At 60.8% G+C, this 56,109-nt stretch carries 56 protein-coding genes (2 of these 56 only partly in view); 38 read left to right on the forward strand and 18 right to left on the reverse strand.

The genetic code is table 11. The features are described 5' to 3' along the window. Nucleotides 1-586, reverse strand: the 5' portion of a protein-coding gene (locus C4Q27_RS15175) for a histidine phosphatase family protein (RefSeq protein ID WP_104887016.1). 101 nt of this gene lie to the left of the window's left edge; only the first 586 of its 687 coding nucleotides appear in the window; the start codon lies at nt 584-586; its stop codon lies off the left edge, out of view. Between the two features lie 179 nt (nt 587-765). Between C4Q27_RS15175 and C4Q27_RS15180 the strand changes: the two genes are divergently transcribed. From C4Q27_RS15180 to C4Q27_RS15200, 4 genes are all read left to right on the forward strand, one after another. After that, nucleotides 766-1,335 (forward strand): GNAT family N-acetyltransferase, encoded by a 570-nt coding sequence (locus C4Q27_RS15180; protein WP_019438917.1) that lies wholly within the window; start codon nt 766-768, stop codon nt 1,333-1,335. Between the two features lie 149 nt (nt 1,336-1,484). After that, complete coding sequence (tesB, locus tag C4Q27_RS15185; protein ID WP_104887017.1) at nt 1,485-2,354, forward strand: acyl-CoA thioesterase II; 870 nt, start codon at nt 1,485-1,487, stop codon at nt 2,352-2,354. Then, nucleotides 2,351-2,941: an HAD family hydrolase gene (locus C4Q27_RS15190; protein WP_003249853.1), complete on the forward strand. Its 591-nt coding sequence runs from the start codon at nt 2,351-2,353 to the stop codon at nt 2,939-2,941. The genes tesB and C4Q27_RS15190 overlap by 4 nt, the downstream gene beginning before the upstream one ends. A gap of 311 nt (nt 2,942-3,252) precedes the next feature. Beyond that, a complete protein-coding gene (locus C4Q27_RS15200) occupies nt 3,253-4,263 on the forward strand; it encodes an NAD(P)-dependent alcohol dehydrogenase (protein ID WP_064491234.1) in 1,011 nt (336 codons plus the stop codon). 71 nt (nt 4,264-4,334) lie between these two features. Here C4Q27_RS15200 and C4Q27_RS15205 read toward each other — a convergent pair whose 3' ends face one another. Continuing rightward, nucleotides 4,335-5,036, reverse strand: a complete 702-nt coding sequence (locus C4Q27_RS15205; RefSeq protein ID WP_003249857.1) for a FadR/GntR family transcriptional regulator — start codon at nt 5,034-5,036, stop codon at nt 4,335-4,337. Between the two features lie 259 nt (nt 5,037-5,295). Between C4Q27_RS15205 and C4Q27_RS15210 the strand changes: the two genes are divergently transcribed. The 8 genes from C4Q27_RS15210 (at nt 5,296) to C4Q27_RS15245 (ending at nt 15,044) form a co-directional block, all read left to right on the forward strand. Then, complete coding sequence (locus C4Q27_RS15210; protein ID WP_104887018.1) at nt 5,296-6,648, forward strand: MFS transporter; 1,353 nt, start codon at nt 5,296-5,298, stop codon at nt 6,646-6,648. A gap of 19 nt (nt 6,649-6,667) precedes the next feature. Beyond that, a complete protein-coding gene (gudD, locus tag C4Q27_RS15215) occupies nt 6,668-8,014 on the forward strand; it encodes a glucarate dehydratase (protein WP_104887019.1) in 1,347 nt (448 codons plus the stop codon). Between the two features lie 626 nt (nt 8,015-8,640). Then, nucleotides 8,641-10,032, forward strand: a complete 1,392-nt coding sequence (locus tag C4Q27_RS15220) for an amino acid permease (protein ID WP_003249863.1) — start codon at nt 8,641-8,643, stop codon at nt 10,030-10,032. A 917-nt stretch (nt 10,033-10,949) separates the two neighbouring features. Next, complete coding sequence (locus C4Q27_RS15225; RefSeq protein WP_019438921.1) at nt 10,950-11,216, forward strand: hypothetical protein; 267 nt, start codon at nt 10,950-10,952, stop codon at nt 11,214-11,216. Beyond that, a complete protein-coding gene (locus tag C4Q27_RS15230; protein ID WP_014592476.1) occupies nt 11,206-11,970 on the forward strand; it encodes a DotI/IcmL family type IV secretion protein in 765 nt (254 codons plus the stop codon). The genes C4Q27_RS15225 and C4Q27_RS15230 overlap by 11 nt, the downstream gene beginning before the upstream one ends. A 2-nt stretch (nt 11,971-11,972) precedes the next feature. After that, on the forward strand, nt 11,973-12,986 hold the full coding sequence (locus C4Q27_RS15235) for a DotH/IcmK family type IV secretion protein (protein ID WP_014592475.1): 1,014 nt from the start codon (nt 11,973-11,975) through the stop codon (nt 12,984-12,986). Beyond that, nucleotides 12,983-14,410: a DotG/IcmE/VirB10 family protein gene (locus C4Q27_RS15240; RefSeq protein WP_019438923.1), complete on the forward strand. Its 1,428-nt coding sequence runs from the start codon at nt 12,983-12,985 to the stop codon at nt 14,408-14,410. Before C4Q27_RS15235 ends, C4Q27_RS15240 begins: the two co-directional genes overlap by 4 nt. Before the next feature lie 10 nt (nt 14,411-14,420). Next, nucleotides 14,421-15,044 carry a hypothetical protein gene (locus tag C4Q27_RS15245; RefSeq protein WP_064491231.1) on the forward strand — a complete coding sequence of 208 codons (624 nt, stop codon included), beginning with the start codon at nt 14,421-14,423 and terminating at the stop codon, nt 15,042-15,044. A 34-nt stretch (nt 15,045-15,078) separates the two neighbouring features. Here the strand turns inward: C4Q27_RS15245 and C4Q27_RS15250 are convergent, their stop codons facing one another. Then, nucleotides 15,079-16,095, reverse strand: a complete 1,017-nt coding sequence (locus C4Q27_RS15250; RefSeq protein ID WP_008435491.1) for an IS30 family transposase — start codon at nt 16,093-16,095, stop codon at nt 15,079-15,081. A gap of 65 nt (nt 16,096-16,160) precedes the next feature. On the opposite strand from C4Q27_RS15250, the gene C4Q27_RS15255 reads away from it, so the two are divergent. The 17 genes from C4Q27_RS15255 to C4Q27_RS15335 all read left to right on the forward strand — a co-directional run bounded on the left by C4Q27_RS15255 (nt 16,161) and on the right by C4Q27_RS15335 (nt 34,171). Further along, nucleotides 16,161-16,745, forward strand: coding sequence for a hypothetical protein (locus C4Q27_RS15255; RefSeq protein WP_014592472.1), 585 nt, complete (start codon nt 16,161-16,163; stop codon nt 16,743-16,745). Nucleotides 16,746-16,782: 37 nt separating this feature from the next. Further along, the gene (locus C4Q27_RS15260; protein WP_014592471.1) at nt 16,783-17,163 is read left to right on the forward strand and encodes a hypothetical protein; all 381 of its coding nucleotides are present in this window, start codon (nt 16,783-16,785) and stop codon (nt 17,161-17,163) included. 73 nt (nt 17,164-17,236) lie between these two features. Then, the gene (locus C4Q27_RS15265; RefSeq protein ID WP_014592470.1) at nt 17,237-17,983 is read left to right on the forward strand and encodes an HNH endonuclease; all 747 of its coding nucleotides are present in this window, start codon (nt 17,237-17,239) and stop codon (nt 17,981-17,983) included. A gap of 63 nt (nt 17,984-18,046) precedes the next feature. Continuing rightward, nucleotides 18,047-21,109, forward strand: coding sequence for a type IV secretion system protein IcmB/DotO (locus C4Q27_RS15270; RefSeq protein ID WP_019438927.1), 3,063 nt, complete (start codon nt 18,047-18,049; stop codon nt 21,107-21,109). Nucleotides 21,110-21,120: 11 nt separating this feature from the next. Next, complete coding sequence (locus C4Q27_RS15275) at nt 21,121-24,072, forward strand: type IV secretion protein DotL (protein ID WP_104887020.1); 2,952 nt, start codon at nt 21,121-21,123, stop codon at nt 24,070-24,072. A gap of 116 nt (nt 24,073-24,188) precedes the next feature. Further along, complete coding sequence (locus C4Q27_RS15280) at nt 24,189-24,806, forward strand: hypothetical protein (protein WP_014592467.1); 618 nt, start codon at nt 24,189-24,191, stop codon at nt 24,804-24,806. Nucleotides 24,807-24,808: 2 nt separating this feature from the next. Then, the gene (locus tag C4Q27_RS15285; RefSeq protein ID WP_064491229.1) at nt 24,809-25,333 is read left to right on the forward strand and encodes a transglycosylase SLT domain-containing protein; all 525 of its coding nucleotides are present in this window, start codon (nt 24,809-24,811) and stop codon (nt 25,331-25,333) included. Between the two features lie 81 nt (nt 25,334-25,414). Continuing rightward, nucleotides 25,415-25,915, forward strand: coding sequence for a DotD/TraH family lipoprotein (locus C4Q27_RS15290; protein WP_223279199.1), 501 nt, complete (start codon nt 25,415-25,417; stop codon nt 25,913-25,915). A gap of 14 nt (nt 25,916-25,929) precedes the next feature. Continuing rightward, complete coding sequence (locus C4Q27_RS15295; protein ID WP_230855413.1) at nt 25,930-26,823, forward strand: type IV secretory system conjugative DNA transfer family protein; 894 nt, start codon at nt 25,930-25,932, stop codon at nt 26,821-26,823. Further along, nucleotides 26,820-28,019, forward strand: a complete 1,200-nt coding sequence (locus C4Q27_RS15300; protein ID WP_014592463.1) for an ATPase, T2SS/T4P/T4SS family — start codon at nt 26,820-26,822, stop codon at nt 28,017-28,019. The genes C4Q27_RS15295 and C4Q27_RS15300 overlap by 4 nt, the downstream gene beginning before the upstream one ends. 103 nt (nt 28,020-28,122) lie before the next feature. Continuing rightward, on the forward strand, nt 28,123-28,341 hold the full coding sequence (locus C4Q27_RS15305; RefSeq protein ID WP_019438931.1) for a hypothetical protein: 219 nt from the start codon (nt 28,123-28,125) through the stop codon (nt 28,339-28,341). Nucleotides 28,342-28,396: 55 nt separating this feature from the next. Next, nucleotides 28,397-29,707, forward strand: a complete 1,311-nt coding sequence (locus C4Q27_RS15310; RefSeq protein WP_064491228.1) for a hypothetical protein — start codon at nt 28,397-28,399, stop codon at nt 29,705-29,707. Nucleotides 29,708-29,840: 133 nt separating this feature from the next. Next, nucleotides 29,841-30,809, forward strand: coding sequence for a hypothetical protein (locus C4Q27_RS15315; protein ID WP_104887021.1), 969 nt, complete (start codon nt 29,841-29,843; stop codon nt 30,807-30,809). 12 nt (nt 30,810-30,821) lie between these two features. After that, on the forward strand, nt 30,822-31,616 hold the full coding sequence (locus C4Q27_RS15320) for a hypothetical protein (protein WP_064491226.1): 795 nt from the start codon (nt 30,822-30,824) through the stop codon (nt 31,614-31,616). 288 nt (nt 31,617-31,904) lie between these two features. After that, nucleotides 31,905-32,708: a hypothetical protein gene (locus C4Q27_RS15325; protein ID WP_231114230.1), complete on the forward strand. Its 804-nt coding sequence runs from the start codon at nt 31,905-31,907 to the stop codon at nt 32,706-32,708. Between the two features lie 5 nt (nt 32,709-32,713). Continuing rightward, nucleotides 32,714-33,286, forward strand: coding sequence for a hypothetical protein (locus tag C4Q27_RS15330; RefSeq protein ID WP_256599591.1), 573 nt, complete (start codon nt 32,714-32,716; stop codon nt 33,284-33,286). Nucleotides 33,287-33,322: 36 nt separating this feature from the next. Then, nucleotides 33,323-34,171 (forward strand): hypothetical protein, encoded by an 849-nt coding sequence (locus tag C4Q27_RS15335; RefSeq protein WP_064491224.1) that lies wholly within the window; start codon nt 33,323-33,325, stop codon nt 34,169-34,171. 97 nt (nt 34,172-34,268) lie between these two features. On the opposite strand, the gene C4Q27_RS15340 is transcribed toward C4Q27_RS15335, so the two are convergent. Beyond that, nucleotides 34,269-34,622, reverse strand: coding sequence for a hypothetical protein (locus tag C4Q27_RS15340; protein ID WP_014592456.1), 354 nt, complete (start codon nt 34,620-34,622; stop codon nt 34,269-34,271). Between the two features lie 10 nt (nt 34,623-34,632). Next, complete coding sequence (locus C4Q27_RS15345) at nt 34,633-35,178, reverse strand: hypothetical protein (RefSeq protein WP_256599592.1); 546 nt, start codon at nt 35,176-35,178, stop codon at nt 34,633-34,635. Between the two features lie 962 nt (nt 35,179-36,140). Between C4Q27_RS15345 and C4Q27_RS15350 the strand changes: the two genes are divergently transcribed. The 5 genes from C4Q27_RS15350 to C4Q27_RS15370 all read left to right on the forward strand — a co-directional run bounded on the left by C4Q27_RS15350 (nt 36,141) and on the right by C4Q27_RS15370 (nt 42,619). Further along, on the forward strand, nt 36,141-39,125 hold the full coding sequence (locus tag C4Q27_RS15350; protein ID WP_104887023.1) for a DotA/TraY family protein: 2,985 nt from the start codon (nt 36,141-36,143) through the stop codon (nt 39,123-39,125). Nucleotides 39,126-39,294: 169 nt separating this feature from the next. After that, nucleotides 39,295-39,681 carry a hypothetical protein gene (locus tag C4Q27_RS15355; protein ID WP_014592453.1) on the forward strand — a complete coding sequence of 129 codons (387 nt, stop codon included), beginning with the start codon at nt 39,295-39,297 and terminating at the stop codon, nt 39,679-39,681. 90 nt (nt 39,682-39,771) lie between these two features. Beyond that, a complete protein-coding gene (locus C4Q27_RS15360) occupies nt 39,772-40,224 on the forward strand; it encodes a hypothetical protein (RefSeq protein WP_104887863.1) in 453 nt (150 codons plus the stop codon). Between the two features lie 28 nt (nt 40,225-40,252). Next, nucleotides 40,253-42,076: a phospholipase effector Tle1 domain-containing protein gene (locus C4Q27_RS15365; RefSeq protein ID WP_104887024.1), complete on the forward strand. Its 1,824-nt coding sequence runs from the start codon at nt 40,253-40,255 to the stop codon at nt 42,074-42,076. 111 nt (nt 42,077-42,187) lie between these two features. Continuing rightward, a complete protein-coding gene (locus tag C4Q27_RS15370) occupies nt 42,188-42,619 on the forward strand; it encodes a hypothetical protein (protein ID WP_232968713.1) in 432 nt (143 codons plus the stop codon). A gap of 150 nt (nt 42,620-42,769) precedes the next feature. Here the strand turns inward: C4Q27_RS15370 and C4Q27_RS15375 are convergent, their stop codons facing one another. Beyond that, complete coding sequence (locus tag C4Q27_RS15375; protein WP_104887026.1) at nt 42,770-44,023, reverse strand: DUF6685 family protein; 1,254 nt, start codon at nt 44,021-44,023, stop codon at nt 42,770-42,772. A gap of 38 nt (nt 44,024-44,061) precedes the next feature. After that, on the reverse strand, nt 44,062-44,595 hold the full coding sequence (locus C4Q27_RS15380; RefSeq protein WP_064490860.1) for a hypothetical protein: 534 nt from the start codon (nt 44,593-44,595) through the stop codon (nt 44,062-44,064). A gap of 291 nt (nt 44,596-44,886) precedes the next feature. Between C4Q27_RS15380 and C4Q27_RS15385 the strand changes: the two genes are divergently transcribed. Then, entirely contained in the window at nt 44,887-45,378 is a 492-nt protein-coding gene (locus C4Q27_RS15385) for a hypothetical protein (RefSeq protein ID WP_014592447.1), read from the forward strand. Continuing rightward, nucleotides 45,375-46,028, forward strand: coding sequence for an OmpA family protein (locus tag C4Q27_RS15390; protein ID WP_014592446.1), 654 nt, complete (start codon nt 45,375-45,377; stop codon nt 46,026-46,028). The genes C4Q27_RS15385 and C4Q27_RS15390 overlap by 4 nt, the downstream gene beginning before the upstream one ends. 23 nt (nt 46,029-46,051) lie before the next feature. Here the strand turns inward: C4Q27_RS15390 and C4Q27_RS15395 are convergent, their stop codons facing one another. Then, nucleotides 46,052-46,399 (reverse strand): hypothetical protein, encoded by a 348-nt coding sequence (locus C4Q27_RS15395; RefSeq protein WP_014592445.1) that lies wholly within the window; start codon nt 46,397-46,399, stop codon nt 46,052-46,054. Between the two features lie 115 nt (nt 46,400-46,514). On the opposite strand from C4Q27_RS15395, the gene C4Q27_RS15400 reads away from it, so the two are divergent. Beyond that, nucleotides 46,515-47,126, forward strand: coding sequence for a hypothetical protein (locus C4Q27_RS15400; protein WP_104887027.1), 612 nt, complete (start codon nt 46,515-46,517; stop codon nt 47,124-47,126). An 85-nt stretch (nt 47,127-47,211) separates the two neighbouring features. Further along, nucleotides 47,212-47,628 (forward strand): hypothetical protein, encoded by a 417-nt coding sequence (locus tag C4Q27_RS15405; protein ID WP_064490862.1) that lies wholly within the window; start codon nt 47,212-47,214, stop codon nt 47,626-47,628. A 151-nt stretch (nt 47,629-47,779) separates the two neighbouring features. On the opposite strand, the gene C4Q27_RS15410 is transcribed toward C4Q27_RS15405, so the two are convergent. From C4Q27_RS15410 to C4Q27_RS15455, 10 genes are all read right to left on the reverse strand, one after another. Then, nucleotides 47,780-48,208 carry a hypothetical protein gene (locus C4Q27_RS15410; RefSeq protein WP_064490863.1) on the reverse strand — a complete coding sequence of 143 codons (429 nt, stop codon included), beginning with the start codon at nt 48,206-48,208 and terminating at the stop codon, nt 47,780-47,782. Between the two features lie 15 nt (nt 48,209-48,223). Next, the gene (locus C4Q27_RS15415; protein WP_014592441.1) at nt 48,224-48,649 is read right to left on the reverse strand and encodes a hypothetical protein; all 426 of its coding nucleotides are present in this window, start codon (nt 48,647-48,649) and stop codon (nt 48,224-48,226) included. Nucleotides 48,650-48,723: 74 nt separating this feature from the next. Next, nucleotides 48,724-50,112 carry a hypothetical protein gene (locus tag C4Q27_RS15420; RefSeq protein WP_104887028.1) on the reverse strand — a complete coding sequence of 463 codons (1,389 nt, stop codon included), beginning with the start codon at nt 50,110-50,112 and terminating at the stop codon, nt 48,724-48,726. 27 nt (nt 50,113-50,139) lie between these two features. Then, complete coding sequence (locus tag C4Q27_RS15425) at nt 50,140-51,276, reverse strand: M23 family metallopeptidase (protein WP_104887029.1); 1,137 nt, start codon at nt 51,274-51,276, stop codon at nt 50,140-50,142. Between the two features lie 13 nt (nt 51,277-51,289). Beyond that, nucleotides 51,290-52,465, reverse strand: coding sequence for a hypothetical protein (locus C4Q27_RS15430; RefSeq protein ID WP_104887030.1), 1,176 nt, complete (start codon nt 52,463-52,465; stop codon nt 51,290-51,292). Nucleotides 52,466-52,472: 7 nt separating this feature from the next. Next, nucleotides 52,473-53,609, reverse strand: coding sequence for a hypothetical protein (locus C4Q27_RS15435; protein WP_104887031.1), 1,137 nt, complete (start codon nt 53,607-53,609; stop codon nt 52,473-52,475). A 1-nt stretch (nt 53,610) separates the two neighbouring features. Further along, complete coding sequence (locus tag C4Q27_RS15440; protein WP_014592436.1) at nt 53,611-54,366, reverse strand: hypothetical protein; 756 nt, start codon at nt 54,364-54,366, stop codon at nt 53,611-53,613. An 11-nt stretch (nt 54,367-54,377) separates the two neighbouring features. Next, nucleotides 54,378-55,229, reverse strand: a complete 852-nt coding sequence (locus C4Q27_RS15445) for a hypothetical protein (protein WP_064490865.1) — start codon at nt 55,227-55,229, stop codon at nt 54,378-54,380. Beyond that, on the reverse strand, nt 55,222-55,740 hold the full coding sequence (locus tag C4Q27_RS15450) for a hypothetical protein (protein WP_064490866.1): 519 nt from the start codon (nt 55,738-55,740) through the stop codon (nt 55,222-55,224). Before C4Q27_RS15450 ends, C4Q27_RS15445 begins: the two co-directional genes overlap by 8 nt. A 352-nt stretch (nt 55,741-56,092) precedes the next feature. Next, a protein-coding gene (locus C4Q27_RS15455; RefSeq protein ID WP_104887032.1) for a nuclease-related domain-containing protein crosses the window boundary here: on the reverse strand, nt 56,093-56,109 show its 3' portion. 754 nt of this gene lie beyond the right edge of the window; the window shows 17 of its 771 coding nt (coding positions 755-771); its start codon lies off the right edge, out of view; it ends in the stop codon at nt 56,093-56,095.

A 56,109-nucleotide genomic window follows, 5' to 3' on the forward strand; every position in this document is an offset into this window, starting at 1 on the left:
TGGCATAGTTGCTTTGACGTTCGCCGCCAGCAACGTGCTGCTGGCGGGCAAAGTGGTCGATGCAGCCGTTGTGAGTCACCAGCACCAGGTTGTGGCCCGCGCGTTTGTGTGCAAGCGCTTCGTTGGCGAACTGGCTGTCGCAGCTTTCGAGCCAGTCCTCGCTGGCCACCGCCTGACCCAGTATGAAGTGCGCGGTTTGCCGGGTGCGCAGTTTAGGGCTGGTGAGCAAGTCGGCGCTGTTCAGGCCCAGCCGTTGCAGCCCTTGGCCAACGCGGGCAGCGGCCTGGCTACCGCTCAGGGTGATCCCCGTGGGGTCTTCCAGGCAGGGGCCGGGGGCGCTGTCGCAGCGTTCGGCGTGGCGGATCATCACCATCACCGCACCGTCGGCCCAGTCCTGCAGCAGGCCGCTGTCACTCAGTTGTTGCTCGTTGCCAAGGTCCACGATGTGCGTCCTCGTCGCCAGCCAGGTGGTCAACGCCGCCACGACCATGCACAGGCCCAGGGCGGCTCCGACGGCTTTGCGAGTCAGGCGTCGCTTGCGCCGGGCATGAATGGCGGGGTGCCCCAGGGTGTTGCTCGATAGCATGCGTTGCTCCGTTGGCAGTACCGCGGCTGGCGCGGTGGTGGATGGCGGCATCCTGCCAAGCGGCCTGTTGGGGGCCAGTGAAGGGCGTGTGAAAATTGCATTTGGCGGCTGCCGGCTGGGTGAAACCCGCGCCCGCGCCTACGCTGTAAACTGCAAGGCGGTAAACCGGAGCAGGCCCGATGACCCCCATCCTCGAACTGGAAAGCGCACGGCTGGTGCTGCGCCAATGGCATGACGATGACTTGCGCGAGTTCGCCGCGCTGTGCGCCGACCCACAGGTAATGCGCTACTTTCCGGCGCCGCTGACGCGCGTTGAGGCGGCTGCGTTGATCGGCCGCGTGCGTGGGCATTTCAATGAGTACGGTTTTGGTTTGTGGGCCCTGGAGCGCAAGGACAGTGGCGCGTTCATCGGCATGACCGGGTTGCTCAATGTCAACTTCGACGCGCCTTTTGCCCCGGCGGTGGAGATCGGCTGGCGTCTGGCACGCCGTCACTGGGGCCTGGGCTTTGCCAGCGAAGCGGCGTGGACCTGCCTGCGTTGTGCCTTTGCCCAGTTGCGCCTGGAAGAGGTCGTGTCGTTCACCAGCGAATGCAACCTGCCGTCGCAGAAGGTGATGCAAGCCATCGGCATGCAGCAGGACCTGCAAGGCAGCTTCGAGCACCCCCGCCTGCCCATCGGCCACCCGCTGCGCCCGCATGTGCTGTACCGGATCGATCGCGCGCACTGGGAGCGCACCCTGCGCGCCTGAATGCACAGCCATGCCCGGTGCGAATGACAAACGCTGTATCATTTGCCTACTTGGAAGGCGCTTGCCCGTAACACGTTCAGCGCCTGTGAAATCGAGCGCCGCTCGGGCGGCGCATCGCGAGCTAGGCTCGCTCCTACGGAGAACCGCCGATGAGTCATGTGTTGGACGACCTGGTCGACCTGTTGAGCCTCGAATCCATCGAGGAGAACCTGTTCCGTGGACGTAGCCAGGACCTTGGCTTCCGCCAGCTTTACGGTGGCCAAGTGCTGGGCCAGTCGTTGTCGGCTGCCAGTCAGACGGTCGAGGACGCGCGCCATGTGCATTCGTTGCACGGCTACTTCCTGCGCCCGGGCGATGCCAGCCTTCCAGTGGTGTACTCGGTAGACCGCGTGCGCGATGGCGGCAGCTTCAGTACACGGCGGGTGACGGCGATCCAGAAGGGCAAGACCATCTTCACCTGCAGCGCGTCTTTCCAGTACGACGAGGAAGGCTTCGAGCACCAGGCGCAGATGCCTGACGTGGTCGGCCCGGAAAACCTGCCTACCGAGGTCGAACTGGCCCGTGCCATGGCCGACCAGTTGCCCGAGCGCATCCGCGACAAGGTGCTGTGCGCCAAGCCGATCGAGATCCGCCCGGTCACCGAGCGCGACCCGTTCAACCCCAAGCCGGGCGACCCGGTGAAGTACGCCTGGTTCCGCGCCGACGGCAACCTGCCTGACGTGCCTGCCCTGCACAAGTACATGCTGGCCTACGCCTCGGACTTCGGCCTGCTGACCACGGCGTTGCTGCCCCATGGCAAATCGGTGTGGCAGCGCGACATGCAGATCGCCAGCCTCGACCATTCGCTGTGGTTTCACGGCAACCTGCGCGCCGACCAGTGGCTCCTGTACGCCACCGATAGCCCCTGGGCCGGCAATTCCCGTGGTTTCTGCCGCGGCAGCATTTTCAACCAGGCCGGGCAACTGGTGGCATCGTCGAGCCAGGAAGGCCTGATTCGCCATCGCAAGGACTGGGCATGAGCCTGGGCGAGGTGCGCAACTGGGTGTTCGACATGGACGGCACCCTGACCGTGGCCGTGCACGACTTCGCCGCCATTCGGGTGGCGCTGGACATCCCGGCCGAACACGACATCCTCACCCACCTGGCGGCCTTGCCGGCAGAGGAAGCGGCGGCCAAGCATGCCTGGTTGCTGGAGCACGAAAGGGACCTGGCAACGGCCTCCACGGCGGCCACCGGGGCGGTGGAACTGGTGCGCGAGTTGGCCGGGCGCGGGTGCCGGCTGGGTATTCTGACCCGCAATGCGCGTGAGCTGGCGCATGTAACGCTGGAGGCCATCGGCCTGGCGGACTGCTTCCCGGTGGAACACATTCTCGGGCGTGACGAGGCTGCGCCCAAGCCGAGCCCGGATGGGCTGCTGAAGATTGCCAGCGCCTGGGGCGTGACGCCGAGCGAACTGGTGATGGTGGGGGATTACCGCTTTGACCTGGACTGCGGGCGGGCGGCGGGGGCGCGCACGGTGCTGGTGAACCTGCCGGACAACCCCTGGCCAGAGCTGGTGGATTGGCATGCAGCGGATTGCCGGGCGCTGAAGGTGATGCTGGGCTGACGCTTGTGTTGGCAATGCGGGCCTCTTCGCGGGCATGCCCGCTCCCACAGGTATTGCGCAAGTCTCGGGTCATTTGGTGCCCCTGTGGGAGAGCTGGTGGATTGGCATGCGGCGGATTGCCGAGCGTTGAAGGTGATGCTGGGCTGACGCTTGTGTTGGCAATGCGGGCCTCTTCGCGGGCATGCCCGCTCCCACAGGTATTTGCGCAAGTCTCGGGTCCTGTAGTGCCCTGTGGGAGCGGGCGTGCCCGCGAAAGGGCCGGATCTGTCTATGCTGAACCCCATTCTTTGCTCTGATACGGAGACCCACCCATGAGCAGCAAAGCCATCTACGTACAACCCGGCGGCGGCTACGACAAGGTCGAGGTCGGCACCTGCGAGGCCCAGGCCCCCCAGGCCGGCGAGATTACCGTGCGCCTGCACGCCAGTTCCCTCAACTACCACGATTTTGCCGTGGTCAGCGGCATGTGGGGCCCAAGCGAGCGACGCATCCCCATGGCCGATGGCGCCGGCGAGGTGGTTGCGGTGGGGCCTGGCGTCACTGAGTTCCAGGTCGGCGACAATGTGGTCAGCACCTTCTTCCCCGACTGGCTCGATGGCCAGGCCAATGTCGAGGGCTTTGCCCGGGTGCCCGGCGACGGCATCGATGGCTACGCCCGTGAACAGGTGACTGCTCGCGCCACCGCCTTCACCCTGGCCCCCCAGGGTTTCAGCCATGCCGAGGCTGCCACCCTGACCACCGCCGGCCTTACCGCCTGGCGCGCGCTGATGAGCGATGATCACCTCAAGCCCGGCGACACGGTGCTGGTGCAGGGTACTGGCGGTGTTTCGATTTTCGCCCTGCAGTTCGCCAAGCTGGCGGGTGCGACCGTGATCGCCACCTCGTCCAGCGATGCCAAGCTGGAGCGCCTGAAGGCCCTGGGTGCCGACCACCTGATCAACTACAAGAGCACCCCGGCCTGGGGTGAGAAGGTGCGCGAGCTGACTGGCAACCGCGGTGTCGATCATGTGATTGAAGTGGGCGGCCCGGCCACGCTGGAGCAGTCGATGATTGCCGCGCGCATTGGCGGGCATGTTTCACTGATCGGCATCCTTACCGGGGTGGCCGGGCAGTTGCCGCTGGTGCAGGCGCTGGTGCGGCAGATTCGGCTGCAAGGGGTGCTGGTTGGCAGCCGAGCGCAGCAGCAGGCGATGGTGCGAGCGATCGATGCCAACGGCCTGCGGCCGGTGGTGGACAAGCATTTCGAACTGGAGCAGATCGTTGAGGCGTTCCGTTACCAGGAGAGCAACCGGCATTTCGGCAAGATCTGCCTGACCTGGTGAAGTGAGGGCAGGGTAGCTGGATGTAACGGCCACCCTGCACGCCAATATACTCGTCTTGCACTGCCTGACAGTCAGTCCGGCAGTAGCCGGTCGCGGCTGTTGGACAGGTGCAGGCATACCGCCGCCCGTGCCGCATCCGGGTCTTGTCGGCGGATGGCATTGAGGATTGCCTCATGCTCCAGGTTGGCCAGGTACGCTTGCCGCGCCAGCTTGGCCCCCGCGCGCTCGGCCAGGGCCATGCGGTTGCGCGGTATCAGGCCGTTACCCAGTTGCAGCAGCATCTCGGTGAAATACAGATTGCCGGTGGCCTCGGCAATCAGCAGGTGAAAGCGCCGGTCGGCTTCGATACAGCTGTCGCCGGCAGCGGCCAGGTCCTGATAGTCATCCAGCGCCTGGCGCATGCGCGCCAGTTGCCCCTCGTCACGACGCAGTGCGGCCAGCGCGGCAGCCTGGCCCTCAAGGCCAATACGCAGTTCCAGCAGATCGCGCACATTCGCCGCGCTCTCCGCCGCAACGCGCAGGCCGGCCTGGGCCTGGCGCTCCATCACGAACGTACCGATCCCGTGGCGCGGCTCCACCAGCCCAGAGGCCTGCAGCTTCGACAAGGCTTCGCGAACCACCGTGCGGCTGACCCCGTGCTCGCGCACCAAGGTGTTTTCCGAAGGCAGTTTGTCGCCTGGTTTGAAGGTGCCCAGCAGAATCTGCTGGGTCAGGCTGGAAACCAGGTCATGGGCACGGCTATGGCCGCGTTTGCGCGCGTGTTCGGGTTCCATGTGTGATCCGCTTCTTGATTTGCTTGTACGACAAGTTAATCGATAGAAAAATTTTTTGCCGATTTTTCGCGCATCCAATTCAGCATGTAATTGATCTGTTTTTGCACGTTCGTATCAAATTAGCATTGTGACAGCTTGTATTTTGCTATTTTGCCGACGTTAATGATCTTGTCGTACAACCTCGCTGCGAATAAGCTCCTCCCCACTGCCATGTCAGACAACCCGACCCGCACAAAAACAATTAGTGGGAGATCCGCAAGTGAACGACACCCTCGCTCCGTCTGCCCGGCATGAAGGCGACGCGTTGGCCAGTGCCGTGGCCAAGGTCAAGCGCCACGTCCTGCCGCTGTTCGTCATCATGTTCATCGTCAACTACCTCGACCGCGTCAACATTGGCTTCGTCCGCCCGCACCTGGAAAGCGACCTGGGCATCAGCGCTGCGGCCTTTGGCTTTGGTGCCGGGCTGTTCTTCATCGGTTACGCGCTGTTCGAAGTCCCTTCGAACATGCTGCTGCAAAAGGTAGGTGCCCGGCTGTGGCTGACCCGTATCATGTTCACCTGGGGGCTGGTGGCCACGGCCATGGCCTTCGTGCAGAACGAAACCCAGTTCTACGTGTTGCGTTTTCTGCTCGGGGTGGCCGAAGCAGGCTTCTTTCCTGGCGTGATCTACTACTTCACCCGCTGGCTGCCGGCGGCAGAGCGCGGCAAGGCGATTGCCATCTTCCTCAGTGGCTCGGCGCTGGCTTCGTTGATTTCCGGGCCGCTGGCCGGGGCGTTGATGCAGATCCAGGGCCTGGGCCTGCATGGTTGGCAGTGGATGCTGTTCATTGAAGGCATGGCCTCGGTGGTGCTGTGCTTCTTTGTGTTCTTCTGGCTCGACTCCAAGCCGCAGGACGCCAAGTGGCTGAGCAAGGCCGAGCAGGACGCGCTGGTCGCCACCATCGACCGCGAGCAGCAAGCGCGTGAGGCCATCGGTGCGGTCAGGCCGTCGGCCTGGAGCCTGCTCAAGGACCGCCAGATCGTGCTGTTCTGCCTGATCTACTTCTGTATCCAGCTGACCATCTACGCTGCGACCTTCTGGCTGCCTAGCATCATCAAGCGTATGGGCGACCTCAGTGACATGCAGGTCGGCTTCTTCAACTCGATCCCTTGGTTGATCTCGATCCTGGCCATGTACGCCTTCGCCGCCGGTTCCGCTCGCTGGAAGTTCCAGCAGGCCTGGGTGGCGGGCGCCCTGCTGGTCGCTGCCACGGGCATGTTCATGTCCACCACGGGTGGGCCGGTGTTCGCCTTCGTCGCCGTGTGCTTCGCCGCGATCGGCTTCAAGTCAGCGTCTTCACTGTTCTGGCCAATCCCCCAGGGCTACCTGGACGCCCGCATCGCTGCGGCGGTGATTGCCCTGATCAACTCGGTCGGCAACCTCGGCGGTTTCGTTGCCCCCACCACCTTCGGCTTGCTGGAGCAGCAGACTGGCTCGATCCAGGGCGGGCTGTACGGCCTGGCGGTGACCTCGGTGCTGGCGGCGATTGCCATCTTCTTCGTACGCATTCGCCCCAAGGGCGTCTCTTCCGATGACCTCAAGGCCCCTTCGGCCCTGGGCCAGACCCACTGATGACTGCGAGACAACCCTCATGAATATGCAGACCCTTCACACCAGTACCCCGGTGGTCACCGACCTGCGCGTGGTCCCCGTGGCCGGCCATGACAGCATGCTGCTCAACCTCAGTGGCGCCCATGGCCCGTACTTCACCCGCAACGTGGTGGTGCTGCGCGACAGCGCCGGCAACACCGGCCTGGGCGAAGTGCCCGGCGGCGAGAAGATTCGCCAGACCCTGCAGGACGCCCGCAGCCTGGTGGTCGGCCAGCCGATCGGCCATTACCAGCGTGTGCTCAATGCCATGCGCCAGACCTTCGCCAACCGCGACTCGGCGGGCCGCGGCCTGCAGACCTTCGACCTGCGCATTACCGTACATGCGGTAACGGCCATCGAGTCGGCGTTGCTCGACCTGCTCGGCCAGCACCTGAACGTGCCGATGGCGGCGCTGCTGGGCGAGGGCCAGCAACGCGATGCGGTGAAGATGCTCGGCTATCTGTTCTACATCGGCGACCGTCAGCAGACCGACCTGGCCTACCGCAACGAAGCCGACAGCGATGATGACTGGTTCCGCCTGCGCCATGAAAAGGCCCTGACCCCGGAAGTAGTGGTGCGGCTGGCCGAGGCCGCCAAGGCGCGCTATGGCTTCAGCGACTTCAAGCTCAAGGGCGGCGTGCTGCGCGGTGAAGAAGAGATGGAGGCTGTGACAGCACTGGCCGAACGCTTCCCCGAAGCGCGCATTACGCTCGACCCCAATGGCGCGTGGTCGCTGAAGGAGGCCATCGCCCTGTGCCGTGACAAGCACGATGTGCTGGCCTACGCCGAAGACCCGTGCGGCGCCGAAAACGGTTACTCGGGCCGCGAGGTGATGGCCGAGTTCCGCCGCGCCACCGGCCTGCCCACCGCGACCAACATGATTGCCACCGACTGGCGGCAGATGGGCCATGCCATTCAGTTGCAGTCGGTGGACATTCCGCTGGCCGACCCGCACTTCTGGACCTTGCAGGGTTCGGTACGGGTGGCGCAGATGTGCAACGACTGGGGGCTGACCTGGGGTTCTCATTCCAATAACCACTTCGACATTTCGCTGGCGATGTTCACCCAGGTGGCGGCTGCGGCGCCGGGTGAAATCACGGCGATCGACACCCACTGGATCTGGCAGGATGGCCAGCGCCTGACCCGTGAGCCGCTGCGCATTGTCGACGGGCATGTGCGAGTGCCGGCACGGCCGGGTTTGGGCGTGGAACTGGATGAAGACCAGCTGGCCAAGGCCCATGAGTGCTACCGCAACATGGGGCTGGGTGCGCGCGATGACAGCGTGGCGATGCAGTTCCTGATTCCGGGTTGGAGCTTCGATAACAAACGGCCCTGCCTGGTGCGTTGAGGCTGCTGGCCTCTTCGCGGGCAAGCCTGCTCCTACATCAACCGGTGGTGTCGCTACGCACCCTTGTAGGAGCGGGTTCACCCGCGAATAGGCCAGACCTGCCGGCCAATCCCCCCAGTCATTCACCGCTGCCACCGCATCCACCAATCGGTACCGTCGCCACCTACCCTTGTAGGAGCGGGTTCACCCGCGAATAGGCCGGACCTGCCGGCCAATCCCCCCAGTCATTCACCACCGCCACCGCATCCACCAATCGGTACCGTCGCCACGCACCATCGTAGGAGCGGGTTCACCCGCGAAAGGGCTGGCACAGGCAACACACATTCAAATGAAAAACAAAAGCTCCATTTGGGCCTGTGGCGCGATCGGATATGCCATTCGCGACATCTGGCGTTGATGGAAATGCCCTGTCGTGATCGAACAGTTCCGTGGCGTTCTCGTGTAATTCCCCACAGCCATGCGGGGATTAAATGAACCCCGAACCGCACTGACACCTTGCTCTGTGACGCGTGCCAAATATCAACAACAGCGCGCGAACAACGTGTCGACTTATTGATTTCAAAGGAGATATTTTTCGCCTACGCCTGCCCGTCCTTCCTTGTGTCAGCAAAAAGAGAACAACATCAATGAACACCGTGGGATCTGATGGCAACCTTGCACAAGGTTTCAAGCCACGTCACGTAACGATGCTGTCCATCGCCGGCATCATCGGCGCCGGACTTTTCGTAGGCTCTGGCCACGCCATCGCGGCAGCCGGGCCAGCAACCATAATTTCCTATTTCGTGGCCGGGACCTTGGTGGTACTGGTCATGCGCATGCTCGGCGAAATGGCCGTGGCACACCCCGACACCGGATCGTTTTCCACCTATGCCGACCAGGCCATTGGCCGCTGGGCCGGCTATACCATCGGCTGGTTGTACTGGTGGTTCTGGGTACTGGTCATTCCTATCGAAGCATTGGCCGCCGGGCATGTGCTGAACGCCTGGTTCCCGCAGGTGGACAGCTGGATCTTCGCCCTGGCTTCGGTGTTGCTGCTGGCCGGTACCAACCTGTTCAGCGTGGCCAAGTACGGCGAGTTCGAGTTCTGGTTCGCCATCCTCAAGGTCACCGCCATCCTGGGCTTCATCGGCCTGGGCTTCGCCGCGCTGATGGGCTGGCTACCCAACCGCGAGGTCAGTGGGCTGAGCGGGCTGATGGCCGAGTACGGCGGCTTTGCACCGAAAGGCTGGTCGGCAGTGGTGGGTGCGTTCATCACCGTGATGTTCAGCTTCATCGGTACCGAGGCAGTGACCATTGCCGCATCCGAGTCCAGCGACCCGTCGCGCAACATCGCCAAGGCCACCCGCTCGGTGATCTGGCGTATCAGCACCTTCTACATCCTGTCGATCTTCGTGATCATTTCGGTGGTGCCGTGGAACGACCCGCAACTGGCAGTGGTGGGTTCGTACCAGCGTGCGCTGGAAATCATGAACATCCCCAACGCGGCATTCATGGTCGACCTGGTGGTTCTGGTAGCCGTTACCAGCTGCATGAACTCGTCGATCTACATCGCTTCGCGGATGATGTTTTCGCTGGCCAAGCGCGGTGACGCCCCGGCCTTCCTCAACAAGACCTCCAAGGTCGGTGTACCGCGTGCTGCAGTATTCGGCAGCACCCTGATCGGTGCGGCCATCGCGGTCCTCAACTACTTCGCACCGAAGGGTGTGTTCGAGTTCCTGCTGGCCAGCTCCGGCGCCATCGCCCTGTTGGTGTACATGGTTATCGCCATCTCGCAGCTGCGCATGCGCCGCCGACTGGAGCGCGAGAACACCGAACTGAAGTTCCGCATGTGGCTGTTCCCGTACCTGACCTGGGCGGTGATCATCTTCATTGCCGGGGCGCTGGCGGTGATGATGTACACGCCTGAGCATCGGGCGGAAGTGAGCTCGACATTGGGCCTGGCGATCGTGATTTCCTTCCTGGGGATCGTGACGTCGAGGGGCCATGCGCAACCGGTGGCAGCGCGATCGATGGGGTAATTCAGTTCACCTGGCTGTAAGGCAAAGGGCACCCGAGGATGGGTGCCCTTTTTTTTGGGCGTGAAATAGCAGCGGCGCTGAAGGGTGTTTGTCGCAAGTTTTTTATCGTCCATGAGATCGAGCGCCGCCCCGGCGGCGTTCGATTTGCAGGGCACCCAAACATATGAAGAATGCTGGCAGTTTGATATCAAAAAGCCGTTATCGCGGAATATTGTGTATTTGTTGGAAAATCACGTTTTAGCCATGCTGGGTCGTTACCCTGGCGTTGGGCTTATGCGCCTCGGTCGGATTTTATCCGCCGGTTCTGCGGTTGCGCTGCGCAACATGCCAAGCGGCAGAACGCGCTTCTGATGTGCCGCTTCCCTTGATTTAAAAGGGTTTTTAATCCGAGGTGTGTGGGTGTAGGCCCTCGGTGAAGGTCAGGGAGGAAGGCTAGAGCAAGTTCTAGGAGCGTTATGGCGGAAGTGTTGCAACTCCCCGCCACCAACCTGGAAGTATGGCCCTCTAAAGCCCCTGTAAGCCACGAAATTCGTGGGTTATACAGTTTCTCAAAGGCTTTTCAAAGCAGGCTGGTTTGGCCTCTGCTCATGACTGAATGGTCAGGTTTATAGCATCATAATAATCTGAAGGCATTCATTTTTTAAAACCTGCAGTACTCATGTGCTCAGTCGAATCTGGTGGCTGGGCGCTCAATCTCAACATTCTGATTTTATTAGCATTTATTGGATAAAAGCCCTGTTTCCGGCAGGGTTTTGTTTGGCTGCGCGCTCGCGTGATATGGCCCATTTAGCGTCAAAGGCTCGGGTGCTGGCGTGTCAAAATGCGTCGCGGATTGCAGGTATTATCTCAATCTGTCAAAATTTCGCTGTTGCAGCTTTCTAAGTTTTGGATGAAAATGCCGCCGCATGGAGCGAGATATGGATGAGCTGGGGTCTATCACTACGTCATGGGGCAGCGGTGCAGGGCAGGACGTGGATGTTCGCGCGCTGCGGCGCTACAACCGCTTGCTTGGCGTGTTGCTGAATGTTGGCGAGTGGGCGTGCATAGGCCTGCTGCCGTTTGTTGCGGTTGCTGCCATCTGGCTGGTGACTCAAACCAACTTTGAAAATGTCGTGTTCTATGACGGAACCGACTCGATTTGCATCTACGACGGAACGACAGGGGAAATCCGCAATGTCGAGTAAGGAAACCCAACACGGAACCCCTGGTGGCGAAGCGCAGGAGACTCGGCGGGGCACGGACGAAGAGAAGCTGCTGGAGCTGGCGCTGGATGAAACGCCGGGTGAAGCAGCGGCCACCGTGCGTGAAGTCAAGCGCCTGCAGCTGGAATGCCTCGATCTCAAGCGCCGCAACAAGCGCGTATGGGGCCAACTGTTGGCGCTGACTTGCGTATTTGGCGTCACCATCGCTGCGGTGGTGTTCTGGTACCCGAAGTACCGCTGGATCCCGACCACTGACAATCACGCGATCTGTGAAGTCTCGACCGAGAGCAATCCGCGCGTAACCCCGGCCACCCTTGCCGAGTATGCCAAGGATGCCGTGGTCAATTCGTACTCCTACGACTATGTGAACTACCGCTCCAACCTCAATTCTGCGGGCGCCCGCTGGTACACCGACGAGGGGCGCAAGGCTTTCCTGAAGACCCTGGACGATTCCGGCAACCTGGAGCGCGTGCTCAAGGGGCGGATGATCCTGCGCGCCATGGCCACCCAGGTTGCCCAGGTCGAAGAGGCTGGTGTGCTGGCCAGCGGGCAGAACTACTGGCTGGTGCAGGTACCGATTGCCATCGAATTCTATGTCGGCGGTGACCAGCAGGCGCGCTCGCGCCAGGACTTCCTCGCCGCCGTGACCATCGTCCAGATCCCCGCCTCGGCCACCAACATCAAAGGCATTGCCGTCGATTCTGTTCAGCTGTCGCCGTACACCTCAAGGAAGTGACCATGAAGAAGCATCTGATCGCATCGTTGCTTGCGAGCGCTATCGCTTTGCCTGCATTTGCCAACGAGGCGCCAACTGCGCCCGCTGCCGAGGGTGGCGCAGGGCAGGTTGACGCGGCGCAAGGAAGCGAGGCTCCGCCCCAGCCGCCGATGAATGGCCTGGGCCGGCAGGTATCCAGCGCTGCTCAAGTGGTCTATCCGCGCCCGGAGGATGTCATCAGTGACACGGTCAACGACGTGCAGGACTCGCAGCTGACATCGTCGCAAGTCGAGTTGATCAAGCAGCTGTGGCTGGAGCGGGAAAAGCAGAAGGCCACCGCCTATGTCAGCCCGGCCAAGCCGGTGACCCGCACGTTGGCACTCAACCTCGACCCGGGGGTATCGCCCCCCATCGTTCGCCTGAGCAAGGGCCAGCAGTCATCGATCGTGTTCTCCGACTATGCCGGGCAGCCGTGGATGATCCAGAACGTGTCGATCAACCGCGAGCTGTTCAGCGACGGTCGCGAGCGAGGTGGGCAGAACGGTCAGAACGGTACTGCCGCACCGACCAACATCCTCACCCTGGACCCCGCCACAGCGGCGGCCTACGGCAACGTCACCGTCACCCTGCGCGGCCTGGCCACGCCGATCATCCTGATCCTGGCCGCCGGCCAGGAAGAAGTGGACATGCGTGTTGATGCCAAGGTGCCGGGGCGCAACCCGGATGCGACAGCGAGTGTGGCGATGTTGCGGATGCCGTCGATCGACGATGCGCTGACCTACTTCCTGGATGGTGTGCCGCCGAAAGATGCCAACCGCCTGAAGGTGACCGGGCTGGAGGGCGTCGAGGCCTGGAGCTATGGCCCGAACATGTACGTGAAAGCCAAGGCTGATGCGCAATATCCGGCCTACACCAACGCAGCGCGAAGCACCACCGGTGTGGCGGTGTATCGCTATGCGGGCCTGCAGAACAGCGTCACGTTCACGACTGGCGGGCAAGCCGTAACCGTCTTCATCGAGCAAGGGAATCTGCAATGAGTGATAACAACATGCCGCCGAACGACTCGGGCTTCGATGAAGAGGACGAGCACCTGGTAGCCGACCGCGACGGGCCGGCTGGCCCGCAGGTGAAGAAGGCGCGCAAGTCCGATGAGATGCAGCGCAACTTGCAGGCGGTGTTCGGTTCCGGTGTCGGCAAGGTCTCGCTGATTGCTGCCGGGTTGGTCGTGCTGGCGCTGGGCGCCCTGGCCTACAACGGCATGTCTTCGAAGGATGCGCCTGCGGGCAAGGCGTCCACGGTGGACGTGCCGAATGCGCCGCAACCTGAAGTGTCGATCGACCCTATTACCAAGGCCGAAGCAGAGCGCCGTGCGCAGCGCAGCATGTTGGAGGCCGAACAGGCTGCCGAGCGTGGGATGTCCTATCAGCCTGGCTTCGATCCGAACATCGTGCAGTCCACCGGGCGGGATCTGGCTCGTGGCCAGGGCGCGCAGTTCAACGTGCCTGGGCAGCCTTACAATGACGGCAATCAGCGTTCGCCCGAGATTTACATCGGGGCGGGTATGCCGCCTCGTGACTCAGCCCAGGTTTCACAGCGGCCTGGTGTGGCCAGCGCCCAGTCCCAGGAGCAGGAGCGCCGGCGTCTGGAGGAGGAGCTGAAAAAGGCCGAGGAGCAGCGCGACCAGTACGTCAGCGAGCTGAAAAGCGAAACGCTGAAGTCGATCAAGCAACTGATGGGCGAGTCTGAAAGTGCCAAGGGCTTCGCTGAGAGAAGCAGCTTCAGCACCGTCAGCTACTACCCGACCGAGCGCGCTGGCGGCAGTGTCACAGGCCCCGCAGTACGGGCTGCCAAGGACAAGGACCCCAATGCCATCGAGGCCGTGGGTGACACCGACCGGGCGATGCTGATCAAGACCGGTACCATCATGTACGCCACGCTCGATGCCGAGGTCAACACCGATGATGGTGGTGACGTGCTGGCGACCATTCGAGGCGGCAAGTGGAACGGTTCCAAGCTGATCGGCAAGATCGAGCAGGCGCCCGACAACATTCGCGTGAAGTTCACCATTCTTGCGCCACCGGTCAACGACCCTCGTCCGACCATGCGCATCAGCGCTGTGGCATTGCGCGAGGATGATGCCAAGCAGGGCATTGCCGAGACCAAGGACCACCACACCATGGAGCGCTATTTCGCCCTGGGTGCCGCCTCGCTGTTGTCCGGCTACGGTCGGGCTTACCAGCAGACAGCGGGTACCACTGTCATCAGCCCGAGTGGCGTTGTGGCACAGACCACTACCGAGCCCTCGACCAAGCAGGTGATTGGCTCGTCGGTCGGTGAAATGGGCACCGCCATCGCCGGCGAAGTGCGCCGCGGCTTCAACCGCCCGGCCACCTACGCAACGCCTGCGAACAAAGGCTTTGGCCTGTTCTTCCTGCAAGACGTTCACGATCAATCTCGATAAGGAGTTCGACATGAAGAACTGGTCGTTCGGAAAACTCATTGGCGTTTTTGCCGGCAGCTTCCTGGCGCTCATTGTGCTCGCCGTGGTCGTGATCAAGGCGACCTCGTCGCCAGCGGCCAAGGCCAGGCGCATCCCGCAGTCCCAGGCACAATTGGCGCAACAGCCACGCATGGATGTGCTGAGCATCGAGCTGGCCAAGTCCCGGGAGCAGGCGCAGGCGGCGCTGCAGGCCCAGGAAAACAGCGAAAAACAGCTGAAGATCGTGCGCGAGGAATCGCAGCGCAATACTCAACTGCTGTTGAGCCAGATAAAGGCCCTGGATAACAACCTGTCCGGCCTGCAGCAGCGCATGCAGTTCTACGAAGACAGCCGTCAGCGCGTGGAGGTGATCAAGCCACCGCGTCGGGAGGCGGCGCCCGTTGTCTCGCAAGGATACACCAGGCGCGCTCACCCGATCCCGCAGTCCTCGGGCTACAAGGTGCAGGCGGTGGTCGGGCACCGGGCCTGGGTGAAAAATGGCGATAGCGAAGACAGCGTCAAGGCCGGCGATCCGTTGCCACCGGTGCAGCGCGAATTGAAAGTGCTTGCCGTCGATCGCGACAGCGGCATCGTGGTTACTTCACCCGCTCTTTAAAACAGGGCGGTTGCAGGAGCTGAGTGCAACACAGTTACTGGATTGAGGCGGGAGCCTCGTGATGCTTGGCCATCAGCTCGGTCATGACCTCGATGGGGCACTTGAAACCGAAGCGCTTACGCGGTCGGATGTTCAACTCGTAGGCAATCGCATCCAACTGCTCTTGGCTGCACACCGACAGATCCGTGCCCTTGGGCAGGTACTGGCGGATCAGTCCGTTGATGTTCTCATTGCTGCCGCGCTGCCAGGGGCTGTGCGGGTCGCAGAAGTAAATTGCCACCCCGGTCTTCTGGGTGATTTCCGCGTGACGCGCCATCTCCCGCCCTTGGTCGTAGGTCATGCTCTTGCGGGCCGCCAGCGGCATATGGTTCAGCGCCGAACTGAAGCCTTCCACGGCCGAGGTCGCCGTCGCGTCTTGCATCTTCACCAGCATCAGGTAGCCGCTGGTGCGTTCGACTAGCGTACCCACGGCCGATGCGTTGGCTTTGCCCTTGATCAAGTCGCCCTCCCAATGTCCCGGCATCACGCGATCCTCGATCTCCGGCGGACGCACATGGATGCTGACCATGTCCGGGATCTGGCCACGGCGATCTACGCCGCCAGAACGCGGACGGCGGGAGGTTTTGCCTTGCCGCAGGCAGATGATCAGCTCCTTGCGCAGTTCGCCGACCGGCAGGGCATAGATCGCGTTGTAGATCGTCTCGCGGCAGACGTAGGCGTCTTCGAAGCTTGGGGATTTCATGGTTCGCAGCTTGCCGGCAATCTGCTCGGGAGAAAAGCGCTGTCGCAGCAGGTGGGCGACCAGCTCGAACAATTCGTTGCCGGGCACCAGCTTTTGCCGGGGCCGGCAGGGCAATCGACGATCGCGCATGGCTTGTTGGGCATGCTGGGTGGTGTACTCACCCCGGGCATCACGATTGCGACGGATCTCGCGACTGATCGTTGAGGGGCTGCGGTTGAGCATTCGGGCAATGGCGCGCTGGCTCATGCCACGCAGCAGACTGACCTGGATATCGGAGCGTTCTTCAACGCTGAGTTCGTGATAAGACATGGCAACACCCTACCGGAAAGGTCAGGTGTTGCACTCAGTTTTTGCCGCCGCCCAGGGACGTTGTCATGGCGGCCGGATTTGCCGATCTAGTAGATGTAATGGTCAATATCGGGAAGGTCATCCCGACAGCGATCATGATGTGCCAGGGTATTGCCGTGCTTATCGGCCTCTATCTGACCGGTGCGGCGTTGATCGAGTTGTGGGGCGTGACCCATGACAACGCATTGAAATATGTGGCCGGAAGACAGCGTTTTTCTGTCGGCTCTGCCTGTGTGCAATTGGTGATCGGCTCTATCTTGCTGGCGATCGGTACGCTGGAGTGGATGGGCATCATGTCGCGAACCCTGACCGGGGATTATGCCAATTCGCGCATGTTGTCCTATTCCTCGACCGGGACGACTTTGCAAGAGCAGGCACAACTGGCAACCCTGGCCCTGCTGGGCATCATGCAGGTTGTCGGCTTTATCGCCATGGTGAAAGGTTGGTTGACGGTAAACGGTTATTACAACAATCAAACTCAAGCCGGCCTCGGCACCGCCAGCGGCTGGATCATCGGCGGCGTCCTGGCATGGAACTTCAAATGGTTCAGCGATGTACTCAACAACACAATCGGATTCAATCTGGTTGGCCTCTTCACGCCGTGGTCGTAACGGCTTTTCGAAACATGAAATATAAGGAGCGTCACTTATGAAAGCACTCAAAACTCTGAAAGCTGCATACGATTCGGCCAAGGTTCGTGCAACTACCGCTGTTATCGGGGCCCTGGCGGCACCGTCGGCTTTTGCCATCGACAAAACCGACCTGACCCAGGACAAGTCGGGTGGCAAGACGGCCAGTGATGTCATGAGCAACATCGACGACACTGCTCAGGGCGGCGCCACGCTGCTGATCTCGTTGGTGTCGGTTGGTGGTTTCGTAGTTGTTGCCATCTCCCTGTACACCCTCTGGAAAGCCTCCAAGGATGAGCGTGAGAAGCCGATGTCGGCAATTGTCGGCCTGTTCATCGGCGGCCTGATGGCGGGTGTCGGTACCGTGATGTGGATCATGCGCAACACTTTGGTCAACTAACGCTGCACGCCGCTGAACCTATTGCGGGGCGTCATGCCCCGCACCTCAAGAACAGTTTCGGGAATATTCGGACGTGAGCGAAACAAACGCTTCTGAACGCGGGGCAAACACTGTGCCCACGTTGTCGAGTGGCTATCTCAGTCGAACTGCCAATCAGCCGGTATTTGGCGTGCGTCGGCCGCTGTGGCGCTCGGACGATGACCAGCGCAAACTGTTCAGCGATGAAAACAGCAAACTTCGCACTTCGGTGTGGCAGCGCGACAATTACACCTGCCGCTTTTGCGGGTTCAAGTCTGCAAAGTTTCAGGAACTTCATGCACTGGACGGCAATGCCGACAACTGCACCAAGGAAAACCTGATCACCGCCTGTAACCTGTGTCGTCAGGTTCATCATCTTGGCGCCTGCGCCATGAATGACACCGGCTTTTTCGTCGCCGTGCAGGAACTGACGCAAACCGAGATCAATAACATTGCCCGCTGTATCTACGTTAATGAGTTGCTCGATGACGTGGCGGCCAATGAAAAGCTGGCCAGCCTGCTGGCGGCTTTCAAGTTTCGTGGTAATGACACGCTGAAAGAAATATTCGGTGGCGAAGTCATCACCGTGCTTGGCGTGGCGGAAACCCTCGCGAGCAAGCAACTTGTCAGCGATGAAGAATTCAGCAAGCGCGCTGAATGGTTGGCGCCGTTACGGCTGTTCCCAACCAAAAGCGCGTTCAAAGATGGACAACTCGAATACTACGCGGCCAATAACCGTGCGGTGTTTTTGCCAGCTAACTGGTCGGCATTGACCGGCCAGTTACTGAAGAATTTTGCTTGATGCAGCCGCTCGTACTGCTGCTCAGTCTCGCCGTTGAGAGCGTTGGCAAGGGAGAACAAGGAAATGTTTAACAAACTCGAGGCGGTGATCCTGACGGTGCTGAGCCAGCTCAAGGCAGACGTGCAGGACTATTGCGACCTGGAAACGGTCGATGGCGGGCAGGCCATCGTCGCAAACGACGGTTCGCTGGCTTCCATCGTGCGCTTCAACGGCACCAAGAGCGTGCTTGGGCGCGAACAGTTCGAACGCCTGGTCAGCCTGCTGGAAGCGTCGCTCTCGGTGTACTTCAAGGTACGCGGCCACCACCTGCAGATTGTCTTCAGCCGCGACCTGGATGCGACCGCGCCGCTGGAGCAGAACGCCTTGCAGCAGGCAGCAACCGCCGAGCGGCTGAACCTCAACGTGCGGCACCTGATCAACGAAGGTGTCAGCAAGTACGCTCAGTATGTGTATGACGAAGAATGCTACCTGGTGTTCTGGTCGCGGCCCGCGCTGCTCGACCAGACCGAAAGGTCGATGGCGCGCGAGGCGCTGAACGAGTTCAGGAAGGAATCGGAGTGGCCGGCCACCGCCGAAGCGCAGAACCTGCTGCGGCCTATTTCCTACCTCAAGGACCGCCACCTTTCCTTTGTCACCAAGATTTCCGAAGACCTGACGTCCCCTGAGTTCGGTTGCTCGGCGGATGTGCTCGACGTCAGTGAAGCGATCCGCGCCATCCGTGCGAAGGTAAACCCCGACATCACGCCGCGTACCTGGAAGCCCTATATTCCGGGTAGCGCCATTCCCATGCGCTGGAAGACCAGCAAGCGCAATGGCGACATGTCGGAGTTCATGTACCCCACGCTGCCCAGCCAAATCATGGTCACTTCGGCTGAAATCGGCAGTGGCGAGCGCACCAGTCTGCTGCCGGATCCTACCAGTGTGCGGGTTGGCTCGCGCGTGTATGCGCCGTTGTTGATGTCGATTCCACCGGCAGAGCCGCAATACTTCAACACCCTGTTCAACAGCCTCAACCGCGCGGAAACGCAAGAGAACGGTGTGTCGCGCGCTTTGCCGTATTCGGTGTCGATCATGCTGTCCTCCGACGGCATGAGTGTGCTGGCCTGGAAGAGCCTGTTCGCCCAGCTGCTGTCGGTCACCTCCGAGCAGAACCGCAACATCAACCTCGCCACCAAGGAACTGCGCGAGCGCGTGCGTGACGGTGAATGCATGGTCAAGCTGCAAGTGGCCGCGATGACCTGGGCCAGCCCGGACGAAAAGGGCGTGAAGGAACTGGCGCTTCGCAAGTCGAAGCTTTGGCGCACCCTGGAAGCCTGGGGCCAGCCCGTGTTCATCGAACGTACCGGTAACCCGATGCAGGCGTTTCAGTCCAACTGTCTGGCCCTGACCACCAAGCACCTGGGCGACCCGGCCGCTGCGCCGCTGGGCGATGCCGTGGCCATGCTGCCGCTGACCCGGCCAGCTTCGCCGTTCCAGGAAGGGTCGACCATCTACCGCAGCCTGGATGGCAAGATCCTCAAGTACCAGCGTTTTTCCTCGCAGCAGACCACCTGGATCACCCTGATTGCAGGCAAGCCAGGCTCGGGCAAGTCGGTGTTGATGAACAACAACCACTTCGAATCGTGCCTGATGCCGGGCCTGACCGGGTTGCCCTACATCGGCATCACCGACATCGGTATTTCTTCGTCCGGTTTCTGCGACCTGGTGCGCGACAACCTGCCACCACGGCTGCATCACCTGGTGGTGTACAAACGTTTGCAGAACGCTCGCAAGGACTGCATCAACCCACTGGACACTCCGCTTGGCCAGCGTTACCCACTGCCGAAGGACCGCGAGTTCAACAAGAACTTTCTCACTATCCTGGTGACGCCGCCCGAACGCGAAAAGCCCTATGAAGGGATGAGCAACTTCGTCGGCCGCATGGTTGACCTGGCCTACCGGCGCAAGGACGACAAGATCGAGAGGGCCAGCCCGGAAACCTACAAGCCCGGGCACAACGACGTGGTCGACGGCGCCGTGGCGGCGCTGGGCTTCCGCATTCTGCCGGCCACCACCTACTGGGAACTGGTCGATGCAATGTTCGATGCCGGCATGGTGTACGAAGCGGAAGTCACCCAGCGCTATGCGGTGCCTACCCTCAACGACCTGGTGGCGGTGGCATCCACCGAAGAGGTGCGTGCCGAGTACGAAGGCTCCGGTGAGGTAGGGCGCAGCCTGGTCGATGCGTTCATTCTCGGCATTCGCGAGGCGGTCGGCGACTTCCCGGTGTTCGCCGACCACACCCGTTTCGACGTCGGCAGTGCCCGCATCGTTGCCCTCGATCTGCAGGACGTGGCGCTGCAGGGCTCTGCTTCGGCGAAGAAGCAGACTGCCTTGATGTACATGATCGCCCGCCAGTGTTTCATGAAGAAGGTGGCATTCTCGAAGGAGGACTTCCCGTTCTTCACCGAGAAGTACCTGCCGTTCTACGAGCGCCTGGTGGCCGACCTGGTGGATGAATACAAGGTCATGTGCATGGACGAATTCCACAAGACCGGTGGCCACGTGGGCTTGCAGGAGCAGATGCAGACCGATGGCCGCGAGGCCCGTAAGTGGAACATGGAGATCATTCTGGCTTCGCAGTTGATGGAAGACTTCGGCCAGCTGACCAAGATCGCCACGGCCACCTTCATCCTCGACTCGGGCACCAAGGAAACCCGCGACTGGTTGCGGAAGAACATCGGCCTGTCTGACACCGAAGAGCATGCGCTGGTCAACTTCGTGCACGGTGCGAACAAGCATGGCTGTACCTTCCTGGCCCGCTTCGAGACCAAGAATGCCACCTACAGCCAGCTGTTCACCATGTCTGCCGGGCCGATGCGCCTGTGGGCACTGACCACGACCGCCGAGGACCGCAAGCTGCGCACCATGCTCTACGAGCACATGCCGCGCCCCGATGCGCTGGCCCTGCTGGCCCGGCGCTTCCCGTCAGGGGGGTGCAAAGACATGGTCGAACGCTTGAAGCGAGAGACGTTCAAGGACGTCGAGTTCGTCGATGACGACATGGAGCAGTCGGTGATCGCGCGGATCGCCAAAGACCTGGTGGCTGACTACATCAGCGCCAGTGCATTCGAAGACGTAGTGTGAGGGAGTGACAGATGGCTCAGTACAAGGGCGCATCCCGTCAGCATGAAATCAGCAGCAGCCGCAGGCGCAAGGATACCCGCCTGGCCGGGCAGCGCTTCAGTGATTTCTTCCAGTCGGCCGACGGCGCGGTTTTCGGAACCTTCGCGCTACCGGTCCTGGCGCTGATTTCGATCAAGGTGCCCTTTTCCGGTGAGCTGCTGTTGCTGCTGGCCTGGGCGTTCAAGCGCAAGTTCGTCGACGTCGACAATCGCACGTTCGATTTCCCTTATCGGGTGCCTAAGCTGGCGGACGTCAATGACGGCTCGTACAAGGGCAAGAAGAAAGGTGAGGGCGTGACTCTCTTCGGCAATGACCTGGAGAGCAAAGAGCAGATCTACGCCGGCGACAGTGACCTACGCACCCACCAGTTGGTGCTGGGCACCACTGGCTCCGGTAAGCCGCAGCCCAAGCATGCCAAGGTGCTGACTCCGGGCGGCTGGGTGGAAATGGGCCGCATCCGGGTCGGCGACAACGTGTGCACGCCCGATGGCAAGCAGGCTGCGGTGCTGCGGGTGATTGAGCAGGGCATCCAGCCGATCTGGACCGTGGCCACGCGTGACGGGCGCCGGGCGCAAGCCACGGGTGACCACCTGTGGCGGGTGCTTACCCGCGGGCAGGATGGCAGCGAAGAAGCCCATACCGTGACCACCGACGCCATTCGCGAGTTGATGGGGCGCGGCATCGTGGTGATGCTGCCCAAGGTGCGCAAGAAGCGCGGCTCGGCCAAGTTCAATGGCTGGGGCGAGGTGTGGAAAGTGACGGCTGCCGGCCAGGCACCTTGCCAGTGCATCGAGATCGATCACCCGCATCACCTCTACATCACTGACGACAGCCTGGTCACCCATAACACCGAGCTGTTGCTCGGCATCGTCTTCAACGCCTTGGTGCAGAACACTGGTTTCATCTACGTCGACGGCAAGGGTGACCCCAAGCTGCAGAAGGAAATCTTCCGCCTGTCGCGCTACCTGGGCCGCGAAGATGACCTGCTGATCATCAACTTCATCACCTCTGGCCGCGACTTCGTCGAGAAGCAAGTCGACAAGGTGACCAACAACATGAACATGATGGGCAACACCTCGTCGGGCATGTTGATCGAGCTGATTGTGTCGCTAATGGATGATTCCGGCGGCGGCGGTGACATGTGGAAGGGGCGGGCGATCATGTTCGTGGCAGCCCTGACGCGGCCGCTGACCTACCTGCGGGACAAGGGGCACATCAACCTGTCGCCCGAGAAGTACCTGGAATATTTCGAGCTGAACGTCATCGAAGATCTGGTGTGGGAGCACGGCGGCAAGTACGGTGAGATGTTCGACGTCATCGTCGCCCCGCTGCGCTCGTACCTGCTAACGCTGCCAGGCTACCAGAAGGCGAAGTTCAAGAAGCAGGAAACCAAGACCCTGGAGCAGCACGGCTACATCGTCATGCAGCTGGGACGGATCTTCAACGACCTGACCTTCAACTACGGCCATATCTTCAAGACCCGCGTCGGTGACGTGGACTTCTATGATGTGGTGATCAACCGCCGCTTGCTGGTGGTGCTGCTGCCGGCGCTGGAGCGTGCACCGGACAGCATGCGCATGCTTGGCAAGATGATTGTAGGCAGCATCAAGCAGATGATGGCCGGCTGCCTGGGCAACCGGGTCGAAGGGGTAGTGCGCGAAATCATCGACAGCCGGCCGACCGGCTCGAAGTTCCCGTTCTATACCATTCTCGACGAATATGGCTATTACGCCGTGGTCGGCTTTGCCGTGGCCCCGGCCCAAGCGCGTAGCCTGGGCTTCAGTGTCACCTTCGCGGCGCAGGACTTTTCCTCGCTGAAGAAATCCAGCGCCGAAGAAGCGGATGCCACCTGGGAAAACACCAACATTCGCGCCGTTGGCCGCCTGACCTCGGGCACCGAATCGGAAACCTGGCGGCGCGTGCAGGGTGCGGCGGCCGAGTCTTCGCAAGCCATGCTGGGCAACTTCGAACGTGTTGCGGGCAACGAAAAATTGCGGCAGTCGGACAACATTGCCATCGAGCAGCGCAGCCGGTTGAACTACGACGACGTCGCCATGCAGGAGAACGGCGAGTTCACCTTCCTGATCGGCAAGAAATCGCAAAATGGCAAGACCGGTGGCGTGGCGCTTATTCGCGGCCTGGGCTTCTACACGGCCGGCCCGGCGCCGAAGGAAATGCGCATCAACGATTTCATTCCGGTCGAGCCGCCTGAGCCTTCGGACCTGCCGCAGAACCGGCAGTCGCGCCAGGCATTCGTCGACAGCCTGAAGGATGGCTCTTTCGCCAAACGGGTACGCGCGGTAGTGAAGGGTGACCCAACTCTTGCCCGCATGCACAGTGTGTTCGAGCATAACTATGCCGACCCTGACCGGCCTTTGCTGGGCCGGTTGGACACCTCACTCGGCGTGCTTGGGGCGTATTTGTCCGGCGACCTGAAGAAGCCGGCTCCAGCAGCACCACTGGCAGAAAAACCGGCGCCGCAGGCCCCCGCCGATGTGCCGGATGCGGTCATGGTTACAGCAGCTCCAGTGCCCGCACCACAAATTGACCCCATGAGCCCGGAGGGGATTCAGGCAAGCATCCTCGCCGTTGCCGACCTTTTGGCCGTGACGCCAGTGACGCCTGCCATTGCACCGGTTGACGAGCAGGAACTGGACGATGAATGGGCGCGTGAGCTGGCCATGGTCGTGCCTCAGCAGATGCTCGACATGCAGCTGATGGCCAGCGGCGAAGGCTTTGCATCGCTGTCGGACAAGTGGGCCGCACAAGAGCGGATCGAGCAAACCTGCGCAGAAATTGCCCGGCAAACGGACTACAGCGTTACCCCTGAGCCCGCTGCTCAGGGTGTGGCCGGCATGCGCGAGCGGCTGAATGACCTGCAGGCCAAGTGCCGCCTGATGATGAAAGAGCAGCCGCCCAAGTAAGACCGGGCGTCAGAGCCCTAGATCGGCGTGTGATTCTATTTTTTGTCATAAATTGACGACGATAGATATCTGACAGATAATCAGAAACAAGAATTTTTGCATGCTAAGGTGAGGCGATGGGGTTGTTCAGTTCAGGGAAGAAAGCTGCGAAGTTCGCGTTCATCACCATGCCGATGGCGGTGCTTGGCGTGAATCAGCTGCGCATGGGCAACCAGCACATCAAGGCACTCTGGCGTTCCAACTTCAGCCCAGCGTGCCCCGAGTGCGAGCGGGGTGTGCTGCTAAAGACGGAAGGTGACCATCAGGAGTTCGAGCAGGGGCCGAAAGGCAAGATGCGTGTGCTGCACAGCTGGGGTTGCAACAACTGCGGCTTCGCCTTGCTTGAAGAGGATGACGTCAAGAAGGTCAAGGAGCATGCCGCGCGCTACCGCAACGAGCGAGTCAAGGCGCAGTTGACCACCATCGAACGTGACGAGATCGACCGGATTGCCCGTAGCCACCGCTTGCACTCCAGGGCGTTCTTCATTGCCAGCGCTGCTGCGATTGCCGGGTTCATCTACATGCTCGCGACCGGCGCGGGCATTCTGATCGCCCTCAACTGGCTGTCGATCGGCTTCGCGCTGTGGGTATTCGGCATGAAGAAGTCCTATCGTAGCTGGCAGGTCTCGACCGGGCAGCTGTTCGTCGAGGGCGCGTTCTGGTTCTGGTTCCAGCACCAGAAATGGATCATCTGACCATGATGCGCAAACGGCCCCAGTGGCTGTTCATCGCCCTGATGTGCTGCGCCATGCAGGCATTGGCCGATGACTTCTATGCCGTGCGGCCTGCGGATATCGACTGCGTCGTGCAGGCCGCCCAGCGCCAGGGTGTGCCGGCCAACGTGCTGTTGGCCATCTCCAGCAAGGAAAGCGGCAAGAACGGCCAAAGCGTGTCGAACCGCAATGGCACCTTCGACCTTGGCCACTTCCAGATCAATACCACCCACTGGGGCCCGAAAGGCGTGTTTGCCGCATACCCGGCGATCACCAAGTCCGATGTTGCCTGGCGCGGTTGTTACAACGCGGAGTTGGCGGCATGGCTGCTGCGCCAGAAGCTGGACGAGAACAACGGCCAGGACTTCTGGACCCGCGCCGCCAATTACCACTCGCGTACCCGCAAATTCAACGACATCTACAAGAAAGACCTGATCCCGCTGGCGGTGAAATGGGGCAAGTACCTCGAGCGGCAGCGCCACGCCAGGCTGGTGGTCAGCTACCAGTAACGCAGGTCGCCGCAGAATGCCAAGGCTTCTGGGCAAGGGTTACCCCGGGTCGATGAACAAGACAACTTCAGGAGTTTTTACATGAAAGGAATACGCATGGGTGCACGCGCCTGCAAGGCTGGCGGTGTGCTGGTGGCACTGGTTGCGCTGGGTGGTTGTGCCAGCTCTGCCAAGCCTACTACCGAAGACACCGAGGCGTTTGCCAGCCGGATCATCGCCGACAAGGTGTCGGTAGCGGTCAATTCTCAGCACACCTACGTTTCGCGGCTGAACGCCGACCGTGTGCAAGCTGCTTCGCGGCAGGCTGCAGTAGACACCGACCAGGTCGACATCGACTTCATTGGCAAGCCTCAGGAGCTTCTGCAGACCTTCGCCAGCCGTTATGGCTACGCCTATGTCGAGAGCGGCAAGCGCGTCGATCTCAAGCCCATCAACGTGTGGGTGCGCAAGGCAACGCCGATCAATGTGCTGAAGGATGTGGGTGCACAGATCGATACCGGTGCCGATGTGGTGCTGGACAAGAGCACCAACACGCTGCGCTTGATCTACAAGCCGGTACCGCTGGCGCTGGGGAGGGGCTGAACATGGCGATGGACATGCCTCCGATGACCCTCGAGGACGCCGAGCGCCTCTATGACAAACCCGCCTACGTGCAGCAGCAGAGTGACGCCGGCGATGCCAGGTCGGCTATCGAGGCCATGCGTGACGAGAAGAACCAGGCATCGGCCGCGCGCGGCGAAGCCATTCTCGATGCGGCATTGCAGGTGGGGGTGAAGGCTGGCCTGGCGTGGCAGCTGACCAACATCAACAAAGCCCTGAAGCTGCGCGAGCGTGAGTTCGACACCGTCTATGACTTCAGTAGCCTGATGATCCAGGATCGCGTCGTGCCGCCGGTCATCACCGAAGCGCGCCACCTGTACAACCAGGATGGCGACTACACGCTGCGCCTGTCGGGGGCGGCCTACAAGATCGAGTCGCAGGCACGCTTTTCCTCCGTGCCGCCCAGCTGGCGCGAATACCTGAACTTCCCGCCGCCCACCTTCGACCGCACCTCGTTGGTTTCGGCGCTGGTGCCGCGTTCCGACGAGGAAGAGCGGGTGTGGAAACTGGCCGTGCGCGAGGGCTGGCAACAAGGTGTCGAGCAGGCCAACCTGATGCTGACCTACGGCTTCGACCGGATGAACCGCGATATCGATGGTATGCGCCGTTTCAATGAGTTTGCCCGTCATGGCCAGGTCACCATGCCGATCATCTCCGGTGCGGAGATCCCGGTTACCCGGGAAGGGCGGTCGATGGCGGTGGACGAAACCCTGCTGCGCATCACCGCCTTGCCCGAGTTCAACGAAAACATGAACGTGTGGCGCAGTTCGATCGCTACTTCGACCATTGCCAACCCTCCACGCCGTGCGCCGGTAACCGGCGCTGGCAGCCCGGCGTCATCGCCTGCTGCAGCCCGACAGCCCGCGGGCGTTGAAGGCGGGCGGCAATGAAGCAGGACTTCCACGACGACGTGATGATGCTGGAACCAGGTGCGATGATCGAGCGCCTGGAGCGCCTGACCAGTTACGAAGACCCGTTTCGTTTCGATCGCGCCGACCAGTTCAAGGCCATGATGCTGGAAACCCTGACCCATGGCGTCAGCGACATTTTCATCCAGCCCGCATTGCCGGTGGTGGTGAAGAAATATGGGCGGATGTATGCGGTCACCCGGCGTGCGCTGGATGTCGGGGAAGTCAACGAACTGCTGAAGATGGCGGCCAATCGGGACACCGCCACCACCGATATCGTCTCCGGCACGGCGGTCAACGAGCGTTACGAGTTGTTCGACCCGGAGCGCAAGGATGCCCGCGGTGCGCGCCTGCGTTATGCCTACCGGGTAAACGCCTCGCCCATCGCCTGCCATGGCGACACCTCGTGCCAGATTGTCATCCGGGCCATCCCCGATGACCCGCCACGCATCCAGGACGTGGGCCTGAGCGAGGAAATCGTCAGAATGGCCACGCCGCGTGATGGCATCGTCTATGTGGCCGGTGCCACCGGCCATGGCAAGACCACCACCTTTGCCGCCATCAACCGCTTCATCCTGGAAAACGACACGCCGATCAAGGGCAACCTGATCAGCCATGAAGAACCGATCGAATTCACCTACGACAAGGTCCAGAGCAAGCATTCGATCTTCGTGCAGTCGCAGATCCCCACGCACTTCAAAGACTTTTACCGGGCAAACCGCGAGGCCATGCGACGTGCGCCTGGCCTGTGCGTGATTGGCGAGTTGCGCGACCAGGAGACCATTCGCGCGGCGGTGGAGCTGTCGCTGACGGGGCACCCGGTGTTTGGCACGGTGCACGCCAAGGATGTGGCGGCGATCATGCGCCGGATGATTTCCCGCTTTCCGGAGCAGGAGCGTGCCACCGCCATCTACGACCTCGTCGATACCAGCCGCTTCATGATGGCGCAGAAGCTTGTGCCGACGGTGGATGGCAAACGCACCGCTGCGCGATCGTGGCTGAGATTTACCGAGCAGGTGCGCGACACCTTGATGGACCTGACCGACATGGGCCGGGTAACCCAGCGGGTTGCCGAGTTCGTGCGTGAAGAAGGGCATACCTTTGCTGCCGAGGCGGATCGCCTGCTGGCCGCAGGCCTGATCAGCGAGGCGACTGCCCGCGACCTGCGCCACGGCTGAGGTGCGGGCTGCCCATTAATGCTGACTGCAACGAGTTTACGGAGAAGTTATGGCAACAGGACGGTATCACTGGAGCAGATGCGCTCCCCCCGCACGTTTTTTCGTGATCAACGCAAGTGCCGCCTTGCCGTGGTTGATGTTGCTGCTGGTGCCGGCGCTGTGGAAGTTTCTGCTGCCACTGGCGCTGTGCATGACGATTGCCCTGGTCTACATCGAGGTGGTGAAGAAAATGACTGTGCGGGCGGTTTGCCGCCGAGCCGCAGTGTTCATGGTGGGGCGAGTGCGTACCACGCACAATTTGCTCAAGGAACTGGCCAGGTAGTTGGCAAGACAGACATGACCGGCAGAGTCTTTGTGGCGGCCAGAGGAGGCGTTGAATGAAGCAACAGGGAGGTGGGCAGAAGAGCTTTACCTGGGATGACCCCGCCATTTTGCTCGGGATCATGGCAGTGCTTTACCTCGGGGGGTGGGGTGCCTGGTACTTCGCTCACGACAAGATTGCCAAGGTGTACACCTACATTCGCTACGTCGAGCTGTGGTTGCCAAGTGTGCTGGGTGACTTTGCCGCGCTGCCAGGTATTGCCTCGATCAACCAGTGGGTCGGGCGCATGTGTGCGCCGGAAGGCATCATCGGTGCCTGTCAGCGAGATTTTTCCAGCGTGGCGTGGGGTGAAATCACTTCGTCGTCGCTGCTCATGAATGGTTTTTTCCTGCTGTTGATGGTGATCCTGTCGGTACGCATGTTTCTGCGTATCAACAAGACCCACCCCAAGCTCAGGTTCACCAAGACGCACAATATCAAGAGCTTTGTGCAAGAGAACAAGGCGCAGTACCCGCACCTGCGCATGTTCGCCGAGCTCGACCTGATCGCCCAGCCGCTGGACCACCCAGTGTTCGGCATGTCGCAGACCTCCCGCCAGTTTGCCTACCGGCACTTGCTGATCAGTGGTTGGCAGGAGCAATCGGATCGCAGCTGGGCACCAACCCTGGATCGCGAGAAAACCACCGAGGTGATGCGTCGCCAGTTGGGCCAGCACTGGACCCGGGTTGCCAATCTGACGCCGGCAGAAACACTGCTGGTGGCGATAGCGTTGCCGCGGGTGGTCGCCACTGATACGGCGCTGGATGACAATGCCTTCAAGGCGGCAATGGCCGACAGCGACTACATGGTTGCCTGGTGCTGGGATCAGTTCAAGGCACCTGCCGGCAAGGCCGAGCAGCAGGGCGACCCTTATGCCTGGCTGAAGCCCGAAGTGCCGCTGGAAGAGCCTCGGGCGATCATCCAGAAGTACATCAAGCACCCCAATGCCAGTGCGATCCTGCACGCGCACGCATTCGTCCGCACCATCATCTTTGCCATGTTCTTCCAGGCGCGCCGCCTGGGTGTGCTGCCACCCGCAGAAATGCGCTGGATGCGTTTCTTCGACCGTGACATGTGGTATGCCCTGCAGACGATCGGGCGTCAAGCCGGGTTCCCGGAAGCGCCGGGGATCCTGTCGCATTTCCTGTATGAGTGCAAAGCGGGGATGTCACTGGCGGAGCCCCAGCTGGACAAGGCGGTCAACGGTCTTGAGCTGGCGATGTCGGCGTACAAGTATTCCGAAGCCGACAAGAAGCGCTATGAGGCCCTGCAGCAGGAGAGGTATGCCGCGGCACAAGGGGCAGCGCTCGATGAAGGGGCTGCCTGAAGCGCAGTCTTGAAGGTTTGGATAAAAGCAAATGGCCATCTATGTAGATGGCCTTTTTTTGTTTTTTTGGTGCCTTTTTTTGCTTTTTTGTTAGAATACGGTCGTATTGGATTCTTAATAGGGACATCGAGCCATGAAGGGTGTGATTGCAAGAACTGTCGCCGTGCTGGCGGCGCTTGCGGCGGGTATTTCCGTCGCCCATGCCGCCCCGGCACAACCGGCGGACCTCTCTGCCTTCATCACCGCTCAAGGTGCCGCACAGGTTAACCCTGCCCAGCAGGAGCTTGATGACCTGGCCGCGCAACGGGTGTCGCGCTATGGGCGTATCGTCAGCGCCCGACCGGTCGGCCTCGGCGGGTTGACCGCCTGGACCGTTGAGAAGAACGGCCATCAAGTGGTGCTTTTCAGTACACCGGACTCTGCGGTGCTGTTCACCGGCGTGGCCTGGAATGCCGAAACGGGCAGCAATATCTCCGATGCCTTCCTGCCTGGCGTTGCCCAGGCCATCGTCGCACCGCCTGTTACTGCCCCGGTCGCGGCCGCGCCAGCTGCGCCGCAGATGTCACCCGTTGAGGCGCCGAATGTGCGCGAAGCTGCAGCCATGGACGGCACCTTCAAAGGCGCGATCCCGGAGTCGATGAAAACCGTCGACTCCCTGGCAGGCATCAAGGAGGGCAAGGGCGGCATCGGCGATACCGTCTACATCATCATCGACCCGCGTTGCCCGTACTGCCGCGAAGCCTACAACCTGACAAGGGCCTACGCAGCAAAGGGCCATTCGATCAAGTGGATCCCGTCTGCAGCACTGGGTAACCCGGCGGATGGCGTGCCGTTGGCCGCCACCATCCTGCAGACCAAGGACCAGAAGATGCTGGCGCGGGTACTGGGCAACCACGAACAGGTCCGCTCCGAGCCATCGCCGGAAACCGTCGAGCAGCTAAGCACCAACCTGGCGTTTCTGTTCGCCGCATTCGAACACAACGGCAAGGAACAGGCGGGTGTGCCGGCTGCATTCTTCATCGATCACCGTACAGGGAAGCCAAGGATGATGACCGGCCTTTCACAGGCGGTCGTGCTTGAAGACATCTTTGGAAAACTTTAAGGAGCAAAGTACATGAAAGCCAAAGCGCCGAACTTCGAGTTCGACCCGAGTATCCGCCTCTTCGGTTCGGGCGAGCACCTGCTGGTGGTGTTCGACAGCCAATGCCCCAATGACGCACAGCGGGCGACCCGTACCGTGCGTATCGCCAGGGCCTTCCAGCAGCTGTCGCTGGTAGTGGCCGGCTTCGACGCGGCCGAAGACGATGGCCATCAGCGGGTGCTCAGCGGCAGCGTCAGCCTGGCGATCGAGGGCGATGCCGGGGTGCAGGCCAGTCACGAACTGGCGGCCCTGCAGCTGGTGTTCCATGCCGAGGCAGACCGCAAGGGTGCGCTTACCCATATCGAGCCTGCGCTGGTTGCCTACAAGGTGCGCCAGGCCCTTTCGGAATGCCTGAACGAGGCCCTGAACGACTACTTCCAGCGCGAAGAAGCGCAAAGGACGGCAGTGCCTGCAGAGGCCCTGCGCCCGGCTCCTGTGACTGCCCCGCAGTACCAGGGCGCAGCACCACAGCCTTCGCGCAAGGCCCTGCGCGAGCAGGCCGCAAGCAATGCCGAGCGCCAGGCCAGGTCGCGCCGGCGCAAGACCGCAATGGCCTGGCTGGTGCCGCCTTTGGTGGTAATTGCGGTGATGGCGACCATGTCTCATCTTGCTTCCTCCCAGTCGCCGATTGAAAATGCTGTCGCGCAGCAGATGGCGAACGACCCGGAGTCGATCAAGGCGCAGGTGGAATTGACCAAGCAGACCCTGCAGTCAATGGGGCTTGATCCAGGTCAGGGTGGTGACATTGGGTGCCTGGCGCCGCAATGATTGCCATTGCTTCCTGCTCCATGGATGGGGTATGCCTTTCGCTGGTTTGCGGGCGCTTAGAATGGCGGGGAGCCCTCTCGCGTCGCCCGAATGCTGCCTTGTGGTGCCGAAGGAGGATCTTTTCCAGGATTGGAGAATGAGAGCGGGCCCGGCCTACGAAGCTTGGTGCTGCTGTTCTGCTTGAGCGGAGTGTGTATGCCTGCGCAGGCACTTTAAGACTATTTTGGATTGGAAATCTTAGGTACGTATATGCGACCAGCGAATGAAGTTAAAGACGGGGCCAAGTTATTGTCCCTTGCCCAGGGCCTGAGGTCGCTGCTGGTCCCCTCGCCAGATGTACTGGCCGACACTGTCAAGGAGTTGTACCCGTTGGTCAACCTGTCCGACAAGGTGCTGCCTTTGAAGTCGTATTTCAACATGGTTCAGGACATCCAGCGGGCCAAGCATACCCAGGCCGCGATGCGCGCTGCCGACGAGCCGCTTAGTCGCGAGGCTATTCAGCAGGGTGTGTCGCGCAAGCTCTGTACCGAAGACATCTTCATGGTTGCCTGTTCGTTCCTGGAAGTGGAAATCGCCAAGCAAGGCTCGGTGTACTACCTGAGCGGCGAATCACCCGATTTCAAGGAAACCAAGAAGAACCGAAACCCGCTCGACTTGTCCGATGAGGTTGTACTGAAGAACCTCTCCAGTGGCCTGGCGCGCCCGGACACCGATCGCGGGGCTGTAGAGCGGGGGCAGATCGACAGCGGGTTCAACCACCTGGTGCGGCTGAACCAGTTGCATAACCTGATGGTGGAGTCTGTGCGGCTGATGAAGGCGGACGAGCGACTGACCAAGGTCGACATCCGCAAGAAATTCAACATTTCGCACACGGACTACGAGCGCATGATGTCGATGGCGCGGCGTTCCGGGCTGATTTCGTTCCGCAACCGCAAAAAGGACCCGTCCAACTCCTACACCTTGCGCAATGACAACCATGAGCGGGTGTCGGAGCACGCCAAGAATTTTGGCCACACGCCGCAGAAGATGTTGAACAAGATTCTGGATGACTTCTTCGCAATGCTGGAAAAACGCAAAAAGCACGAGGACTGATTTACATGGGGATCCAGGGCCATAAGGACTTCGGGCCGGCAATAAGTGCAGAGGAGCGGGCCCGTGTAGCGCGGGCGGCCAGGCAGGTGGTGGCGTATGCCAACTTTCTGCGCTGGACGGCGAACTTCAAGCGGGACGAAGTGCTGCGCCATCCTGAACACGACCGCGTGATACTGCTCTCGCCCATGCAAAGTGGGCGTTTCAGCTTTGCCCTGGAAGGCGACACCTTGTATGTGGGCGTCCAGCCATTCGAGGCTGCCTGGGCTTCGTGCATGCCTTTCGAGGCTGCCTACGTCTCTGACCGGCTGTACCTGTCTGTCGAGGGCGTGAACTTCATGGATTCGCGCATGCCACCGCTGGCGCTGGGCATATTCGTCGACGAGGGTGAAAAGCGTGCGCGAATGGCCGCTGCTCGTTTCGTCCAGCTCATCCAGGTGTCGGTGTGTGACGGCTACGTGGTCGAGGTGGGCGAGCCGTGTGGCGATCCTGTCGAGATGCGCCTGGGTGACGTGGTGCGCCAGCTCCGCGAGACCCGTCAAGCGAAGGTGCAGCAGCAAGACATGGGGCGGTTCTTCTGATGCGCTCAAGCAGACTTTACAAGTAAGGATACGTGCATGACCAAGTGTAAATTCATCCTGCCCGTGCTGGCCGCCGTGGCAATGGCGGGCTGTGTCACGACCGAGCAGATGCCGGACGGGACAACCAAGATTCGTTTCTCGGACGAAACGGTCAGCTCGCTGACTTCAATGATGCCCAATGGCCTTGTGACCGGTGTTGCTGGTGGAGCAGGTAGCGGCGGGCTCGACCTGATACCGACCAAGAGCCCTGTTGGTAATGGGCAGTACCTGTATTTCAACGGCCAGTATGACTACACCTGCGCGTCCGCGTTGCTGTACAGCGCCAAATCTGGCAAAGAACTGGATCGCGATGTCAACGAAGGGTGCCGTGACCGTTACTTCCAGCGGCAACTGGCGCTGAAACTTGCGGGCAAGCCGTACGACAGGGCGGCACCTGCCTATGATGCAGACAATCCGCCCGATGCATACTGGGCCAGGTTGAAAGGGCAGACCCTTGCTCGGTTGGCGGCCACGCAGCAGTTCGCCACGCGTTTTGGTGGTCTCCCGCGTGTCGATCGCAACGGTAACATCACTATCAGCGTAGGCTTCATGGGGGTGGGCAGTGGGCAGCATGTGGCTTTGACGACCACGCCTCAGCGTATCCCGGTTGTCATGGAAGATGCAGGGTTTGCTGCGCAGATGCGCACGCAGTCGGCCAAGCAGAATACCGAGGTTGGCGACTGGACAACGTGTGATGCCGTACTTGCCTACAATTCGGTGGCTGACAGAGGCGCGCGTCCGGCCAATATCGCGCCTGGTGACTATATGCAGTACGTGGTGCGCTTCACTGTATCGTCGCTCTCGTGCAAGGATGCCTTGCATGGGTACAAGAGCGCTTCGCGCTAAGCAGTGGGGTGCCCTGCGCCGGCGTGGTGAATAAGCGCCGAGTCGCCGTGGCACCCGGCCCTTCTTTCAGGCTGGGAGGCGATGCAGGCTGGGGGTATCACTGAGCCGCATTCCATATATCGTCAGCCGCTGCCACCGACTCGTCGATACCGGCCGCATGCGCGTCGGCCGCGTTCAGCCAGTTCTGATTAAGGTTCGCCTGCTGAGCCGCATGTTCATGGGCGAACTCGCGTTGCAGGATGGACGCTTCGATGCTGCTGAGCAGCGTGGGCGAGGCAGCGCCATATTCTGCGAGCAGTGCTCGCGACGCCTCCGGCGCAAGCTGATTGACTGCACCGCGCAACTCCTGACCGTACTCGGCCAGCACCGGCTGCTTGGCAATAACGATTTCCGCCGCTTGTGACGGGAATACGGAGGCTGTGAAGCTCTGGAAGTCCTGGGCAGTCGGCATGGTCTCGTCCTTACATGCTGTTGTCGTTGAGGTCCTCGCTGCGCGACAGCGATGGCTTGGTGTAGCGGGCGAATGTCTTGTCCAGCTCGGCAACCAGGTAGGCCTGTTCGCTCTGGCGCAGCGCTTGTTTCATGAAGTCGCCGTCAGAGGCTGCGGACACCACCTGGTCTCGCAGGCTGCCCAGCAGCCCTTCACGATCCGCTCGCGAACCTGGGGTATGGTCGATCGCATCGATAGCACGGGTCAGTGACTGGCGCAGGCCGGATTCTGCATGGGGCTTTTCGGTGGGGGTGGCAACCTCAAAGGCAATGGCACTGATCACGGCGCAATGAATGGCCGTGAAAGCGTTGGCTTCGGCTGCCCTGCTTTGCATGATCCGGTCGGTGCGCAGGGTGTGCGGCGGCGTGCTGCGCAGCCATGCCGACTCATGTTCGGCAAGGGTGTCGATGGTCTGCCGGACTTTCTGGCCGTCAGGGCCCTCGCGCAGCGCCGCTTGCGCTACGTTCTCAAAGCTGATTGCCGGATTGCCTGAGGCCTCTATGGCTCTCTCGCGCATTAACCCAGCACCGATCACGAATCGGCTGGCATCACGTATTGATAGCTGCATCTATGTCCATCATTTATTCACAGGGCTTGAACGCGCCCAACCAGTCGGCATTCAGCATCGTCTGCTTCCCTGCGCGGCTCGCCGCGTCGCGTAGGCCTGATGCGGATATCCACTGATCTCCGCTGACGTGCTGGATAAACCCTTGCGAACCCTATGGGTTCATCGATTCGCTTGACCTTAGCATTTTTGCTTTCGCATTTCTTGGGCCTGCCCCGAAATCATCGTTTTTTTGGTTACTTTAAGTATCCCCGCCGAGCGAGTCGGGGCGTTCTAAGCCAAGATCGCTAATGCCAAATTGCCACTGCTGCCGAATTAGCTCAACTGCCCGTAAAACAGCCTTTTCGTCAGGGTCTGGCTACGCCGTCACCCTTCTTCTGCAGGCGCTGTGCAAGCGCGCCATTCATTCTTGCTTCAGGGAGAAAGCGCGCGATGTCGTGCTTTTGGCGCCTGAAAACCGACTTCAAAACCTGTGAAAGCACCATCTGAAGAATGATCCATTGCGCGCGAGGGGTTTTCCGCGGAATGCGAAGGTTATCACGCTAATTCGGTTATTTATCCATCGTTTGATGGCTAAATGCCAATATTTACACGACTTTACATTTTGCTTCGGTCTAGCGTCGCTATCAAAAATTTCAGGTAGCTAGCATCCTGATGTCAGTTCTTGTTAGTTTTCTTACATAACAATATTTTGATAATTAGGTGATTTCTGGTTTAAGATTAGCGCGCTTTCGCTATCCTGGCAGTCAACGTTGCACGGGTAGCGCCATGGCTTGGGCTCGACGCATGCCTGGGCCCTGTGGCTTGCCGGGTTGGATGACAGCCCAATTCAAGGACGACGGAGCATTCCAAGGGAATTCGTCGCGAACGATTCAGATCAACCGTCCGCAACTCGATTCAGGTAGGTATTCACAATGGCTCAAATGCCGTTTTCACCGTGCAGCGACCCAAGCGACTGCTCCGATCAATCGGTCAAGATGCTTGGCAGAATTTTCGGGCCAGTGATCGATAGCCTGGTTGCAGGTACTGACCCTAACGCTGTGGAAGCCGGCGCGAACATCCTTGCCACCATGTTCAGCTTCTTCAACAGCGGCATCCTGATCATCGGGTCGCTGATCGTCTCGTATGTGGCAGTGATGGGGGTAACAAACACGGCCAACGACGGGGAGGCAATGGGCAAGAGTTGGTCGTCCTTGTGGACGCCGGTGCGGATCGTGGCAGGCGGTGCCGTATTGCTGCCGACGACCAGCGGCTACTCGTTCATCCAGTTGATCGTCCTGATGTTCGCCCTCTGGGGTATCGGCTTTGCCAATGGCACCTACAAGGCCGGCATGGCGATTGGCGTGCTGTCGTCGGACGGGATCGTTCAGGGTGTCAACCAGGCGGGTAACTTCTACGGCTTGCGTGACTTTGCGCGGCAATACGTTGCTGTTTCCTACTGTGCCAGGGCAGCAAACGCCATCTACGCCAACAGTGGGTCTGGTAGCCAGCCCGCTGTCCAGTCCAAGAGCACGAGCCTGGGCAATGGACAGGTCGAGCAGGTCTATGACAAGCAGACGTTTGTCGATGGGCGTACCGAATACACGTTTTTCCTCAAGGATCGCAATGCGGTAACCAACCTGGCCGGTGGCGAGCCATTCTGCGGCACCGTGAAGCTGTCTACCTACGCGGCACAGACCAAGACCGACCCCATTCCCCAGGCGTTGGAGAAGGTGCATGAACAAACTCAGTTAGCGAAGGTGAAAGCGGCTGGCAAGTTGATGGGCGAGCTGGACAAGTGGGTCAACTCATGGCCAGCGACCATCAACGATCCCGGTTGGGACAAGGTCGATTCAAACCGCTTCAATACGATTGTCAGGACGCAGGAAGACCAGATTGCGACGAACCTCGTCAAAGAGGTCACTGACGGCCAGAGCGACGTCGATAGTGGCTTGAAGGGTTTTCTGGATACGCTCACGAAAGATGGCTGGGCTGCGGCTGGGGGCTGGTTCCAGCGAGTCGGCATGGTGCGAGGGCAGATCGCCAACGTGCTTGCCGAACCGGTGGGCTCGGTGGGTGCGCCATCCCTTGCGGGGCTGCCCTCGGATGCGCGCTTCTCGTTGCTGAGCAACAGCCTCACCACTGTGACCGAGGCAATCGACAAGAAGGCTGAAGAGAAAGACGCGTACAACGGTGCAAAGCCCGCCAAGGCCGATGATCTGGCGAGCCTCATCCCCAAAGATCCGCAAAGCGATATCAACGTAGGGTCATTGAGGGCGGACATGGACAGCAAGATGTCCTCGTTCGTCAACGGCATGATGCAGAACGTGGTCGAGATTGCCACGGGGGCGGGCAGTAACGGGCAGACGCCACTGTGTGGCACGGCGGGGCAGATGGGGGGCTCGCTCAACCGCATGAAGTGCGTGGGCGATTACCTGAGCGTTGCCCGTGGCGGCATACTGCTCGCCGATGTTGCCATCAAAAGTGCTGCGACGGCAGTACGGGTGCTGGCCGGTACCGTTTCATCGGTCAAGGCGCTGGGTAACGGGCTGGATCTCGACAAGATTGTCATCCCGCTGTGGGACTGGGTCATGGAGGTGCCGATCAAGCAGCTCGCGCTGCTGGCGACCTATATTGAACCTCTGGCCTTCTACTTTGGCGTATTCCTTCCCAGCTTGCCCTACACGCTGTTCATGATCGTGTTCGTCGGCTGGGTGCTCGCCGTGTTGCAATCCATCATTGCTGCCCCGCTCTGGGCCGTGATGCACATGACACCCGATCGGACGTTCGTGGGTTCGCAGACGCAGGGCTACCTGTTGCTGCTGTCGCTGTTCGCTCGCCCGGCACTGGCCGTTCTGGGGCTGTTTGCCGCGATATTGGTATCCGACCCTGTGATCGACTACATAGCGCAGGGCTTCTTCGCCATGCGGGGGGCGGTCGTTTCCTCGAGCGGGGGCGTTGGGGTCATTGCCGAGTTCCTGACCTTTGCCTGGTGGTTCATGGTGTTCGGCCTGACACTTCTGCCGGTGCTGTACATGATCTTCGGTCTGCCTCAGACCTTGCCTGACGAGGTGCTGAGGTGGATCGGCGGCGGCCTCGGCAGCATGGGTGAAACCAGCGCAACAGCGGAAATGCGCGGCGGCGTCGCCTCTGTGGGTTCGAGGCTGCACGGGAGTGGCTCGGGTATGCGCCTGGGTGGGGGACAGAAGCGACTGACATCCCAGGGCGGCGGTTCTCCTGATGCTGGCCCTGAGGGTGGTGGCCCAGAGGGTGGTGGGCCGAGGGGTGGTGGGCCGCGCGGTGGTCGCGGGGGCAAGACGCCACTGCTCAGCGCGAACGGTCAAGGCGCGGGCGGTGCAAGCCAAGGCAGCGATAACAAGGGTGAGACTGCGTCGACTGACAATCGTACGCTCGGCGAGAAGCGCAGCGAAGCGGCTGGCGTCGCCCTCGGGCGGGCGGTCGCCGGGGGGGCTGCTGCAACAGGCAGGGCCATGCGTGGCGCGGGCAGTGCTGCATTGTCTGCGGGGCGGTCTGGCGTGGAATCTTTGCGCAACTCGGGTTCTGCGTCCCTGGGTGGCCGGGTGCGTGACGCAGTATCGGCTGGCGCGCTGACTGCAGGTGCGGGTTTAGCCGCTACTGCAAGTGCCGCTGGGGCCGAGTACAAGCAAGCCTTTTCGACAGCGATGTCTGAAGGCAAAGCGGCCTACCATGAAGGTGCAGACGCCCGGATCGACGCGTACAAGGCTTCGCTGACCGGTGGGGCGCCACCTGCCGGCAGCGACAAGGCCCAGGAGCCGCCTGCCTCGCCTGATGCGGGTGCAGAACATTCAGCGAGCCAGAATCACGCGTTCAGCGACGCTGCGCTTCCAGCCGGAAGCGGCTCGGCAAGCGACAAAGACGGCGATGATGAAAGCCGCTGAACCACGGCGCTGTCCTGCCGCACATGGCTTGGCGCTGTCAGGTGCAACAATGGTCTGGCAATTTGCCAGTGTGGGCGGAATTTTACCCGCGCCAGGTTGTCTTGGACGGTGACGCGCAATCGTGTGCGTATCTTGATACCTGACTCGGATCGCTTGGCGGAGGCTTGGCATGGATGACAATCAACTGGAAGACCAGCTTCGACGGCTTCTGACCGGCCTGGCGGACCAGGCCATCGTGCGTGGTGAGCAGTTTATCTACGATGGTGGTGAACTGTATGCTGACGATGTGGCAGAAATCGGGCTGGTGGCGGTGCTGTGCATCGCCCAGGCGCTGTCCGAACGCGCGGGGTTGGGCGGGTTTGGTTATCAGTTTCAGCTGGCTGCGCCGGCCAATCCGGTCTTTCCGATACATGCCAGCGCTCCGGAAGTGCTTCCGGACTTTTTCAAGGTGGCGCCTTTTGTGTCGGCGGTTTTTCACAATGAAGTGATGGGTGCCAGGCAGGATCTGACAATTCTTTACCATGCTGCTGCTCAGCGCTTGCAGCAAGCTGGCTAGTTGGGCGATGACTAGTCGAGCGGGGCAATCCTTCAAGTACTGGAGCAGCCTCGGTAATCTGGATTTGGTATGTTGCATGAGGATGTTCATATGCAAGACGAAGACAACTTGGGCGACAACAAGGGCACGGGTGTTGAGTTGCCTCCCGGCGTATTTCCACCGATGCCCGGCTACACCACTGGGGACCTTCTGGCAGTTGCCAACGCTCCTGTGGAGGCGCTGCTTGAAGCGCACAATATTGATCCCGGTCTGATCCGCGAAACTGTTATCGCGCTGGCCGAGCATCTGTACCGGGCATTTGAGAGGGACGACATTCAATACCAGATCGCCACGTGGTATCAGAAGCCGTATGACGAGCCCTGGATGCGCAAGCGTAGTGTCGAAATAATTGCCGAGCAGTTTGCCATTGTCACCGTGGAGGCGGCTGCGGATTCCCTGGACGGCTCACCGTTGCGGGGCTTGGGCAAGGCGTTTTTCGGCGACTTTATCGAACGGGCCGGTGCGGCCATAAAGGCCCATATTCTGAAGTTGAATGAAGGCTGACGCTTGCAGTTGTTCATAGGGATATGACATGAGTAAGAATGTATACTTTAGCGTGTACTTTGACGGTACGGCTAATAGCAAGGACAACGACAAACCTTTGGGCACCCACACTAACGTGGCCCGTCTTTATGAGTGTGATGCGGCGAAAGGTACCAACCTTTCCCGAAACTCCGGCCATGAGGCCGTCGCCTATGATCCCGCACATTACCTGGGCCTCTCAGAAAAGCTCTACTTCGACGGGGTGGGTAGCCATCAGCGCAGCACACCGACTGCCCTGGTCGAGCGTGGTACCGGGCGCGGTAGCGAGAGCCGTATCGAGCAAGCCTACGAGGCCGTTGTCGCGTTTTGTAACAAGAACCAGGATCTGCAGGTCGACCTGAACCTGATCGGCTTCAGTCGCGGCGCAGCGCAAGCGCGTGCCTTGGCGAACGAGATCATTGATCGGGGTGTACCTAAGCTTGATAGCCAGTGGAAAGCGACCCGGGAGTACCTGATTCCGCCTGGTCAGGCGCAGGTGAACAAACTCGCCATATTCGACACTGTTGCCTCCTACGGCTTGCCCATAACTGAAAGCCACCCTGACAAGAACCTGGAAATAAGCAGGAACGTAAAGTCGACCACTCACCTGGTGGCAATGCATGAGTATCGTACGACGTTTCCGCTGACCAGCGCGTTGCGTAACGACGACAACTCAAGAGTCGAAGAGGTGAAGTTCGCAGGCGCGCACTCTCAAGTTGGGGGCGGCTACCGCAACGATCTGCTGGCTGCTGGTCCACTGGCCTTCATGTACGATCGCCTGAAGTCTGCAGGCGTCGAATTGGCGCCGTTGCCGCCGGAAGAAATGAAGCGCATCGAACAATACAACGCCTTGATCAAGCACCCTGACCGGTTGCAGGATGCGTTGATCGATTCTCGATTGCTCAAAGGCAATGAGGCATTCAGGCGCGAGGCGAACGGTTCATGGACAGTGCTCAACAATCGACCGTTTCCGACGGAGCGTGGTACGGCTAATGTGCTGGGGTGGAAGATCCTGGGGCGTCTGGAGTGGCAGAAACAGCCCTTCGATCACGCGGTGAGCGGCCGGAAAGTCATATTTGAAAATGATGGTTCGCGCGGCGAGCCAGTTATCCGACGTATCGGCAAGGAGCTAGGTCAGAACTTCTTCGGGTGGAGCGACAAGGCCGAAGGTTTTTCGTCGTTGCCTGACTACCAGCCCGATAGCAGCTTCAGCAGCACAGTAGAGGCTCGACAAGAACGCTTCGAGGCAGAAGAGGCTGCGCAGTCACGGAAGCAAGTGGCTGAACTCTCGTTATTGCTCGCGGGCTCGAAACCAGAGATAGAGCACATTCAACGGCTCGGCCTTGAAGAGGTGCCGTTGCCAACCCCGAACATACCGCCGAAGTATGCAGTGCTTCGGATCGACCGCGAAGGCTCATCGGCCTTTGCTGACCTAGGCTTCGAGTACGAGGCCAGCCGTATTGTCGAAGATGCCGGTGACTATGTCCGCAATCGAGGCCCCCTGAGTATTGGTGACCCCATCATGCTCCACGACACCAACGGCAACGTGGTGGGCGGGCTGGAGGCTGCTTATGAGGCGCCGACGTTCGCTGGTGAGTGCGGTGTCCTGATCGCAATCGACATGCGGCACGTGGCACAAGATGCGCAGGCAGGTTTCCTTCATGATGGCCTCAAGCAGGCCGCGCAATGGATTGCCGAGCGGCCGGAAGGCAGTTTGACGGATGGTTACGAAATTCCCGGGGAAGATGGCAAGCCGCTGGTGCGTGCGATGGTTGCCCGCCCAGCCGCCCACGAGTTGCAGCGAACTGTTATCTGGCAAGCTCCCGAGCCCTGACGGTCAGGCTGAGTTTCGCTAATCACAGTAGTAAGGCTTTTTGCTGCCTGCTTGCTTAAAATGCACCTGTTGCCGGCGGTGGTCGGCCATTCAATCGGTAAGGGCGAGAAGATGAAAATCCACAAATACCAGCCAGGCACCTTCATCGAGGTCGATGACATGGCGGGTGGTCGCCGTGTGGGCATGGTCTGCAAGGACGGCGTAACGTTTTGGGATTTGCTCGATTCCGAACGCTGCACTCCGCTGACGATTCATCCTTCAATGAATCCGCAGGCACTGGGTACATTGGTCCAGTTCAGTCAGGACAAGGGATTGGTCAGTGCGACCCAGGCGCTAGTTACTTACCTGCAGACCTCGGGAGATACGCGACTGACTGAAGACCCGCTGTTTGTCATGCGCGCCCTGTGGTTCATCGCTAAAAAGGCTATCACTGAGAATATTCCTGATTCGGCGACGCTGTCGTGGGCTTGCGAGCAGGCTCGCGCTCAGGAGCAAGCAGCAGCGCGCATTCATCACTTGGCTGGACAATATTGCTCTGGCTGAGCTGTTCTATGTCAACTTTGCATTCTTGAAAAATTGATTTTCTGCGGTTCATCAGAGCCGCATTTCCTGCTCTCACCTGCAAGCTGCTAGCACTACGAGTTTCGGCGGACGCCTTGCGTGGGTCGTCCCTGATGACCAGGTGTCCCGCAGTCAGTCGGGGCTTGGTTCCTCGGGCGTAGGCAGGTTGGCCAATTGGCGCTCATGCAGCGCCGCGTAGCCATCGACTGTGGCGCGCAGTGTTCGCAGTGAATGCCTCGAAACGGCGCCTGGGCTATGTTGGGCGAGCGCTTCGTAGACACTTTGGGCGTCGAGCTGGTGAATGCCGAAGGCTTCATCCAGGGTGGCCTGCTCTACGGTTTGCCAGTCCACTTGTGTCACCAGTTCATCACGCAGGGCGGCTGCCGCGTGTGTGCCGAAGAGGTGTGCCACGCCGGCTTTTGCTTCCAGCCCTGGCAGGGCCTCAATGCGCGCGCGTATCTCTTCCTGGCGCGCCCGGCGCTCCACAGCCGCATCCGGCGATGCCAGTTCCACCAGCATTTCACCTACATCGGTGAAGCCTTCGCTGGCGAAGATTTGCGCAACCTTGCGTGAGCGCGCTTCTTCTCTGGGCAGGAAGATCGCCATGCCGTTGTTATACGGCTGCGGCAGGTCGCCCCAATAGTGAGTGGCCTTGAAGTCGCGCAGGGCATCGAGTGCATCATTGAAGAACGCATCCTTGTTCACGGCATAGATGGCGTATTCATCGTTCAACTGAGCGGCGGCCTCGGCATCGAGGCCGTTGCGGACCAGGCGACCCTGCAGCGTAACCGGTTGCTGCAACTGCGTGGCGATATGCCGGGCGGCGACGAAGTGGTGCGAGCCGCCGTTGTTGGCCAGGTACAGGCCAACATCCCAGTCGTAGCGCACCATGAAGTCGCTGCCGCCATGCACGATGCCGATCTCCGGCCAGCCCAGGTTCTGCGCAAGCCCCTCCTGGCTCATGTCGCGAGTGAAAGCCTGGCAGGCTTGCTCGGCCATCTGCTGCAGGGAGAAAAACCTGTACAGCTCGGATTTGGAGGCGGACAGGCCAGTTATCTCACCGATGTCACAGGCAAATTCATGCACGGTTTCGGTTTTGCCCAGCCGCGCCAGTGCGGCGATCTGCCGATGCTCGCTGTGGTAATGGCCGTCGCTGGCGCGCCAGCCCCTGACCTGACCGTTCTGTTCGCTGCCCTGGCCGAAACCGATACGCTGCGACCACTCATGCCAGCGCACCACGCTCGATGAGGCAATGACGGCGGCGGTGTCATCCACCCTCATGCGCAACTTGGGAGTGTCGGCGATGACCCGGCGTAAACGGGCAGGGATGCCCAGGTCGTCCTTGACCGTTTCCAGAAACTTCGCAGCCAGTGTCCTGAAGCTCATGGCGTGACTCCTTTCAGCGCATACAGGTTCGCAAGGCGTTACTGGGTGGCGCGCTGTACCGCATCCGCTGCCTTGCGAGCTGTGCTCTTGATGGTCTTCACCACTGTGCGCATGTCGTACGAGCAGCTGATGTACGTGCTGTTGCCATCTTCATACAGCCACAGGTCGTGGTTACCGACTTCTTTCTTGTACTGGCCGAATTCGTCTTTGGGAATGTCGGCGAGCTTGGCCACTGCCTGGATGCTCTCGCCGGTGAATACGCCGGAGTAGGTATCGAAGTCACCTTCACCATTGGAGCCTGGGTGCATTGCAAGCTTGGTCACGGCGCGGCCGTAAACGTCCAGTGGGTTAGGCACGGTGTACTCGCCGTCGGACAGGTCCGAGGCCTGCACGATGGCCTTGCCGTTGGCGGCCTTGACCAGCGCCTCGAATTGGTCAGGGGAAACCTTGCGCTTGCAGGTCAGGGCCTGAGTGATGCGGGCATTGGCTTCGGCCTGATCGATGTTTGCGGCGTATGCCGATGTGCAGGCGAGCGAAACCAGCAGCGGCAGGGCGAGGTGCAGGGCTTTCATGCGTCAGATCCTTCTGGATGACAAAGTGCTATTAATTCGTGTTGTTAGAAAAACGTTTTTTACATGCGTCGAGTGTGCGCTACGCCCTGTGCTTGGTCAAGTGAGTGCCTGCCCGTGACGAAGATTCAAACCTTGACGGCAAAAGGCCCCAAATTCATACTCGCCATCAATTTCTACATTTTTCTAACAGGTCATTTTGATAGATGACAGGATGTCGAACGTTGGCTGGCACGCAGCGGCAGTTCTTCTGAATCTGGCCGCCCGGCTGACCCTTACAAGGAGTTTCCAGGCATGTCCTACGCATTACCTCCACCTGCCGTGAAGCCAGGCTTCAGGGCCGTGGGCGATCGTCGCGCAGCCCTGTGGCTGCTGTCGGTGCCTCTGCTGGTGGCGCTGGTCGCTTTTACCATCGCGGTGGTTGCGACCCTGATGGGTGAAATGGCCCAAGGGTCGCCGCGCTTCTACGCCGCGGCATTGTCCTTTTCAGCCCTGTTGCTGAGCGTCATGTTGCTGCCTGCCTACCTGCTCAGCCTGGGTTGGTACGCATGGTGGACGCGCGGGGGCGACCATCGCCAGTTGCGCCTTGGCCTATGGCTCGCACCGCTGGTGGCGCTGCTGTTCGCCTGGTTCCCGGCCACGCTGGTTCCCGGGCTTCAGCCGCTGGGCCAGGATGCCATGGACCCGCTGCGTACCTACTTGCTGGCAGGCATCCTGGTAATGCTGCTGGGGTATGCCTGGTCGAGCATCGTTTTCGTGATCCTGCGATATTGGAGAGATGTATGAGCACCTTCGTTTCCACCCCTCGCAGGTTGCTGCCGCTGGTACTTGCCGCCCTCTCGGTGGCACTTGCCCCGAAGGCTTTCGCAGGGTTCGAGCTGGTGGAGAGCCCCGCCGCCCCGGTGCCCTATGTAGCACCCTCGGCGCAAGGGCAGAACACCGCGCAAATGCAACAGACCATCAATGCCCTGAACATCGAGATCCAGAGCTTGCGGGTGCGGTTGGCTGCGGCTGAAGCCGACGCCAATGGCAGTCGTCAGGAGCTTTTGGCAATCAGGGCGCGACAGGACCAGATCCAGACTTCGATCAACCACATGACGCTCAATTTTGCGTTCGGCCACTCACGCTTCAGCCCCAGCGCCGAGGATGGCGACGTGCTGGTGCGCTCGGCGCAGGACGCGCTGCAGGTGAAGATCGTGGGCTTTACCGACAGTGTGGGCACGGTGGAGGCAAATCGCCGGGTTGCCTTGCTCAGGGCGCAGGCGGCGAAGATGTACCTGGTTCGGCGTGGCGTACCAGCGGCGAAAATCAGCGCCGAGGGGCAGGAGGGCGACTACATCGCTGCGAATGACACCCCCGCTGGCCGTGCAGCCAACCGCCGGGTTGAATTCGAGTTCTTCGGTCAGTACCACGCGAGCACGGCCCTCGCTCGCTAGGTAGCAAGTGCCGCGCCGTCAGGTCAGGCCTGCAGGCGCATGTTGTCGAGGAACAAGCGTGCCTCGGCGGCAGCGGCGATGGTGGCGTCGGCAGGCGCCTCCCAGGCTACGCCGTTGTAACGCAGGCTGTAGCTTTCGCGGCAGGGGTGAAAGCCGATATGCGCCCAGTCGATATCTTCACTGCCCACCCACTCACCAAGAATCTCTGACCTGGCTACGCCGGCCGCCCGGCGCTTTTCGATCTGCCCGACCACATTGGCGAACAGGCAGAGGTTTTCCAGGTCGATGCTGACCGAGGCAGGGCCGATGTTCAGCACGCCACCGTCATTGCCCGGCGCGGGATGAAATGCACAGTGAAACTGATGGGTCATTGGTACATCCTTGAAGTTTGGGCTGCAAACATACAAAACACGAACGACTGAGGTTTTTGGACCTGTCAGCAGGTTTAAGTTCAGTCTAGTCGAGCCGTTGTGCGGGAGTGGGACCATGTATTCGTTGTGTGAACTCGAGGCTTTCGTGGCGCAGGCCATCAGTGGCGATGTTCTCGCCCAGGCGGGTGGCGGCTTCGTCAGTGTGATGGCCAAGAGTGCGCCGGCCATCCAGAAGGACATTCCGGCAGCTTTCGAGATGTACACGCTGCTGGAGCATTTCCTCAAGTCGCTGCCCATTCGCCAGGCAGCGCTCGGCTTTGACGCGGAAACGCTCGATCTTGAGCCGGGTATTGTCGTTGATCATGACGGGAACAAGGTCGTTGCCCTGTTGCCGATCCAGGCCGGCCAGCTTGGCGAAGTGGCCTTCTGGCTGGCGGACGCGCTGCCCAGCCGGGAGGTCAAGACCCTGCCTGGTATTCTTGCGTTGGTGTTCAGCGTGGAAACCCACGAAGATATAAAACACTTGCTGCCCGAATGGACGGCTGCTTTTTATGTCCAAGGCCTGGCAAGGCACTGTGTGCCGATCCTGGCGCTAAAGTCGGTGCTGGAGGACAAGCGTTTCGGTGGCGATTGGGTAGCGGTTGCGCTGCATCGGCTGGCCAGTTTTGCCTTGCCTCAGGCCGAAGCCCAGCAAGCAGCTGGGGGCGAGGTAAAGACTACGCGTTGAACCCGGCCGACAGTATCGGGTTTGGCATTGACCACAATCTAGCGGCGCATGCTCCGGGAAAGCGCCGATCCGGGGAGATGGCGAAATGGACGATAACTGGGCTGCACGCAAGGGCAACATGAGTCTGGATGGCGGTTACAACGGCTCTGTCCAGCAGGCCATTGCCAACCTCCATGTGGGCCGCGACCAAGGGCGGCAGGAAGGGCTGCAGGAGGGTTATCAGGCGGGCTACCAGGAAGGCTTGGGGCAGGGCCGCAAGGAGGGCTTCAGGAAAGGGCGCTCCCATGGCTATGCTGAAGGCTGGGATGCCGGTGTGGCGCAAGCCAACGAGAAGCTGGAGCCCTTGCGTGGGTATGTGCGCCAGTATTTTGAAGAAACCGTTCAGCTCAGGGCTGAAGCAGAGCGCCTGCGCGAACTGATTCAGCTGATGCACGGACAGATGGCGAAGATGGCGCAGTCGTCAGCAACGCCGCAGGATGACGCGCCCGACCCGACGGTGTGAGTGTTGGCCTGGTAAACATCCAGCCACCAGGGGCGGCAGCAGCTTAGACCTGACGTACCAGCAATTGCCTCAGGTCGCCGGCGCGGCCAAGCGCGCCAAGGCTAAACCGACGGCGAGCGAGTCCGAAGTTGCAGAGCTCAGCACCCTTGGGCTAGGGGGCTGGCTGTTGCGCTTGTGGGGCTGTCGAAGGCGGTTGGAGCGACTCGTGGCCCGGGTTGTCCGGGCCGCCAGCAGCCGGGCCCTCGACGGGCATGCAAACCAAGGCCGTGCGCACCTGGGCGGGGTATTGCTGCATCTCGTAGCCATAGGCGGGCGGCTGCCGCATTTCCGGTGCCTGGCATGTGCCTTCGACCACTCCTTGGCGAGGGGTGGAGAAATCGCAGCGCTCACCTTCGTAGCGGTTCGAGCACGAACGATAAGCTGCAACCGGCGTGACCTGCTTGGGCACCGGCACGTAGATGGTGGTATTGCGCGGTAGCTCCTGCCATTGCTCCTCGGCCACGGGGGCTTCCTGGGCCTGGGCAGCACTCGCCAGAGCCGACATACCGAAGGCCAGCATGAGTGAAATGGTCGCTTTCACAGGTGCCTCCCGGCGTCACATGCCCGGCTCGTAGTCCGAGCCGCTGCGGTTCTTTGGTACAGGGTCGCTGTGGTCCAGCCCGGCATTCACTTCCACGCCGCGCTCTTTCATCTCGCTGATCATGTACTCATAGCCGACCATGAAGTGGGCCAGGTCGTAGCCTGGGTCAGCCTCCTTGATCCTTGAGGTCAACTCGACGATCTCGAGCTTCACCGGGTCGGGCGTCTCGTCGGTGTCCCAACCGTTCGAGCTGGCTTCCAGTTTGTTCAGGTGGAAGGCCTGGCTGAAGGCCTTGCCTTCCACCGTGATTTCCTTGGACAGTTTTTCATACAGGTTCCGGCCACCCAGGCCTTCTTCCAGCTTGCCGTCGATCACCCGCAGGAACTCCAGGTGGGCTTCCGGCGTGGCGGTGATTTCTTTCCAGTTGCTGTACTCGGTCATTCCATTCTCCTTGCGTGGATGATTACGTGCGCCTTCATGGCTCCCTCTGGGAATCGGCTGAGCTGGGGGCTGTCTCAAGGGGTGAAGTCATCGCCCTGTGAAGGGCCCGAAGGCTTGCCGCGAACCAGGCTGACGATGCCTTGCACCATTTCCTTCAGGCGTTCGCCAATACGCTGCATCACTTCCCTCAGGCGCTCCAGATGCGACTGCGTTTCGCCCGCGAAAGCCGGCATGCTGCCCGCATTGCGGTGCATGCTCTCGCTGGAGCTTTCCAGCCGGTTCTTCAGCTTGTCGTAGTGCGGGTTGTCCTGGGTTTCCGGGTTCAGCAATTCTTCCTGGGCGCGCCCGTACTGGCGGGCCCAGCCGGTGAGGGCCTTGTCCATGGCTTTTTTGCTGCTCTGGGCGTCGGGGGACTCACCTACGGCCTGGACGAAGCTTTCGTGCAGGTCGGTGTATTCGCCGTCGGGTTTCATCTTCTCGATCACTTCGGGAACGCTCAGGCCGGTTTGCTCGGCGCGGGTTTCGATCTGCTCGCGCACCTGAGGCAGGCTCCCAGCGTTCCAGAAGGCCGAGTGGGCTTTTTCGTAGTTGGTCGCGGCCTTTTCAACCTGATCTACCCGGTACTCGGAAAGGCGCGGCAACACCTGCACGCGTCCGGTCATTTCTTCGGCCGAGCCGGGCTCAACCGCCGCGCTGTGTTTTTCCGCAGTGGCCGATTGCGCTGAGGGCACCTGTGCATCCTGAACTTGCCCATCCCCACGCAGGGCAGAGGCCAGGGCACTCGCGCCCTTGCCGATACCTTGCATGGCGGCGCCGGTGAGCGAGGCTACGCCCCCCACCAGTTGGGCGCCGCCCCTGAGCAATGATTCGGCACCGTTGGCGTCCCGCGGGTGCTGTGGCTCCTGTTCTGCCGGTTCTGCGGGTTTCGGTGGCTCTGCAGCGTTGCTCGCGTTGTCGAGAAGGGCTGCGTTGATGCGGCGTACTTCATCAGGGTCGAGGGACGATCCTTTGGGTTTCACCTCCCCGGCAACCTTCATGATGGCGTCAAATACGCTTGGGTCGATATCTGGCGCGGCGCCTGGCGACGGCCTGGCGTTTGTTTGCTGGCCGCTATTGTGGGCCTGCAGGGCAGCCGTATCGATCGAATGCACGCTCCAGCGACCTTGTGTCGACTGTTCGCTGCCGGCTTCGGCGCCACCTTGGTAATCCAGTTGCACGGGTTTGCCGACGGCGGGTGCGGTTTCGCGCATGGCCTGTTCAAGGCCTGCCCCCCAAAGGGTCTGTGGACCGGCAGGTGTTTGCAGGGTTACGTAGTAGCTACCCTGCTTGGCAGGGTCGTTTTGATAGGGTGCTGCGCCATGATGGACCAGGATGCCTGCATAACTCCGCCCTGGCTGGGCTGTTTGCCCGGCAGCAGAATCAGCGAAGGCTTGATCAGGCTTATCGAGTTCTTTGGGTTCCATCTGTGTTTACCTTTCGTGGGCGCCGCGTTATTCAATGGATCTGGAAACAGCTCCTCTCTGGGCTCGCTGCTGGGCCCTGTCGGTCTGCATCCGTTGACCTGCCAATTTCTGCGACGCGTAAACGGCAAGCAATGCTTCAACTTTTTCCTTCTTGCGATAAATCGCTTCCGACAAATAATTACCGACACCGACCGCCCGGTTGTAGTCGACCCACAGGGCTCGGCTGGAAACATGGGTGATACTGTTGTTCCACTCGGCATCGCTGAAGCGCCGGCTGGCTTCAGTCGCCAGCATTTCTGAAACCGACATGGTGTCGTAGCCACCGATCGGAGCGGTGGGCAAGGCACCATAGCCATCAGCGTCGGACAAGTACATCGCAGGCGTCTTGCCATCCGCTTCGGCCAGCGCTGCATCGGCGTTGGCTGCTGCCACCTGGACAGGCTCAGCCGTGGAGTCTGGCGCAACCCCGCCCGAAGGTACATTACCGAAAAGGATCTGGTGCTGCGCCTTGGTGTCTTTGCCGAGGATTGGGTAATGCTCGGGGTGACCATCCTGGATGGCGTAAGTTTGGCAGAAATAGGGGGCCGGGTCAGTCTTCCAGCCAATGCCAGCCTGCGGGCTGACCACGGCGGAAGGCAACTGCGCCGGGTTGAATGGCCCTCGGTGAGCATTTTCCCTGAACGCCTTGGCCCTGGCCTCGTCTTTTTTCGTGGTGCCATAGGTGAAGTGCAAGTGCTTCACCATGGACGTACTGGGGGTGTTGCCTGACAGGCCCAGCTGCTGCCCCGGCTTGACCGTGACGCCTTGCTTGATGCCGTTGGCGAAGCCGCTAAGGTGGTAGTAGGCGACGATATCGCCATTGGCCCGCTGAATCAGTATCGCATTACCCGCAGACCTTCGAGAGCCGGCGAAGGTGATCTTGCCCTCGGTGGTGGCATACACCGGTTGCGATGTACCGCTGGTGGAAAAGTCCAGGCCATCGTGCATGTGCGCCTTCTGGTTGGCCGAACCATGGTTGGCCGCGCCGCCACCCCGGAACTTGCCGAAACGACCGGAAACAATTTCCTTGTCGGTGGGGGACACCATGCAGGTGTCCGCAATGGCGCCGTGGGCACACGCCAGCAGGCTCAGGCCGGCGAGGCCGCGCAAGATCGTTCTGTTCATCCCTTGCGCTCCGTCACTGCACGCTCTGCTGTACGTTCTGCCTGGCGGCATTTTCCGCTGCCCGGGTGGTCTGGGTTTGCGCACCCGCGGCAGTTACCGACATGGACACCAGCGAAGCGAGTTGGGCCTCCATGCTTTCGTACTGGCGATATTGTTTTTCCAGTATGGCCAGGTCCAGCGCCTTGATCTTCAAGATCTCGATCAGCGCACCTCGCTCGTTCTGTGCGGCCATGACCCGGGCCCAGCTGTCATATTGAGGCGTATTGCCCGAATAGCGTTTGACCTCGTTGCGAAAGTGCACGGCCAGTGGCAGGTCGGTGCCTGTTTCCGTGCCTTCCACGCCGGAATAGTCGAGCTGGATTGCTTTCAGGCTGGCCAGTGCTGGCGACACCAGCGCATCCTTGCGGGCCTTGGAAAGCGCGTAATCTTCGGTGGCTGCGGATTTGCCTGCCGATGCTGGCACCGGTCCGTTCGGCAGGCCGGCTACGTTATTGACGAACCCGACTTTCGCCTGGTACAGCGGTTCGTTTTCCATGACGGGTTCGAACAGGGTGGCCACGGTCAGGTCGGCGCCCGGCAGCGAGCCGACCGATTCGCACAAGCCTGAATCTGCCTGGTCCTGGGTGCAGAACTGCTTGCGCGCCTTGACCAGTGCAGCCTGGGCGCTGATGGGCTCGGCGTAGGTGCCTGGTGCAGCCACGATCTCGGACTTGACCCGCTGGCGCACTTCGGTGCCCATGTCGGCATCGCGGGCACTGATCAGCGTTCGTGTCGCATAGACCGAGCAAGGCGAAAAGCCTTGGCCGAATTCGCCACCGTAGTCGAAGCGTGACTGCTTGACCCGCTGGGTCTGGGCCAGCACCTTCAGCCCCGTCGCCGTTTGCTGGGCAGCATTGTGCCCAGCTTCCGCTATCTGGTTTGCCGCCAGGGCTTTCTGCTTGGTCAGGATCGCGATGGCCGAGGTCAGGCGCTGGCTCTCGGTTTCAAGCAGGGCCGACAGCGAAGCATCTACCCCGGACACCAGGCCGTTGAGTGTCTGGGTGGCCGCAGTGAATGCCGGCGCTACGGTATTTTCCTGATACTGGGGTGGGCAATAGGCCCAAGCCAGCGTAGAGGTCAGCACAAGCGAAGCACCCAGCGAGACCTTCCATTTGCGCGCTTCACGCGCTGCGTCGAAATCCTTTTTCATGGGCACCTCACTGTACCGACTGCGCTGCTGTTTCAGACAACACTTTCTGGTAGCGCGCTTCCAAAGGGGCGTCCAGGCCGTCAGAGGAGGCGATTACCAGCGTTGCCAGGTTAGCGAGCAGTCGTTGGTTCTGCTCGTACTGCTGCTGATGAATCCAGACTTCGAGGCCGCCCATCTTGGCAGCCTCCACCAGCAACCCGCGCTGGGTCTGGCGGGCCAGGTTGCCCGACCATTGCTGCGCTTCCTTGCCACCGAAGTACTGGTTCACGCGCAGCTTGAGCACTTCATTGGGGGACTTGCCGCCGAACTCCGTGCTGCGGGTGTTGGCGGCGTTGATCATCGACAGGCTGTAGGCCGGTACAGACAACATCGAGTCCTTGCGGTTTTTCTGCACCATGTAGGTTTCGCCGGCGGGCGTAGCGCCAGCGGCCTTGACCAAGGCTTCGTCCGGGGGACCGATCACGTGCTGGATGTAGGCGGTACGCGCTTCGGTGGCCAGCGAGTCAGCATCCGCGGCTTCGAACAGCAGGGCGGCGTTGGTGTCACCACCGGGTAGCGTACTGAGCGTGCACAGCCCGGCGTCTGCCTCTGCGGCGGTACAGAACTTGTCGCGGTGCTCTTTCAGGCGTTGCTGCATCGCCTTGCCTGTGGAAGCCACCAGGCGACCTGGAGAGGCATCCAGCTCACCGACAGCTGCCTTGGCCTTGGCTGCCATGCTGGTGAATGCGATGTCCATCGACTTGTTCTTGATCACGGTGCCGCAAGGGTCGAAACCTTGGCCGGTCGCTGCGTTGAAGTCGAGGTAGGCCTTGGTCGCGGCCGCGTTCTGTTGCTGCGCGCGGCTGGCATTGATCAGTTGCTCGGCGGTTTGCCTGCTGTTGTCCGCGACCACACTCGCTGACAGTGCTTCCTGCTTGGTGGCTACGGCCACGGCCGAGATGATCTGCTCGAACTTTATGGTCATCTGGTTACCGAAGGTCGTGCCGAACGTGGTGATGTTGGTGCCCACGGATGCTGACAGCGCGCTGATCTGCGCAGCGGTCCACATCTCGGCAGGGCCGAAACCGTAAAGCGCCCCGTAGGAAACACCCGAGAGCATTGTCGAGCCCACGACAATGCTGGCTAGCTTGAGCCGAAAATTCATATCACTGCCCTGTGAGCATTGGCACGCGACGGTCCGTCACTTGCCCTACGAGAGAGTTGGCAGCCATCGCGGTCATGGCCGAGGCGGCGAGTTGCTGCGACTGGGCAGCATTGCAGGCGACCGTGGTGCAGTCGATGTATGCTTCCGCACGTTGATCCGTGATCATGGCGGTGTATGCATACGCTGCGGTCTCGCCTTCCGGGGCGAGGGTCATTTCGCTGAACGGCCCGGCGTAGTCCACATCCCAGCCCTGCATGCCGTTGGCGTTGAGCGTGCACATGCCCTGCCTGGCTTCGGACACGCTGCAGTAGTTGTCGCGGTGCATGGCCAGGGTCTCACGGTCGGCCACTGCCCTGGAGCCCACCCGTTGCGAGGAATAGGTTGCCATCAGCCGCGCTGCGTCCTTGTCACGCTGTGACACCGCTTCGACCATCAGCTTGCCCTGCTGCTGGGCAATGCACTTGCTGGTGACCGGTTGCCCCACCGCGGAGTCGAACGAGGTCACGGCCGCCATCGCCCGGTCGGACATCTCGATGGCGCCAACTGCGTTGGCAAGCTGCTTTTTCGAATCGTTGTCCATTTGCGAGATCACGTTGGCGGACAACGCGGTCTGCTTGACGGTCACCGACCAGGCACTCATCTCGCTCTGCATGGTGCTGATGAATGTCAGCACCGAAGCCCAGGTCAGTGCTTGGGCCGGAAGCGCCGTAGCGCCCAGGCCTAGGCCAACGGCCAGAACTGCCGCGACTTTCTTCATCTCCAGCCCCCTTAGTTGAACAGGCCTGCAGCCGAGCCGGACGACCCGCTGGCTGACCCGGACGACGAACGGCTGGTATTGCTCGAAGTTCTCGAAGATGAGGTGCTCGCTGCGGGCGCCACGGTGCGGGTGGTGGCTGCACTGCTGGTGGTGGTGCCAGTACCGTTACCAGTGCTGGCGCCGCCGCCGAAGTCAGTCTGGACGTAGTTGAACGGGTTGACGTCGACGGTGTAGGTGGCCTCGTAGCCGGCGGGTGTGCTGTGGTAACTGCTACCCAGTTCCGGGTCGAGTGTACTCATGCCCTTGCTGACCAAGCCATTGGTCAGCCCGTTCAGGTCCGCCAGTGAAGTGCCGCTGCTGACCTTGCCGATCGCCTGGTTGATGGGACTGGTGACCATCGAAGAAACCTGCTGTATCGCCGTACAGACCTTCTTCTGCGCGTATTTCAATACCGCTTGCTGGGCTGCCGCGAAAATGGAGCCCAGGCTCGGGATCGAGCCGGAGAGATCGAACAGGCTGCCCAGGCCCCCAAAGCAATCCGCGGTGGCGCTGAATAGCGACTCGACATTGGGCGTTGCGGCAGCCAGTTCAGTATGGATTCTCAACGCGTCGTTGATGGAGGCACCGATCGTCCCCTGCTTGGTGCCGTCGGCGCAGTCCTGCGCATCGGCCTTGATGGCCTCGGCCACCACGGAGCTTTGCTCCGAGAGCAGCGTACTCGACGAGGAGCCCAGGCTGCTGGTGGCGGCGAATGCCGGCCCGGCCAGCAATAGCCAGGCACCCAGCACACCACCCATCACCGCGCGCTTGCCCACAGATTTGCCCACCGCCACAGCGACAGGGTTCAGTCGTCCGTCATACATCTGCGTAACTCTCCATGATCTGTGAAATCTCGCGCAGCCGCTCGGCAGAGAAAATCTCGCTGAGCAGGTGAGCTTTGCTGAAGGCATCCAGCCGGCGGCGAAATACCGTGAGGTCAGCGAGTTGCGACAGGTCGCCAGCCAGCAGCGGCGCCAGCGCACCGCTAAACGCGTCGTTGTGTTGCGCGACATAACGAGTTAGGTACATGCAGCGCGAAGAGGTGAGGTGGGCCAGCAACTCGGCAAATGCCTGTGGAACCTGATGCAGGACGCGTGCATAGGCCCGGACGAACGACTGCAGCTCCTGCATCAGCAACTGGATCTCGAACTGATGCGTCGAGGCATCCTCTTCGAAGTCCACCGTCCAGCGGTCCAGGCGGTCCATGCTCACCAGAAACTTCACCAGCTGGGCATTGCGCGACGATTTCGCGAAATGACCAAGGACGCCGTGTGCCGTGAGGTCCAGCGAGTCGATGGGCGGTATGTGCGCACCGGCGGTTGTGTATTCGTCCATTCCCTGCACTCGGTTAAAGCATACTGAAATACGCTAAACTGCATCCTTTTTTTAATTCTGTATCAAAAATGCTGGCGTATCAACTTTTTGACACGTGAATTACAAGAGCGCAATGTTGGCAAATAGCCACTGCGCAGCAGGTGGTTCGCGCCTGATCATTCAATTGGATGCCTTGATTGGCGTGGCTTGCGCAGTGGGATGGTGGCCGCTGATAGGCCACAGACTTTGCTCATTCGGGAGCGGCTCGCGGCGCGTAACCAGCGGCTGGTGCGCAGGGTTTACGTGAGGCGGGAGAAGGGAGGCCTCGGTCAGGAGGGGGGGCGGGGCTGACCCTACGGCGTGAAAGGCTGCCTCAGAGACTTTGCATGA

This window comes from Pseudomonas sp. SWI36, assembly GCF_002948105.1.
Taxonomy (GTDB): domain Bacteria; phylum Pseudomonadota; class Gammaproteobacteria; order Pseudomonadales; family Pseudomonadaceae; genus Aquipseudomonas; species Aquipseudomonas alloputida.

What these genes read in the sequence shown, in the direction of transcription:
- C4Q27_RS15415 (WP_014592441.1), bottom strand. Translation starts at nt 48,649, where the DNA reads ATGACCGAGTACAGCAACTGGAAAGAAATCACCGCCACGCCGGAAGCC.
- C4Q27_RS15440 (WP_014592436.1), bottom strand. Translation starts at nt 54,366, where the DNA reads ATGAAGAAAGTCGCGGCAGTTCTGGCCGTTGGCCTAGGCCTGGGCGCT.
- C4Q27_RS15230 (WP_014592476.1), top strand. Translation starts at nt 11,206, where the DNA reads ATGTCGAGTAAGGAAACCCAACACGGAACCCCTGGTGGCGAAGCGCAG.
- C4Q27_RS15330 (WP_256599591.1), top strand. Translation starts at nt 32,714, where the DNA reads ATGGGGATCCAGGGCCATAAGGACTTCGGGCCGGCAATAAGTGCAGAG.
- C4Q27_RS15250 (WP_008435491.1), bottom strand. Translation starts at nt 16,095, where the DNA reads ATGTCTTATCACGAACTCAGCGTTGAAGAACGCTCCGATATCCAGGTC.
- C4Q27_RS15400 (WP_104887027.1), top strand. Translation starts at nt 46,515, where the DNA reads ATGTATTCGTTGTGTGAACTCGAGGCTTTCGTGGCGCAGGCCATCAGT.
- C4Q27_RS15435 (WP_104887031.1), bottom strand. Translation starts at nt 53,609, where the DNA reads ATGAATTTTCGGCTCAAGCTAGCCAGCATTGTCGTGGGCTCGACAATG.
- C4Q27_RS15430 (WP_104887030.1), bottom strand. Translation starts at nt 52,465, where the DNA reads ATGAAAAAGGATTTCGACGCAGCGCGTGAAGCGCGCAAATGGAAGGTC.
- C4Q27_RS15300 (WP_014592463.1), top strand. Translation starts at nt 26,820, where the DNA reads ATGAAGCAGGACTTCCACGACGACGTGATGATGCTGGAACCAGGTGCG.
- C4Q27_RS15445 (WP_064490865.1), bottom strand. Translation starts at nt 55,229, where the DNA reads ATGTATGACGGACGACTGAACCCTGTCGCTGTGGCGGTGGGCAAATCT.
- C4Q27_RS15390 (WP_014592446.1), top strand. Translation starts at nt 45,375, where the DNA reads ATGAGCACCTTCGTTTCCACCCCTCGCAGGTTGCTGCCGCTGGTACTT.
- gudD (WP_104887019.1), top strand. Translation starts at nt 6,668, where the DNA reads ATGAATATGCAGACCCTTCACACCAGTACCCCGGTGGTCACCGACCTG.
- C4Q27_RS15375 (WP_104887026.1), bottom strand. Translation starts at nt 44,023, where the DNA reads ATGAGCTTCAGGACACTGGCTGCGAAGTTTCTGGAAACGGTCAAGGAC.
- C4Q27_RS15385 (WP_014592447.1), top strand. Translation starts at nt 44,887, where the DNA reads ATGTCCTACGCATTACCTCCACCTGCCGTGAAGCCAGGCTTCAGGGCC.
- C4Q27_RS15190 (WP_003249853.1), top strand. Translation starts at nt 2,351, where the DNA reads ATGAGCCTGGGCGAGGTGCGCAACTGGGTGTTCGACATGGACGGCACC.
- C4Q27_RS15425 (WP_104887029.1), bottom strand. Translation starts at nt 51,276, where the DNA reads ATGAACAGAACGATCTTGCGCGGCCTCGCCGGCCTGAGCCTGCTGGCG.
- C4Q27_RS15310 (WP_064491228.1), top strand. Translation starts at nt 28,397, where the DNA reads ATGAAGCAACAGGGAGGTGGGCAGAAGAGCTTTACCTGGGATGACCCC.
- C4Q27_RS15350 (WP_104887023.1), top strand. Translation starts at nt 36,141, where the DNA reads ATGGCTCAAATGCCGTTTTCACCGTGCAGCGACCCAAGCGACTGCTCC.
- C4Q27_RS15295 (WP_230855413.1), top strand. Translation starts at nt 25,930, where the DNA reads ATGCCTCCGATGACCCTCGAGGACGCCGAGCGCCTCTATGACAAACCC.
- C4Q27_RS15245 (WP_064491231.1), top strand. Translation starts at nt 14,421, where the DNA reads ATGAAGAACTGGTCGTTCGGAAAACTCATTGGCGTTTTTGCCGGCAGC.
- C4Q27_RS15395 (WP_014592445.1), bottom strand. Translation starts at nt 46,399, where the DNA reads ATGACCCATCAGTTTCACTGTGCATTTCATCCCGCGCCGGGCAATGAC.
- C4Q27_RS15225 (WP_019438921.1), top strand. Translation starts at nt 10,950, where the DNA reads ATGGATGAGCTGGGGTCTATCACTACGTCATGGGGCAGCGGTGCAGGG.
- C4Q27_RS15280 (WP_014592467.1), top strand. Translation starts at nt 24,189, where the DNA reads ATGGGGTTGTTCAGTTCAGGGAAGAAAGCTGCGAAGTTCGCGTTCATC.
- C4Q27_RS15290 (WP_223279199.1), top strand. Translation starts at nt 25,415, where the DNA reads ATGAAAGGAATACGCATGGGTGCACGCGCCTGCAAGGCTGGCGGTGTG.
- C4Q27_RS15285 (WP_064491229.1), top strand. Translation starts at nt 24,809, where the DNA reads ATGATGCGCAAACGGCCCCAGTGGCTGTTCATCGCCCTGATGTGCTGC.
- C4Q27_RS15365 (WP_104887024.1), top strand. Translation starts at nt 40,253, where the DNA reads ATGAGTAAGAATGTATACTTTAGCGTGTACTTTGACGGTACGGCTAAT.
- C4Q27_RS15340 (WP_014592456.1), bottom strand. Translation starts at nt 34,622, where the DNA reads ATGCCGACTGCCCAGGACTTCCAGAGCTTCACAGCCTCCGTATTCCCG.
- C4Q27_RS15200 (WP_064491234.1), top strand. Translation starts at nt 3,253, where the DNA reads ATGAGCAGCAAAGCCATCTACGTACAACCCGGCGGCGGCTACGACAAG.
- C4Q27_RS15260 (WP_014592471.1), top strand. Translation starts at nt 16,783, where the DNA reads ATGAAAGCACTCAAAACTCTGAAAGCTGCATACGATTCGGCCAAGGTT.
- C4Q27_RS15180 (WP_019438917.1), top strand. Translation starts at nt 766, where the DNA reads ATGACCCCCATCCTCGAACTGGAAAGCGCACGGCTGGTGCTGCGCCAA.
- C4Q27_RS15270 (WP_019438927.1), top strand. Translation starts at nt 18,047, where the DNA reads ATGTTTAACAAACTCGAGGCGGTGATCCTGACGGTGCTGAGCCAGCTC.
- tesB (WP_104887017.1), top strand. Translation starts at nt 1,485, where the DNA reads ATGAGTCATGTGTTGGACGACCTGGTCGACCTGTTGAGCCTCGAATCC.
- C4Q27_RS15420 (WP_104887028.1), bottom strand. Translation starts at nt 50,112, where the DNA reads ATGGAACCCAAAGAACTCGATAAGCCTGATCAAGCCTTCGCTGATTCT.
- C4Q27_RS15355 (WP_014592453.1), top strand. Translation starts at nt 39,295, where the DNA reads ATGGATGACAATCAACTGGAAGACCAGCTTCGACGGCTTCTGACCGGC.
- C4Q27_RS15380 (WP_064490860.1), bottom strand. Translation starts at nt 44,595, where the DNA reads ATGAAAGCCCTGCACCTCGCCCTGCCGCTGCTGGTTTCGCTCGCCTGC.
- C4Q27_RS15345 (WP_256599592.1), bottom strand. Translation starts at nt 35,178, where the DNA reads ATGCGCGAGAGAGCCATAGAGGCCTCAGGCAATCCGGCAATCAGCTTT.
- C4Q27_RS15405 (WP_064490862.1), top strand. Translation starts at nt 47,212, where the DNA reads ATGGACGATAACTGGGCTGCACGCAAGGGCAACATGAGTCTGGATGGC.
- C4Q27_RS15220 (WP_003249863.1), top strand. Translation starts at nt 8,641, where the DNA reads ATGAACACCGTGGGATCTGATGGCAACCTTGCACAAGGTTTCAAGCCA.
- C4Q27_RS15450 (WP_064490866.1), bottom strand. Translation starts at nt 55,740, where the DNA reads ATGGACGAATACACAACCGCCGGTGCGCACATACCGCCCATCGACTCG.
- C4Q27_RS15205 (WP_003249857.1), bottom strand. Translation starts at nt 5,036, where the DNA reads ATGGAACCCGAACACGCGCGCAAACGCGGCCATAGCCGTGCCCATGAC.
- C4Q27_RS15255 (WP_014592472.1), top strand. Translation starts at nt 16,161, where the DNA reads ATGGCGGCCGGATTTGCCGATCTAGTAGATGTAATGGTCAATATCGGG.
- C4Q27_RS15240 (WP_019438923.1), top strand. Translation starts at nt 12,983, where the DNA reads ATGAGTGATAACAACATGCCGCCGAACGACTCGGGCTTCGATGAAGAG.
- C4Q27_RS15335 (WP_064491224.1), top strand. Translation starts at nt 33,323, where the DNA reads ATGACCAAGTGTAAATTCATCCTGCCCGTGCTGGCCGCCGTGGCAATG.
- C4Q27_RS15370 (WP_232968713.1), top strand. Translation starts at nt 42,188, where the DNA reads ATGAAAATCCACAAATACCAGCCAGGCACCTTCATCGAGGTCGATGAC.
- C4Q27_RS15360 (WP_104887863.1), top strand. Translation starts at nt 39,772, where the DNA reads ATGCAAGACGAAGACAACTTGGGCGACAACAAGGGCACGGGTGTTGAG.
- C4Q27_RS15315 (WP_104887021.1), top strand. Translation starts at nt 29,841, where the DNA reads ATGAAGGGTGTGATTGCAAGAACTGTCGCCGTGCTGGCGGCGCTTGCG.
- C4Q27_RS15235 (WP_014592475.1), top strand. Translation starts at nt 11,973, where the DNA reads ATGAAGAAGCATCTGATCGCATCGTTGCTTGCGAGCGCTATCGCTTTG.
- C4Q27_RS15275 (WP_104887020.1), top strand. Translation starts at nt 21,121, where the DNA reads ATGGCTCAGTACAAGGGCGCATCCCGTCAGCATGAAATCAGCAGCAGC.
- C4Q27_RS15320 (WP_064491226.1), top strand. Translation starts at nt 30,822, where the DNA reads ATGAAAGCCAAAGCGCCGAACTTCGAGTTCGACCCGAGTATCCGCCTC.